The organism is Streptomyces sp. NPDC054047 (assembly GCF_055585065.1).
On sequence record NZ_JBVJKV010000021.1, the window covers coordinates 1 to 54,272 of the forward strand.

At 70.1% G+C, this 54,272-nt stretch carries 56 protein-coding genes and 2 pseudogenes (1 of these 58 running past the window's edge); 23 read left to right on the forward strand and 35 right to left on the reverse strand.

What is annotated here, in order from left to right:
• Together ACZ6ZP_RS42505 and ACZ6ZP_RS42510 are read left to right on the forward strand one after the other, a co-directional pair.
• Positions 1–414, forward strand: a pseudogene (locus ACZ6ZP_RS42505) (ABC transporter); the annotation flags it as partial.
• Positions 411–1,202 carry an ABC transporter permease gene (locus ACZ6ZP_RS42510; RefSeq protein ID WP_361470927.1) on the forward strand — a complete coding sequence of 264 codons (792 nt, stop codon included), beginning with the start codon at positions 411–413 and terminating at the stop codon, positions 1,200–1,202. The pseudogene ACZ6ZP_RS42505 and the gene ACZ6ZP_RS42510, both read left to right, overlap by 4 nt.
• Positions 1,203–1,435: 233 nt before the next feature.
• On the opposite strand, the gene ACZ6ZP_RS42515 is transcribed toward ACZ6ZP_RS42510, so the two are convergent.
• The 5 genes from ACZ6ZP_RS42515 to ACZ6ZP_RS42535 form a co-directional block, all read right to left on the reverse strand.
• Positions 1,436–2,797 carry a dicarboxylate/amino acid:cation symporter gene (locus tag ACZ6ZP_RS42515; RefSeq protein WP_383820412.1) on the reverse strand — a complete coding sequence of 454 codons (1,362 nt, stop codon included), beginning with the start codon at positions 2,795–2,797 and terminating at the stop codon, positions 1,436–1,438.
• A gap of 381 nt (positions 2,798–3,178) precedes the next feature.
• Positions 3,179–3,469 carry a DUF4229 domain-containing protein gene (locus tag ACZ6ZP_RS42520; protein ID WP_351174130.1) on the reverse strand — a complete coding sequence of 97 codons (291 nt, stop codon included), beginning with the start codon at positions 3,467–3,469 and terminating at the stop codon, positions 3,179–3,181.
• Positions 3,470–3,574: 105 nt separating this feature from the next.
• Entirely contained in the window at positions 3,575–4,099 is a 525-nt protein-coding gene (locus ACZ6ZP_RS42525; protein WP_361470925.1) for a GNAT family N-acetyltransferase, read from the reverse strand.
• Positions 4,100–4,251: 152 nt separating this feature from the next.
• Positions 4,252–5,415 carry an aminofutalosine synthase MqnE gene (gene mqnE / locus ACZ6ZP_RS42530; protein WP_351174124.1) on the reverse strand — a complete coding sequence of 388 codons (1,164 nt, stop codon included), beginning with the start codon at positions 5,413–5,415 and terminating at the stop codon, positions 4,252–4,254.
• A gap of 60 nt (positions 5,416–5,475) precedes the next feature.
• Positions 5,476–5,931, reverse strand: a complete 456-nt coding sequence (locus ACZ6ZP_RS42535) for an Lrp/AsnC family transcriptional regulator (protein ID WP_351174121.1) — start codon at positions 5,929–5,931, stop codon at positions 5,476–5,478.
• Between the two features lie 133 nt (positions 5,932–6,064).
• Here ACZ6ZP_RS42535 and ACZ6ZP_RS42540 point away from each other — a divergent pair, with 133 nt between their 5' ends.
• Positions 6,065–6,193 carry a hypothetical protein gene (locus ACZ6ZP_RS42540; protein ID WP_351174145.1) on the forward strand — a complete coding sequence of 43 codons (129 nt, stop codon included), beginning with the start codon at positions 6,065–6,067 and terminating at the stop codon, positions 6,191–6,193.
• Here the strand turns inward: ACZ6ZP_RS42540 and ACZ6ZP_RS42545 are convergent.
• From ACZ6ZP_RS42545 to ACZ6ZP_RS42555, 3 genes are read right to left on the reverse strand one after another with little or no spacing between them, the layout of a single operon-like run.
• Complete coding sequence (locus tag ACZ6ZP_RS42545) at positions 6,190–6,834, reverse strand: UbiX family flavin prenyltransferase (protein WP_383820419.1); 645 nt, start codon at positions 6,832–6,834, stop codon at positions 6,190–6,192. The genes ACZ6ZP_RS42540 and ACZ6ZP_RS42545 overlap by 4 nt on opposite strands.
• 45 nt (positions 6,835–6,879) lie before the next feature.
• Positions 6,880–7,803: a menaquinone biosynthesis prenyltransferase MqnP gene (gene mqnP, locus ACZ6ZP_RS42550; RefSeq protein ID WP_351174115.1), complete on the reverse strand. Its 924-nt coding sequence runs from the start codon at positions 7,801–7,803 to the stop codon at positions 6,880–6,882.
• A 2-nt stretch (positions 7,804–7,805) separates the two neighbouring features.
• Positions 7,806–9,263: a menaquinone biosynthesis decarboxylase gene (locus tag ACZ6ZP_RS42555; protein WP_361470920.1), complete on the reverse strand. Its 1,458-nt coding sequence runs from the start codon at positions 9,261–9,263 to the stop codon at positions 7,806–7,808.
• Between the two features lie 89 nt (positions 9,264–9,352).
• On the opposite strand from ACZ6ZP_RS42555, the gene ACZ6ZP_RS42560 reads away from it, so the two are divergent.
• On the forward strand, positions 9,353–9,676 hold the full coding sequence (locus tag ACZ6ZP_RS42560; RefSeq protein WP_351174109.1) for a PLD nuclease N-terminal domain-containing protein: 324 nt from the start codon (positions 9,353–9,355) through the stop codon (positions 9,674–9,676).
• A 24-nt stretch (positions 9,677–9,700) separates the two neighbouring features.
• The gene (locus tag ACZ6ZP_RS42565) at positions 9,701–10,612 is read left to right on the forward strand and encodes a LysR family transcriptional regulator (protein ID WP_351174142.1); all 912 of its coding nucleotides are present in this window, start codon (positions 9,701–9,703) and stop codon (positions 10,610–10,612) included.
• Here ACZ6ZP_RS42565 and ACZ6ZP_RS42570 read toward each other — a convergent pair.
• Entirely contained in the window at positions 10,557–11,474 is a 918-nt protein-coding gene (locus tag ACZ6ZP_RS42570; RefSeq protein WP_351174106.1) for a DMT family transporter, read from the reverse strand. The genes ACZ6ZP_RS42565 and ACZ6ZP_RS42570 overlap by 56 nt on opposite strands.
• Positions 11,475–11,593: 119 nt before the next feature.
• Between ACZ6ZP_RS42570 and ACZ6ZP_RS42575 the strand changes: the two genes are divergently transcribed.
• Together ACZ6ZP_RS42575 and ACZ6ZP_RS42580 are read left to right on the forward strand one after the other, a co-directional pair.
• The gene (locus ACZ6ZP_RS42575; protein ID WP_351174103.1) at positions 11,594–12,052 is read left to right on the forward strand and encodes a nucleoside deaminase; all 459 of its coding nucleotides are present in this window, start codon (positions 11,594–11,596) and stop codon (positions 12,050–12,052) included.
• Between the two features lie 293 nt (positions 12,053–12,345).
• Positions 12,346–12,942 (forward strand): phage tail protein, encoded by a 597-nt coding sequence (locus ACZ6ZP_RS42580; RefSeq protein ID WP_469410543.1) that lies wholly within the window; start codon positions 12,346–12,348, stop codon positions 12,940–12,942.
• Positions 12,943–13,011: 69 nt separating this feature from the next.
• Here the strand turns inward: ACZ6ZP_RS42580 and ACZ6ZP_RS42585 are convergent, their stop codons facing one another.
• From ACZ6ZP_RS42585 to ACZ6ZP_RS42595, 3 genes are all read right to left on the reverse strand, one after another.
• Complete coding sequence (locus ACZ6ZP_RS42585) at positions 13,012–13,671, reverse strand: TetR/AcrR family transcriptional regulator (RefSeq protein WP_351174097.1); 660 nt, start codon at positions 13,669–13,671, stop codon at positions 13,012–13,014.
• Positions 13,672–13,794: 123 nt separating this feature from the next.
• Entirely contained in the window at positions 13,795–15,078 is a 1,284-nt protein-coding gene (locus tag ACZ6ZP_RS42590; RefSeq protein WP_469410544.1) for a phthiocerol/phthiodiolone dimycocerosyl transferase family protein, read from the reverse strand.
• Between the two features lie 125 nt (positions 15,079–15,203).
• Positions 15,204–15,923, reverse strand: coding sequence for a DUF3159 domain-containing protein (locus ACZ6ZP_RS42595; RefSeq protein WP_351174091.1), 720 nt, complete (start codon positions 15,921–15,923; stop codon positions 15,204–15,206).
• Between the two features lie 344 nt (positions 15,924–16,267).
• On the opposite strand from ACZ6ZP_RS42595, the gene ACZ6ZP_RS42600 reads away from it, so the two are divergent.
• Positions 16,268–18,166 (forward strand): S9 family peptidase, encoded by a 1,899-nt coding sequence (locus ACZ6ZP_RS42600; RefSeq protein WP_469410545.1) that lies wholly within the window; start codon positions 16,268–16,270, stop codon positions 18,164–18,166.
• A gap of 30 nt (positions 18,167–18,196) precedes the next feature.
• Entirely contained in the window at positions 18,197–18,850 is a 654-nt protein-coding gene (locus tag ACZ6ZP_RS42605; RefSeq protein WP_351174085.1) for a GOLPH3/VPS74 family protein, read from the forward strand.
• A gap of 30 nt (positions 18,851–18,880) precedes the next feature.
• On the opposite strand, the gene ACZ6ZP_RS42610 is transcribed toward ACZ6ZP_RS42605, so the two are convergent.
• A complete protein-coding gene (locus ACZ6ZP_RS42610; protein ID WP_351174082.1) occupies positions 18,881–19,204 on the reverse strand; it encodes an ArsR/SmtB family transcription factor in 324 nt (107 codons plus the stop codon).
• 165 nt (positions 19,205–19,369) lie between these two features.
• Between ACZ6ZP_RS42610 and ACZ6ZP_RS42615 the strand changes: the two genes are divergently transcribed.
• Together ACZ6ZP_RS42615 and ACZ6ZP_RS42620 are read left to right on the forward strand one after the other, a co-directional pair.
• Positions 19,370–20,392, forward strand: a complete 1,023-nt coding sequence (locus ACZ6ZP_RS42615; protein ID WP_469410557.1) for a quinone oxidoreductase family protein — start codon at positions 19,370–19,372, stop codon at positions 20,390–20,392.
• Positions 20,393–20,425: 33 nt separating this feature from the next.
• Positions 20,426–21,418 (forward strand): isopenicillin N synthase family dioxygenase, encoded by a 993-nt coding sequence (locus ACZ6ZP_RS42620; RefSeq protein ID WP_351174079.1) that lies wholly within the window; start codon positions 20,426–20,428, stop codon positions 21,416–21,418.
• On the opposite strand, the gene ACZ6ZP_RS42625 is transcribed toward ACZ6ZP_RS42620, so the two are convergent.
• From ACZ6ZP_RS42625 to hemL, 9 genes and pseudogenes are all read right to left on the reverse strand, one after another.
• Positions 21,419–21,922: an SRPBCC domain-containing protein gene (locus ACZ6ZP_RS42625; protein ID WP_351174076.1), complete on the reverse strand. Its 504-nt coding sequence runs from the start codon at positions 21,920–21,922 to the stop codon at positions 21,419–21,421.
• A gap of 120 nt (positions 21,923–22,042) precedes the next feature.
• A pseudogene (locus ACZ6ZP_RS42630) lies at positions 22,043–22,209 on the reverse strand (RNA polymerase sigma factor); the annotation flags it as partial.
• Between the two features lie 144 nt (positions 22,210–22,353).
• Positions 22,354–23,463 (reverse strand): c-type cytochrome biogenesis protein CcsB, encoded by a 1,110-nt coding sequence (gene ccsB, locus ACZ6ZP_RS42635; RefSeq protein WP_351173455.1) that lies wholly within the window; start codon positions 23,461–23,463, stop codon positions 22,354–22,356.
• A complete protein-coding gene (resB, locus tag ACZ6ZP_RS42640; protein WP_351173452.1) occupies positions 23,460–25,310 on the reverse strand; it encodes a cytochrome c biogenesis protein ResB in 1,851 nt (616 codons plus the stop codon). Before resB ends, ccsB begins: the two co-directional genes overlap by 4 nt.
• A 3-nt stretch (positions 25,311–25,313) precedes the next feature.
• Positions 25,314–26,078 (reverse strand): cytochrome c biogenesis CcdA family protein, encoded by a 765-nt coding sequence (locus tag ACZ6ZP_RS42645; protein WP_351173467.1) that lies wholly within the window; start codon positions 26,076–26,078, stop codon positions 25,314–25,316.
• A gap of 10 nt (positions 26,079–26,088) precedes the next feature.
• Positions 26,089–26,718 carry a TlpA family protein disulfide reductase gene (locus tag ACZ6ZP_RS42650; RefSeq protein ID WP_361470904.1) on the reverse strand — a complete coding sequence of 210 codons (630 nt, stop codon included), beginning with the start codon at positions 26,716–26,718 and terminating at the stop codon, positions 26,089–26,091.
• A 66-nt stretch (positions 26,719–26,784) separates the two neighbouring features.
• A complete protein-coding gene (locus ACZ6ZP_RS42655) occupies positions 26,785–28,008 on the reverse strand; it encodes a polysaccharide deacetylase family protein (RefSeq protein ID WP_351173447.1) in 1,224 nt (407 codons plus the stop codon).
• A 177-nt stretch (positions 28,009–28,185) separates the two neighbouring features.
• Entirely contained in the window at positions 28,186–28,869 is a 684-nt protein-coding gene (locus ACZ6ZP_RS42660; RefSeq protein WP_351173444.1) for a histidine phosphatase family protein, read from the reverse strand.
• Entirely contained in the window at positions 28,866–30,203 is a 1,338-nt protein-coding gene (gene hemL / locus ACZ6ZP_RS42665; RefSeq protein ID WP_361470901.1) for a glutamate-1-semialdehyde 2,1-aminomutase, read from the reverse strand. Before hemL ends, ACZ6ZP_RS42660 begins: the two co-directional genes overlap by 4 nt.
• Before the next feature lie 162 nt (positions 30,204–30,365).
• On the opposite strand from hemL, the gene ACZ6ZP_RS42670 reads away from it, so the two are divergent.
• Positions 30,366–30,965, forward strand: coding sequence for a hypothetical protein (locus ACZ6ZP_RS42670; protein ID WP_351173438.1), 600 nt, complete (start codon positions 30,366–30,368; stop codon positions 30,963–30,965).
• Positions 30,966–30,995: 30 nt separating this feature from the next.
• Here the strand turns inward: ACZ6ZP_RS42670 and ACZ6ZP_RS42675 are convergent, their stop codons facing one another.
• The 3 genes from ACZ6ZP_RS42675 to ACZ6ZP_RS42685 all read right to left on the reverse strand — a co-directional run bounded on the left by ACZ6ZP_RS42675 (position 30,996) and on the right by ACZ6ZP_RS42685 (position 33,565).
• Entirely contained in the window at positions 30,996–31,577 is a 582-nt protein-coding gene (locus ACZ6ZP_RS42675; RefSeq protein ID WP_351173435.1) for an FMN reductase, read from the reverse strand.
• Complete coding sequence (locus tag ACZ6ZP_RS42680; RefSeq protein ID WP_351173464.1) at positions 31,574–32,674, reverse strand: LLM class flavin-dependent oxidoreductase; 1,101 nt, start codon at positions 32,672–32,674, stop codon at positions 31,574–31,576. Before ACZ6ZP_RS42680 ends, ACZ6ZP_RS42675 begins: the two co-directional genes overlap by 4 nt.
• 306 nt (positions 32,675–32,980) lie before the next feature.
• A complete protein-coding gene (locus tag ACZ6ZP_RS42685; protein ID WP_469410546.1) occupies positions 32,981–33,565 on the reverse strand; it encodes a TIGR03086 family metal-binding protein in 585 nt (194 codons plus the stop codon).
• 91 nt (positions 33,566–33,656) lie between these two features.
• On the opposite strand from ACZ6ZP_RS42685, the gene ACZ6ZP_RS42690 reads away from it, so the two are divergent.
• Positions 33,657–34,481: a helix-turn-helix domain-containing protein gene (locus ACZ6ZP_RS42690; RefSeq protein ID WP_351173429.1), complete on the forward strand. Its 825-nt coding sequence runs from the start codon at positions 33,657–33,659 to the stop codon at positions 34,479–34,481.
• A gap of 10 nt (positions 34,482–34,491) precedes the next feature.
• Here the strand turns inward: ACZ6ZP_RS42690 and ACZ6ZP_RS42695 are convergent, their stop codons facing one another.
• The gene (locus ACZ6ZP_RS42695) at positions 34,492–34,998 is read right to left on the reverse strand and encodes a GNAT family N-acetyltransferase (protein WP_469410547.1); all 507 of its coding nucleotides are present in this window, start codon (positions 34,996–34,998) and stop codon (positions 34,492–34,494) included.
• A 586-nt stretch (positions 34,999–35,584) separates the two neighbouring features.
• On the opposite strand from ACZ6ZP_RS42695, the gene ACZ6ZP_RS42700 reads away from it, so the two are divergent.
• Entirely contained in the window at positions 35,585–36,937 is a 1,353-nt protein-coding gene (locus ACZ6ZP_RS42700; RefSeq protein ID WP_469410548.1) for an MFS transporter, read from the forward strand.
• A gap of 15 nt (positions 36,938–36,952) precedes the next feature.
• On the opposite strand, the gene ACZ6ZP_RS42705 is transcribed toward ACZ6ZP_RS42700, so the two are convergent.
• Positions 36,953–37,198, reverse strand: coding sequence for a hypothetical protein (locus tag ACZ6ZP_RS42705; RefSeq protein ID WP_469410549.1), 246 nt, complete (start codon positions 37,196–37,198; stop codon positions 36,953–36,955).
• A gap of 133 nt (positions 37,199–37,331) precedes the next feature.
• Positions 37,332–37,751: a MarR family winged helix-turn-helix transcriptional regulator gene (locus ACZ6ZP_RS42710; RefSeq protein WP_351173461.1), complete on the reverse strand. Its 420-nt coding sequence runs from the start codon at positions 37,749–37,751 to the stop codon at positions 37,332–37,334.
• A 192-nt stretch (positions 37,752–37,943) separates the two neighbouring features.
• Between ACZ6ZP_RS42710 and ACZ6ZP_RS42715 the strand changes: the two genes are divergently transcribed.
• The 3 genes from ACZ6ZP_RS42715 to ACZ6ZP_RS42725 all read left to right on the forward strand — a co-directional run bounded on the left by ACZ6ZP_RS42715 (position 37,944) and on the right by ACZ6ZP_RS42725 (position 39,284).
• Complete coding sequence (locus ACZ6ZP_RS42715; protein WP_135335738.1) at positions 37,944–38,279, forward strand: YnfA family protein; 336 nt, start codon at positions 37,944–37,946, stop codon at positions 38,277–38,279.
• 70 nt (positions 38,280–38,349) lie between these two features.
• Complete coding sequence (locus tag ACZ6ZP_RS42720) at positions 38,350–39,132, forward strand: SDR family NAD(P)-dependent oxidoreductase (protein ID WP_351173417.1); 783 nt, start codon at positions 38,350–38,352, stop codon at positions 39,130–39,132.
• Positions 39,036–39,284, forward strand: a complete 249-nt coding sequence (locus ACZ6ZP_RS42725; protein WP_468618296.1) for a hypothetical protein — start codon at positions 39,036–39,038, stop codon at positions 39,282–39,284. Before ACZ6ZP_RS42720 ends, ACZ6ZP_RS42725 begins: the two co-directional genes overlap by 97 nt.
• A gap of 13 nt (positions 39,285–39,297) precedes the next feature.
• Here ACZ6ZP_RS42725 and ACZ6ZP_RS42730 read toward each other — a convergent pair whose 3' ends face one another.
• Entirely contained in the window at positions 39,298–40,491 is a 1,194-nt protein-coding gene (locus ACZ6ZP_RS42730; RefSeq protein WP_366462537.1) for an RtcB family protein, read from the reverse strand.
• 182 nt (positions 40,492–40,673) lie between these two features.
• Between ACZ6ZP_RS42730 and ACZ6ZP_RS42735 the strand changes: the two genes are divergently transcribed.
• From ACZ6ZP_RS42735 to ACZ6ZP_RS42745, 3 genes are all read left to right on the forward strand, one after another.
• A complete protein-coding gene (locus ACZ6ZP_RS42735; RefSeq protein WP_469410550.1) occupies positions 40,674–41,564 on the forward strand; it encodes a DUF3558 domain-containing protein in 891 nt (296 codons plus the stop codon).
• Between the two features lie 116 nt (positions 41,565–41,680).
• Positions 41,681–42,535, forward strand: coding sequence for a DUF3558 domain-containing protein (locus ACZ6ZP_RS42740; RefSeq protein ID WP_469410551.1), 855 nt, complete (start codon positions 41,681–41,683; stop codon positions 42,533–42,535).
• A gap of 172 nt (positions 42,536–42,707) precedes the next feature.
• A complete protein-coding gene (locus ACZ6ZP_RS42745; RefSeq protein WP_383820468.1) occupies positions 42,708–44,120 on the forward strand; it encodes a DUF2637 domain-containing protein in 1,413 nt (470 codons plus the stop codon).
• Between the two features lie 7 nt (positions 44,121–44,127).
• Here ACZ6ZP_RS42745 and ACZ6ZP_RS42750 read toward each other — a convergent pair whose 3' ends face one another.
• Both ACZ6ZP_RS42750 and lysS read right to left on the reverse strand, forming a co-directional pair.
• Positions 44,128–44,337 (reverse strand): hypothetical protein, encoded by a 210-nt coding sequence (locus ACZ6ZP_RS42750; protein WP_351173400.1) that lies wholly within the window; start codon positions 44,335–44,337, stop codon positions 44,128–44,130.
• Between the two features lie 284 nt (positions 44,338–44,621).
• Entirely contained in the window at positions 44,622–46,367 is a 1,746-nt protein-coding gene (gene lysS / locus ACZ6ZP_RS42755) for a lysine--tRNA ligase (protein ID WP_351173397.1), read from the reverse strand.
• A 146-nt stretch (positions 46,368–46,513) separates the two neighbouring features.
• Between lysS and argS the strand changes: the two genes are divergently transcribed.
• Positions 46,514–48,283, forward strand: a complete 1,770-nt coding sequence (gene argS / locus ACZ6ZP_RS42760; RefSeq protein WP_351173394.1) for an arginine--tRNA ligase — start codon at positions 46,514–46,516, stop codon at positions 48,281–48,283.
• Positions 48,284–48,289: 6 nt separating this feature from the next.
• Here the strand turns inward: argS and ACZ6ZP_RS42765 are convergent, their stop codons facing one another.
• Both ACZ6ZP_RS42765 and ACZ6ZP_RS42770 read right to left on the reverse strand, forming a co-directional pair.
• Positions 48,290–49,498 carry an aminotransferase-like domain-containing protein gene (locus ACZ6ZP_RS42765; protein WP_383820474.1) on the reverse strand — a complete coding sequence of 403 codons (1,209 nt, stop codon included), beginning with the start codon at positions 49,496–49,498 and terminating at the stop codon, positions 48,290–48,292.
• A 131-nt stretch (positions 49,499–49,629) separates the two neighbouring features.
• Entirely contained in the window at positions 49,630–51,051 is a 1,422-nt protein-coding gene (locus ACZ6ZP_RS42770; RefSeq protein ID WP_469410552.1) for a helix-turn-helix domain-containing protein, read from the reverse strand.
• 193 nt (positions 51,052–51,244) lie between these two features.
• Here ACZ6ZP_RS42770 and ACZ6ZP_RS42775 point away from each other — a divergent pair, with 193 nt between their 5' ends.
• Positions 51,245–51,775 carry a DUF4232 domain-containing protein gene (locus ACZ6ZP_RS42775; RefSeq protein ID WP_351173385.1) on the forward strand — a complete coding sequence of 177 codons (531 nt, stop codon included), beginning with the start codon at positions 51,245–51,247 and terminating at the stop codon, positions 51,773–51,775.
• A gap of 207 nt (positions 51,776–51,982) precedes the next feature.
• Positions 51,983–52,885 (forward strand): NAD(P)-dependent oxidoreductase, encoded by a 903-nt coding sequence (locus tag ACZ6ZP_RS42780; RefSeq protein WP_351173382.1) that lies wholly within the window; start codon positions 51,983–51,985, stop codon positions 52,883–52,885.
• On the opposite strand, the gene ACZ6ZP_RS42785 is transcribed toward ACZ6ZP_RS42780, so the two are convergent.
• Positions 52,882–53,859, reverse strand: coding sequence for a zinc-binding dehydrogenase (locus ACZ6ZP_RS42785; protein ID WP_469410553.1), 978 nt, complete (start codon positions 53,857–53,859; stop codon positions 52,882–52,884). The two genes, ACZ6ZP_RS42780 and ACZ6ZP_RS42785, sit on opposite strands and share 4 nt — an antisense overlap.
• A 105-nt stretch (positions 53,860–53,964) precedes the next feature.
• Positions 53,965–54,272, reverse strand: the end of a protein-coding gene (hemB, locus tag ACZ6ZP_RS42790) for a porphobilinogen synthase (protein WP_399979988.1). 682 nt of this gene lie beyond the right edge of the window; the window shows 308 of its 990 coding nt (coding positions 683–990); its start codon lies off the right edge, out of view; it ends in the stop codon at positions 53,965–53,967.

The window sequence follows — 54,272 nt, forward strand, 5'->3', positions numbered from 1 at the left end:
CTCGTCGCCGACGGCGTCACCGTCTTCCTCACCACCCAATACCTCGAAGAAGCCGACGAACTCGCCGACCGCATCGCCGTCCTCAACAACGGCAAGATCGCCGCCGAAGGCACGGCAGAGGAACTGAAGCGCCTGATCCCCGGCGGCCACGTCCGCCTCCGCTTCACCGACCCGACCGCGTACCAAGCCGCCGCATCCGCCCTGCGGGAGGCCACCCGCGACGACGAGTCCCTCTCGCTCCAGATCCCCAGCGACGGCACCCAGCGCGAGCTCCGCTCCATCCTCGACTGGCTCGACTCGGAGGGCATCGAGGCCGACGAGCTGACCGTGCACACCCCCGACCTCGACGACGTCTTCTTCGCCCTCACCGGCCCGGCCAACGTCCCCAACCAGCTCAAGGAGAACCTGCGATGAGCGCCCTCTCCCTCGCCGTACGCGACTCGAACACGATGCTGCGCCGCAACATCCTGCACGCCCGGCGCTACCCGTCCATGACGCTGAACCTGCTGCTCACGCCGATCATGATGCTGCTGCTCTTCGTCTACATCTTCGGCGACGTGATGAGCGCGGGCATCGGCGGCGGCGGGGCCGACCGCTCCGACTACATCGCCTATCTCGTCCCCGGCATCCTGCTGATGACCATCGGCGGCACCACCGTCGGCACCGCCGTCTCCGTCTCCATGGACATGACCGAGGGCATCATCGCCCGCTTCCGCACCATGTCCATCCACCGTGGCTCCGTGCTCATCGGGCACGTCGTCGGCAGCGTGCTGCAGTCGGTCATGAGCGTGATCCTCGTGGGCGCCGTCGGCGCGGCCATCGGCTTCCGGTCCACGGACGCCACCCTCCTGGAGTGGCTGGCGGCCTTCGGACTGCTCGTCCTCTTCGCCACGGCGTTCACCTGGATCGCGGTCGGCATGGGCCTGGTCAGCCCGAACGCCGAGGCCGCCAGCAACAACGCCATGCCGATGATCCTGCTGCCACTCCTGTCCAGCGCGTTCATCCCGGTCGACTCGATGCCGGGCTGGTTCCAGCCGATCGCCGAGTACCAGCCCTTCACCCCTGCCATCGAGACCCTGCGCGGCCTGCTGCTCGGCAGCGAGATCGGCAACAGCGGCTGGCTCACGATCGCCTGGTGCGTGGCGCTCTCCGCACTCGGCTACTTCTGGTCGAAGTCGGTCTTCGACCGCGACCCGAGGTAACCGGCCGGACCCCACGCACACCCGCACCCGCACCCACACCCACACAGCGGTACGTCGATTCGATGAGCGGCCCCGAGCAGACCCGTCCCCGCCGCCGGGCAGCCCAGGCCCCCCCCGGACGGCGATCCCGCCCTCCTGGCCCGCCTCTTCTCCTACGTCACGACGACAAAAAACGTGCCCCGCACCCGGAACGAATCCGGGTGCGGGGCACGCTCGCTACGAGCGGGGGGACGTCAGGCGGTGGCAGGCACCGGCTGCCGCTCGTCGGCGGGCTCGTCGAACGCGTCGAGCGGCGAGGCCGACGCGTTCTCGTAGGCCTCACGGTCGAGGATCTTCTCGCGGGCGGCGACGATCACCGGGATCGCGGCCTGACCGGCCACGTTCGTGGCGGTGCGCATCATGTCCAGGACCGGGTCGATGGCGAGCAGCAGGCCCACGCCCTCCATCGGCAGGCCCAGCGTCGACAGGGTCAGGGTCAGCATGACCGTGGCGCCCGTCAGACCGGCCGTCGCGGCCGAGCCGACCACCGAGACGAAGGCGATGAGCAGGTACTCCTTGATGCCCATCTGCACGTCGAAGATCTGCGCGACGAAGATCGCGGCGATCGCCGGGTAGATCGCGGCGCAGCCGTCCATCTTCGTGGTGGCGCCGAACGGCACCGCGAAGGACGTGTACTCCTTCGGCACACCGAGACGCTCGGTGACCTTCTGGGTGACCGGCATCGTGCCGACCGAGGAGCGCGAGACGAAGGCCAGCTGGATCGCGGGCCAGGCGCCCTTGAAGAACTGGAGCGGGTTGACCTTGGCGACCGTGGAGAGCAGCAGCGGGTAGACGCCGAACATCACCAGGGCGCAACCGACGTAGATGTCGGCGGTGAACGTCGCGTACTTGCTGATCAGGTCCCAGCCGTAGTCGGCGATGGCGAAGCCGATGAGGCCGATGGTGCCGATCGGCGAGAGCTTGATGACCCACCACAGGGCCTTCTGGAGGAGAGCGAGGACGGACTCGCTCAGCTCCAGGATCGGCTGCGCCTTCTCACCGATCTTCAGTACGGCGACACCGGCGACGGCGGCCATGAAGACGATCTGCAGGACGTTGAGCTCGGTGAACGGCGTGATGACGTCCGTCGGGATGATCCCGGTGAGGAAGTCGATCCAGGAGCCCGCGTGGTCCGGCTTGGCGCCGTCCTTCGGGGTGAGGCCGGTGCCGGCGCCCGGGTTGGTGATGAGCCCGATCGCGAGGCCGATGACGACCGCGATCAGCGACGTGATCATGAACCAGACCAGCGTCTGCGTGGCGAGCCGCGCGGCGTTGTTGACCTTACGCAGGTTGGTGATCGACACCAGGATGGCGAAGAAGACGAGCGGGGCGACCGCGAGCTTCAGGAGCCCGATGAAGGTGCTTCCCACCTTGTCCAGGGTGGTGACCAGCCAGGACACGTCCTGGCTGCGGGCCAGCCAGCCGAGCAGGACGCCGAGGACCAGGCCGCCGAGGATCTGCGCCCAGAAGGGCACCTTGAGGAACTTCGGTATCCCGGAGCCGGACTTCGGCTGCTCGGCCGTGGCGACCGGGGATTGGGGGGACTTCGCGGACACGGACACACTCCGGGTAATGGCAAAGGGACGTGAGGGAGCGGCGACCGCGAGAGGTCAGAGGGAACGGCCGTAACGGCGCCGCCGCAGTGCGGATGTCACTTGGTGCTTGTCGCTCGCGTTGTTCAACGACGGCAACGACAGGCCGCGGACATGCAGCGGCAGAGATCGACATGCAGGCGCGCCACGAGCGGAACGCTCATGGCGATGCGGTGCGCGGCTGCTGTCTTCATGTCGAACACGTTAACACTTGAACTTTGAGAACATCAAAGGTCTTGTTTGAGGTAGACGAGGCCGATCGGAGGCGGAAGCCCCCCGGGACGCAAGAAACCCCGGCCCGGAGCGGCTGCTCCAGTACCGGGGTTGAGGCTTCTGTGACGAAGCTTACGACTTCGCGCGGGCCGCCTCGTCGGCGAGGTCCTCCTGGGTGCGGTTCGCCTCCAGGTTGGCCTTGGTCCGCTCGACGCGCTCCACGACCTGGACCGACGCGCGGTCGCGCTCCTTGCGCAGCACCACGAAGCTGATGGGCGCGGAGATGACGAGCGCGAGCAGCAGCACCCAGAGGAGGTTGGAGTCCCCGAGGCCCTTCGGCAGGACTCCGGCGTAGACAAGTCCCCAGACCGCGAAAAAGCAGCCCACGAAGACCCCGAGGCGCATCAGCGTGTAGCGGAGCATGTCAATCCACTCTTCCGTTCCGAAATGGGCCCGAGTAGGACGAGCCCCTCCAGTGAAGCACGGGAGGGGTCGCGTCCGGCAAGGGGGTGAGCCCTGCGGGAACCGTCAGCCGAGCGGCAGCAGCATGGTGATGTCGTCGCGGTCGTCACCGGGGGCGACGCGGATCGCGCCGGGCACCCGCCCGACCTCCTTGTATCCGCAGGACTCGTAGAACCGGTCGACTCCCGTGCCGCCGCGGCAGGTCAGCCGGATCGCCTCGATCCCGTCGAGTCCGCGAGCGGCGTCCGCCGCGGCGGCCATCAGGTCGCGCCCGTATCCCTTGCCCTGGTGCTTGGGGTGCACCATCACCACGTACAGCCAGATCCAGTGCGTCATCAGGCGGTGCGAGTTGTACGCGAGGAAGGCGGTCGCGGCGACGGCGCCGTCCTCGTCGTACCCGACCAGCAGCCGGGTGTGCCCCTCGCTCAGCTGCGCCAGGCGCTTGAGCCACTCGGGACGTATGTCCTCGACCGTCACGGGCGGTACGAAGCCGACGGCCCCGCCGGCGTTGGACACGTCGGCCCAGAGGGCGAGGACGCCGTCGCGGAGGGCGGGATCGATCTCCGGGTCCAGCCGGAAGGTAAGCGTCATAGGGCGAGATTAACCATTACAGACAGCGGAGCTCAACCGTGTTCCGCATGCCGGACAACGTGACGAGCCCCGGCCGAAGAGGCCGGGGCTCGCTCACCACTCGTACGCGACGTGCGTCAGAGCCGTCAGATCTGTCAGATCCGTCAGAGCCGTCAGAGCCGCATCGCCTGCGGCGTCTCCCGGAGCGACAGGTCGGGACCGTCGTACTCACGGATCGACTCGTAGCGCGTGTTCCGCTCGATGGGGCGGAAGCCCGCCTCGCGGATGAGGTCGAGCAGGTCGTCCCGCGTCAGCTTGTTCGGCGTGCCGAAGTCGTCCGCGTCGTGCGTGATCTTGTACTCGACGACCGAGCCGTCCATGTCGTCCGCGCCGTGCTGGAGCGCGAGCTGCGTGGTCTGGAGGCCGTGCATGACCCAGAAGACCTTGACGTGCGGGACGTTGTCGAAGAGGAGCCGCGAGACCGCGAAGGTCTTCAGGGCCTCCGCGCCCGACGCCATGGTGGTCCGCGCCTGGAGGCGGTTGCGGATCTTGCCGTCCTTCATGTCCACGAAGTCGTGCTGGTACCGCAGCGGGATGAAGACCTGGAAACCGCCGGTCTCGTCCTGGAGTTCGCGCAGGCGCAGCACGTGGTCGACCCGGTGACGGGGCTCCTCGATGTGGCCGTACAGCATCGTGCACGGGGTCTTGAGACCCTTCTCGTGCGCGAGCCGGTGGATGCGCGACCAGTCCTCCCAGTGGGTGCGGTGGTCGACGATGTGCTGGCGGACCTCCCAGTCGAAGATCTCCGCGCCGCCTCCGGTCAGCGACTCCAGGCCCGCCTCGATCAGCTCGTCCAGGATGTCGGAGGCCGACATCCCCGAGATCGTCTCGAAGTGGTGGATCTCCGTGGCCGTGAAGGCCTTCAGGGACACGTTCGGGAGCGCCTTCTTGAGCTCGCTCAGCGAACGCGGGTAGTACCGCCACGGCAGGTTCGGGTGCAGGCCGTTGACGATGTGCAGCTCGGTGAGGTTCTCGCCCTCCATCGCCTTGGCGAGGCGGACGGCCTCCTCGATACGCATCGTGTACGCGTCCTTCTCGCCCGGCTTGCGCTGGAAGGAGCAGTAGGCGCACGAGGCGGTGCACACGTTCGTCATGTTGAGGTGACGGTTGACGTTGAAGTGCACGACGTCGCCGTTCTTGCGCGTGCGCACCTCGTGGGCGAGACCGCCGAGCCAGGCGAGATCGTCCGATGCGTAGAGGGCGATCCCGTCCTCGCGGGACAGCCGCTCACCGGCCCGGACCTTCTCCTCGAGCTCGCGCTTGAGCCCAGCGTCCATACCCCGGCCGCCTCTCCGTGTCTACATGTCTGCGTAAATCAGGCCTCGCCCACGGTACGCCTACGCTTCTTCCGGCAGCTCCCCGACCCGGTTCTCCCACTTCGTGGAGAGCACGATCGTCGTACGCGTCCTGGAGACGCCCTTCGTGCCGCTCAGCCTGCGGATCGTCTTCTCCAGGCCGTCCACGTCACTGGCCCGGACCTTGAGCATGTACGAGTCGTCGCCCGCGATGAACCAGCAGTCCTCGATCTCGTGCAGGTCCTTCAGTCGCCGTGCCACGTCCTCGTGGTCGGCGGCGTCCGAGAGGGAGATGCCGATGAGGGCGATGACGCCGAGACCGAGCGACGCGGAGTCGACGGTCGCGCGGTAGCCGGTGATGACGCCCGCCGCTTCGAGGCGGTTGATCCGGTCCGTGACGCTCGGTCCCGAGAGGCCGACGAGACGGCCAAGTTCGGCGTACGAGGCCCTGCCGTTCTCGCGAAGAGCCTGGATGAGCTGCCTGTCCACGGCGTCCATAGGTGCGATGCCTTTCATTATTCAGCGATACCGCGAGTCTATGTGTAGAATCTAAGGCGCAACAGGGTCTAGCCCCTGTGAATCTTTCTCAATCTCAGCAATTCAATGACGAATCTTCAGGAGTGAGTCACCCGTGTACTCGATCGAGATGGCCTACGCCCGGATGCGCGAGCTGCAGGACCTGGCCAACCGCTCGCGTGCCCACCAGACCGCCGCGCCCAAGGCCGAGCGCCCCACGAAGCGCGCCGCCAAGAAGCGCTAGCCCCCCGAAGGGGCAGAGCCTCCACCGAGCTCTCCCTTCCAACGGCGGTACAGCTGATGCGGCACCCCTGCCGCGTCGAGCGTCCGCCCGGCGACGAAGTCCACCAGATCCTGGATGTGCGTCGCCCCCGCGTAGAACGCCGGAGAGGCGGGCAGCACGACTGCGCCCGCCTCGTCCAGCGTCACCAAGTGCTTCAGCGTCTGTCCGTTCAGCGGTGTCTCGCGTACGCAGACGATCAGCCGGCGGCCTTCCTTGAGCGTCACGCTCGCCGACCGCTGCAACAGGTCCTTCGAGAGCCCCAGCGCCACCCCGGCCACGCACGCCGTGGACGCGGGCACGATCAGCATCCCCTTGGTCGCGTACGACCCCGACGAGGGCCCGGCCGCCAGATCCCCGGCCGCCCAGTAGCGCACGCCGTCGACCGGCACCTCGAAGGTGTCCGGCTTCCCGTCGGCACCGCGCCCGAGCCACTCCCGCAGGTCCTCCTGCCAGTGCGCGTCCCGGAAGGCGATGCCCGTCTCGTCGAGGATCGTCAGCCGCGAGGCCCGCGAGACCACCAGGTCCACGCTCTCCCCCGCCGCGAGCAGCGCCCGCAGCACGGCGGCGGCGTACGGGGTCCCCGAGGCCCCCGACACCCCCACGATCCAAGGCTTACGCTGCGTATCTCCTGGCTTCACGCTGTGAGCCTAGACGGTCAGGCCGCGCACCAGCAGATCGAGCAGCGCGCAGACGAAGAGCGCGATGCCGATGAAGCCGTTGACCTGGAAGAAGGCGCGGTTGAGGCGCGAGAGGTCATGGGGCTTGACGATGGAGTGCTCGTAGACGAACGCGCCGGCGACGACCGCGAGGCCGAGCCAGAGGAACACGCCCGCGCCGGTGTCGGCGGCGTACCAGACGAACAGCGCGGTGGTCACCAGGTGACAGCCGCGCGCGCCCCAGATGGCGTTGGAGATGCCGAACCGCGCGGGCACCGACATCACGCCGACCTCGCGGTCCGTCTCCACGTCCTGGCAGGCGTAGATCAGGTCGAAGCCGCCGATCCAGACGCCGACCGCGAGCCCGAGGATGACGGCCTGCCAGGACCACTCGCCGGTGATCGCGATCCAGGCGCCGACCGGACCCATGGCCTGGGCCAGGCCCAGGATCGCCTGCGGGAAGTTCGTGAACCGCTTGCCGTAGGGATAGACCACCATCGGGATCACCGCGATGGGCGCGAGGGCGAGGCAGAGCGGGTTGAGCAGGGCCGCGGCCCCCAGGAACACGACGAGCGCGATCAGCGCGCCGGTCCAGGCGGACTTCACCGAGACCGCGCCCGTGACGAGCTCGCGGTGGGCGGTCCTCGGGTTACGGGCGTCGATCTCCCGGTCGATGATGCGGTTGGCGGCCATGGCGAACGTGCGCAGGCCGACCATGCAGATGGTGACCAGGAGCAGCCGGCCCCAGTGGATGTTCCCGTCCAGCTGGAACATCGCGGTCAGCGCGGCGATGTACGCGAAGGGCAGCGCGAACACCGAGTGCTCGATCATGACCAGACGCAGGAACGCCTTGACCTTGCCCGGCGGCGCGGGCTCGGGCCCGAAGAGTTCCGGAGTCGCTGAATCAGCACTCATCTTTAGAGCCCGTACTCCTTCCAGCGGCGGTCGACCTTCGACGCCGTCTCCGGGTCGGACTCGACCATGTTCGGCCAGCCCCCGTCCCGGGTGTATCCCTCTTCGGGCAGCTTCTTCGTCGCGTCGATGCCCGCCTTGCCGCCCCAGAACTGCTGGTAGGAGGCGTGGTCGAGGTGGTCGACGGGACCTTCGGCCACCGTCAGGTCGCGCGCGTAGTCGGTGTTGCCGAGCGCGCGCCAGGACACTTCGTGCAGATCGTGGACGTCGCAATCCTTGTCCACGACCACGATCAGTTTGGTCAGCGACATCATGTGCGCGCCCCAGATGGCGTGCATGACCTTCTGCGCGTGCTTCGGGTACTTCTTGTCGATCGAGACGATCGCGCAGTTGTGGAAGCCGCCGGACTCCGGCAGGTGGTAGTCCACGATGTCCGGGACGATCACCTTGAGGAGGGGCAGGAAGAAGCGTTCGGTGGCGCGGCCGAGCGGCCCGTCCTCCGTCGGCGGCCTGCCCACCACGATCGACTGGAGCAGCGGACGCCTCCGCATCGTCACGCAGTCGATCTTCAGGGCGGGGAAGTCCTCCTGCGGCGTGTAGAAGCCGGTGTGGTCGCCGAAGGGGCCCTCCGGCAGCATCTCGCCCGGCTCCAGCCAGCCCTCGATGACGACCTCGGCGTGCGCGGGCACCTGGAGCGGGACCGTCTTGCAGTCGACCATCTCCACGCGCTTGCCCTGCACGAACCCGGCCAGCATGTACTCGTCCATGTCGCCGGGCAGCGGCGCGGTCGCGGCGTACGTCACGGCGGGCGGACAGCCGAAGGCGATCGCCACGGGGAGCTTCTCGCCCCTGCGGGCGGCCACCTGGTAGTGGTTGCGGCTGTCCTTGTGGATCTGCCAGTGCATGCCGATGGTGCGCTTGTCGTGGCGCTGGAGGCGGTACAGGCCGAGGTTGCGCACCCCGGTGTCCGGGTCCTTGGTGTGGGTCAGCCCCAGGTTGAAGAAGGAGCCGCCGTCCTCGGGCCAGGTGAAGAGCGCGGGCAGCTGCTCCAGGTCGACGTCGTCGCCGGTGAGCACGACCTCCTGCACGGGCGCGTTGTCGGACTTCACCTTCTTCGGCGGCACGTGCGTCATCGCGCCGAGCTTCCCGAAGGCCTCGCGCACGCCGACGAAGCCGTGCGGCAGCTCCGGCTTGAGGAGGCCGCCGATCTTCTCGCTGATCTCGCCGTACGACTTCAGGCCGAGCGCCTTCAGGAGGCGGCGGTCCGTGCCGTACACGTTCATCGCGAGGGGCATCGCCGAGCCCTTGACGTTCTCGAAGAGGAGCGCGGGGCCGCCGGACTTCTGCACCCGGTCGGTGATCTCGCCGACCTCCAGATACGGATCGACCTCGGCCTTGATGCGCTTGAGATCGCCCTCGCGCTCCAGTGCACGGAGCAGGGAGCGAAGATCGTCATAAGCCATGCGTTCCAGTATCGGGCACCGGCTACCCTGGCCCCGACAGCGGGGCCCGCACGCCGCCCCTCCTTCGTCGCTTGGGGAATCGCGCAAACATGCTCAGGTATCTGCCGTTCCTGCTGGTCCTGGCCGTGTGGATCTATGCCTTCATCGATGTCCTGAACACTCCGGAGAAGGAGATCAGGCATCTGCCGAAGGTGGTCTGGGTCATCATCGTGCTGCTCTTCGGCGAGGTTCTGCTCGGCCCGATCGCCTGGTTCGTCACGGGCAAGGTCCGCAAGACGCCCGCCACCGGGACCGGTCCGCGCGCCGGGCGCGGCGGACAGTGGGTGGCGCCGGACGACAACCCCGAGTTCCTGAAGTCCCTCAGGGACGAGGACCCGGACGACAAGAAGCGGGACCGGGGCACGGAGAGCTAGGTCCTGGCGAACGGGAGTCCGATGATGGAACTGCGGCTGCTCGTCACCTTCGAAAAGGTCGCGTCCGTACTCAGCTTCACGCAGGCCGCGGCCGAGCTGAAGTACGCCCAGTCCAGCGTCACCAGCCAGATCCGCTCCCTGGAGTCCTCGCTCGGCACGGAACTCTTCGACCGGCTCGGCAGCCGCATCCGGCTCACGGAGGCGGGCGAGCGCCTGCTCCCCTACGCCCGGCAGATCATCGAGCTGACGGACGAGGCGCGGGCCGCGGTCGTCGACGCCGGGGAGCCTGCCGGGGCGATCGCGGTCGGCACGATGGAGTCGCTGACCTCCTACCGCCTGCCCCCGCTGCTGGAGCTCTTCCACCACCGCTACCCGAAGGTGCAGCTCTCCCTGCGCCCCACGCTGGGCGACGAGACCCGCCACGCGCTGCGGCAGGGGACGTACGACGTGGGATTCCTGATGGAGCGCGAGACCGAGCACGCGGGCCTGGAGTGCGAGGTACTCGCCGAGGAGCCGCTGGTCCTGGTCTGCGCGCCGACGCATCCGCTGGCCGGGCACGGGGGCGACTCGCTCGCCACGGGTGATCTGGCGGCGGTGCAGCTGGTCGGCACGGAGCCGGGCTGCCCCTACCGCGACCTCTTCGAGGAGGAGCTGCGGGTGCGCAACGGCGCTCCGCCGCCCTTCATGGAGTTCGGCACCATCGAGGCCACCAAGCGGGGAGTCGCCGGTGGCCTCGGTGTGGCGCTGCTGCCGCGGATGGCGGTGCGCGAGGAGTTGGCCTCGGGGGTGCTCGTCGCGCTGCCGTGGGAGCCGCCGTTCGTGCTGCACACGCAGCTGGCGTGGCGGTCGGGGAAGCGGCTGCCCGCGCATGTGCGGCTCTTCATCGAGCAGTCGGTACGGCTGGTGCGGGAGCAGGCAGCGGAGCCGGTGAACTAGCCACCGTACTGGGTGACTTGGCGCGGTTGACCTTCAGGCTGGCGAGGACGATGAGCGGTACGCCGAGCGCCTGGACCAGGCCGATGTGGTGCCCGTAGACGGCCCAGTCGGCGACCATCGCGACCGCCGGGTAGGTGAAGGCGAGTACGGCGATCTTGGCGGTGGGCAGCTTCGCGTACGCCGCGTACATCAGGACGTACATCAGACCGGTGTGGATGACGCCGAGTCCGACCAGCCAGGCCCAGCCCGCGCCCGTGCCGCTCATCGCGCCGAAGTCGGCGAAGGGCAGCAACAGCGGGATGCCCACGAGGACTTGGACCAGGGCGATGAGGTGCGGGCGTACGCCGGTGATGCGCTTGGTGACCAGCGTGGAGAGGCCGTAGAGCAGCGCGGCCAGGAGCGCGAGGCCGATGCCGGTGAGCGAGCCGAGGTCGCCGGGGCGCACTCCGGAGACCAGGACGAGTCCGGCGAACGCGATGCCCAGCCACATGAGTTGATGCTTCGTCAGCCGCTCGCGGAAGATGACCGCGCTGAGCAGCACGAGCAGGAACGGCTGGGTGTGGTAGACGACGGTGGCCAGGGAGATCGAGGTCGCCTCGTACGCCTTGAAGAGGAACACCCAGTTGAAGACGATGAACGCGCCGCCGAGCGCCGCGAGTCCGAGCTTCCTCGGGGTGAGGCCGTGGTCGCGGAAGTAGCCTCGGGCGAAGGCGTAGCCCCCGAGGGCGACGGCGCCGAAGAGCACCCGGAAGAACACGACGTTGAACGCCGACGCACCGGACTCGACGACGAAGATTCCGAGGGTGCCGGAGAGCACCATCGCGGCGGTCAGCTGGGCCGTGCCCTTGTTCTCTGAGGTCATGCCCATGAAGCTACGAGCGGACGTATGCGCTGGTCCACGAGCCAGTGGGGCGTCCTGCCGATGGGGTCATCGGCAGGGACGATGAGGCGTGACAGAGAGCGTGAAAGAGGGGTGTGCACATGGACCAGGCGCAGGCCCGCGCGTGGCTCGCGACCGCCGTCGACGAGGCCCGGCAGGGGCTCGCGGAGGGCGGCATCCCGATCGGCGCCGCGCTCTACGGCGCGGACGGGGCCCTGCTGGGGCGCGGGCGCAACCGCCGCGTCCAGGACGGCGATCCGTCGCTGCACGCGGAGACGTCGGCGTTTCGGGACGCGGGACGGCAGCGCACCTATCGCGGGACGACGATGGTCACGACCCTCGCGCCGTGCTGGTACTGCAGCGGTTTGGTGCGGCAGTTCGGGATCTCGCGGGTGGTCGTGGGCGAGGCGCGGACGTTCCTCGGCGGGCACGACTGGCTGGCGGAGCACGGCGTGGAGATCGTGATCCTCGACGATCCCGCGTGCGTGGCGATGATGGAGGACTTCATCGGGGCGCGGCCGGAGCTGTGGCACGAGGACATCGGGCTCGGCGACGGCTAGGGACAGGACGGCAGCCGCCCGACTCGACCGGGTGCGCTCCCGCAAGACGGGGCGCGCCGCGCGCCCGCCGTGGGCGTCCCGTTCCAGCGTTCCATCCGTGCTTCGTTTTACCTGGTCAGCGGAGGAAAGTGCGTCCCGGCTTCCCGTTCTGCCCGCTTTCCGTGGTGGCCGGGGCTGTCCGGCTCGCAGACTCAAGCCGTCCACCACACGCAGCCGTTGACCGGTGAGCGCCAGGGAGATGAGCCCGGCCCGCCGTCGACGGCTCGAGCGCCGACAGCTCAGGGAGTCTGCCCATGACCCGTTCCACCATCAGCTCGCGCCGCCGCCTGGCCGGGGCGGCCACCGCCGCCCTGCTCTCCCTGGGGCTGCTGACCGCGTGCGGCTCCGAGTCCTCGGACACCGGCGCGTCGAGCGCCAGCCCGTCCCAGAAGGCCGAGTCGCGTGCCGACTCGTCCGACAACCGCGCGAAGGGCCACACGAACCTGTCCTCCCCGGCCGAAGGCGGGGAGTCGAACTTCCAGCAGGGCGCCCCCCTCGCCAGCCGCACGTTCCAGTTGAACGTCGACGGCGGCACCGAGGCCCTCAGCAACGTCTCCGGACTGGAGATGGACCAGAAGACGGAGCAGACCCCCTCCAACACGCTCATCCCCGGCGAGCAGAAGACGGGCACGATGACCGTGGTCCGCGGCGCCGAACAGTCCCAGCAGTTCACCGACCTGGTCAACGGCAACACCCGGCCCGAGACGGCGTCCGTCGACGTGCTGGACCACGCGGGCAACCCGATCAAGCAGTACACCATGCAAAAGCCCACGGTCATCAAGGTCGACAACCCCCCGACCGGCAACGCCCAGAGCGTCACGATCCAGTTCACGAGCCTGACGATCAGCTAGGGCCTCTCCCCCGGGACCACCCTGCCGACCCGCGGGGCCGAGCGATCACCGCGCGAACCCGCCGCCGGGTCATTGCGTGTCGGCCACCGGGTCCCCCACGGCTCCTCCCGTGGCCCTGCGGACGGCGCCTGCGATGCGTTCCGAGGCGTCGGCGAACTGCGCGGGGTCGGCGCCCTCCAGGAGAGCCGCGCCGATGTCCTCGTTGAGGACGCGGATGGCGGCGGAGGCCGCCGCGGCGTGCAGGCGCACCTCCAGGTCGTCGGCCGTGCGCCCGAGACGCTTAGCGACGATCCCGGCCATCTCGCGCTCCACCTGGTCACAGGCCATCAACCAGGCGGTGCGCAGGGCCGGTTCCGTGTCGGCGAGGCGGATCATGCGCATCGCGAGCCCGGTGTCGGCCAGCTCGACGGCGCTCGCCTCACGGCGGAACCGGCTCGCCTCCGCGCTGAAGCGCTCTTCGAGCGACTGGTGCGCGGGCCAGTCGCGCAGCGTGCGCATCTCCCATTCCACGCCCTGCGACACGATGGGTTCCGCGCAGCTCTCCTTGCTGCGGAAGTGGCGCCAGATGGTACGGGTCGACAGGCCCACCGCCTCGGCGATCTGATCCCCGCTGGTGGCGTCCACGCCCTGCTCCCAGAACAGGCGGGACGCCTCCCGGGAGATCTCCAGACGCAGTCGGTGGCGCCGCTGCTCGCTCATGCCGTTCCCGCCACGCTTGGCCGTCGCCATGCCGGCCACCTCCGCTCGTTCCCTACCAGCACGTCAGTGTCGTAATGACATTAAGTGACGCGCGCCGTGCCCGGTGCCTGCACGGCGGGGCCGACGGCCCTGGGAGCGATGCCACCCGTGCGCTCAGGCCCGGTCCGCGTCGTGCCGCGCGCTCGGGCCGTCCGCGTCGTCTCCGGGCCCGGCGCAGGCTTCGGCCAGCACGGCGGCGATGTCCCCGACGAGACCGGCGACGGGGTCGTGCGTGAGCTCGGTCATCCGCAGCCGCCCGCCGACGGTGACGACGCCGAGCACGTGCTCCCCCCGCAGCTGGGTGATCTGCGCCGGGCCCCACAGGGCGGCGAGCGTGCCCGCGCCCCGCCTCCGGGGCTGCGCCACCCCGAGGTTGGTGATCTGGATGTCGGCCGCGGTGGCGGCGGCCATCATCGCTTCGGCCTGCTCCCCGTTCTCGGGGGCGTACTGCGTGAGCTGCGCACCGGCGGCCTTCAGTGCCTGCCGGGCGCGCTGGCGGGTGAGCGAATCGCGGGTGCCTCGGGCGAGCTTCCAGAAGTCGTCGGCCTCGTGCGCCTCGCTCGAAGTCCGGGCCCCGGCAAAGCGGTTCACCACCTCGTCGGGCAGTCCGCAGGCCCGGCGCAGGTCGACGGGGGTCAGCACCCGTACGAACTCCCGCCCACGCCGGTGGAACACCACCGCGGCGGCGGCGCAGAGCGCGGCATGCACCGACGTGCCCTCCAGACGGCAGCGGCCGACGAGCCGGGCGGTCAGCTCCTGGTCCAGCGCCAGGGACTGGAGGTGCGGCAAGGCCCCCGAGAACGGGGCGAGTTCACCGGCGGCGCTCATGCGCGGATCGTCCGGCGGGGCGGTGGCGGCCGTGGTCGCGGCCGTGGTGTCCGGCGGCGTGACGACGCGGGCGAGGAGGTCCTCCTGCGCCTCGGGGACAGGGCCGGGCACCTGCTCCTCACCGTCCAGGGCGGCCACCAGGTCCAGCAGTGCGCGCAGCCCGCCCACCCCGTCGGCGATCTGGTGGGCGAACGTGAGCACGATGCCGCTCCGCCCGCCCCACCTCAGCAGGGCGGCGCGGGCCGGCGGGCCCGGGGCCACGGGGATCGGCCGGGTCTGCTCGGCGGCCACGACCGCCTGCCAGGGCGTGCCGTCGGGCAGCGTCGTCACCGGGATCGGGCGGTCGGCCTGCCGGTAGACGGCCTCGGGCGCGGTGCGGTCCACCGTCACCGCGAGCAGCGGGTGGAGACGGCAGAGCTCGGCCAGCGCCGTGGCCAGCTCGGCCTCCGATATCGGCCGCTCGATCTCGGCGACCAGGGAGAACTGGATGGGGTTTCGGCGCATGTAGAAGTCGATGGTCCGCTCGAACGCGCCCAGCGGTCGTACGACGTCTCCTCGGCTCGCGGTCACTACGGCTTCCTCTCTCTACGGGGTGGCGGGGCGACCCGTGCGTCCGTGCGTCCGTGCGTACCGGGGCAGCCCGTGTGTGCGGGGAAAGCCGTACGTACGGGGAAAGGCCCGTGCGTACCGGGAAGTCAGACGCGCTTGGCGGGCAGCAGGCCGAGGGCCGCGAGCCGCTTGTTCGAGCGCCGGGCGGCCCAGGCGACCACCAGGAGGGCCAGGGCGAGCAGCGGGAAGCCCATGGCGATCTTGGCGAAGCCCAGCGAACCGACCTGGTCGGTCGCGTAGAAGTACTGCTGGACGGCGAACCGGGCGCCGAAGACGGCGGCAAGGACCAGGGTGGCGATGTCGTAGTAGAGCCGCGAGCGCTTGTCCGCGCGCCAGACGTTGCCCTTGCCGGTGGCCGCGTTCCAGATCACGCCCGCCAGCGGCCACCGCACCAGGACGGAGAGGACGAAGAGGACGGCGCCTGCCAGGCTCGCCCAGATGCCGATGAGGAAGTAGTCCTTGGCGGAGCCGGTGAACCAGACGAGGCCCGCGGCGACCGCGACGCCGAACACACCGCCGATCGCGGGCTGCACCGACTCCTTGCGCATCAGCCGTTCCACGCCGATGCCGACCGCGACGGCCAGGGCGGCGATGACCGCCACCCGCAGTCCGCCCGCGCTGTTGGCGACGACGAACGCCACCACGGGCAGCGCCGAGTAGACGATCCCCTTGGTGCCTCCGGCCTGGTCGAGGGCCGAAGGGCGCTGCCGGGGCGCTGTCTGTGCCGTCCGCTCTGCCTGCTCCGTCTGCTCCGTCCGCTCCGCCTGCGTGTCGGACTCTGTCTCCAGGAAGCTCTTGGCCTTCATGGTGGTCAGTTCTCCCGAGTTCGTCTGGGGGCGAGATGCGATGTCACTGTGTCACTAAGCGCTACTGTGTCATTAAGTGACACACTTGGCCACCCCTCCCGCACTGTGACGTGGGTCACATGGCGGCGAATCCTCGGACACCCACCCTCCGGGCGGCGCCTCGCACCCCTTCTGCTCCGGGCCATGGATCCCAATCACCGCAAGGGTCCGACGGTGGGCGGTGATCGAAAGTTCACGAGCCACTTGCCGTGAGTGTCATTAAGTGACACTGTCACTAAGTGACAGATAGCCGATTGCCGTCGCCTTCTCACGGCACCGGACGCTGACCCCAGGAAGGGATCGACATGGCACAGCGGGAGACCATCTCCGTCGAGGAGTTCTTCGGGCCGCCGACTCGCGCGAAGGCGACCCTCTCGCCGGACGGCAGGGAAATGGCGTACCTGGCGCTGTGGAAGAACCGCATGAACGTCTGGATCGAGAGCGTCGACGCACCGGGGGACGCGCGGTGCGTGACCACCGAGGACCGCGGAGTGGTGAGCTACCACTGGACCCGTGACCCCCGATGGCTGCTCTACACCCGGGACCAGGGCGGCGACGAGAACCTGCACCTCTACCGCGTCGACCTGGAGACCCCGGACGCCCCCGCGGTCGACCTCACGCCCTACCCCGGGGTGCGGACCGTGGGCCTGGACCTGCCCGCCGGGCGGCCCGGCAAGGTGGTCACCCAGCTGAACCTGCGTGACCGGGCCGAGTTCGACCTCGTCGAACTGGACATCGCCACCGGCGACCTCACGACCCTCGCCCAGAGCCCCGGAAGCAATGTCGAGGGGTGGCTGTACAGCGAGCACGAGCTGTTCGCGGTGGCGACGACGGCCGAGGGCGACGTCGAGCTGTCCCGGTGGGACGGGGTGACGGGCGCGGCGACCCCCGTGGCGCGGTTCGAGGGCGGTGACGCCCCGTTGGGGATCTACCCCATGGAGGTCACACCGGACGGCGCCGGAGTGTGGCTGGGCTCCCACCGTGGGAGCGACCGCCTGCGCCTGGCCCGCCTCGACCTGGCCACCGGCAAGGAGGAAGAGGTCGACTCCCACCCGCAGTTCGACCTGGACACCCGCGCCCGGGTCTTTCCCGCCCTGCCCTCCCCCCTGATCCGCAGCCGGCGCACGGGCGAGCTGCTCGGGGTCCGGTACCTCGGGGAGCGGCAGGTGATCCACGCACTGGACCCGCACTTCGCCGCCGTACTGGAGAACCTGGAGAAGCTGTCCGACGGCGACCTCGCCGGGCTGTCATCCGACGAGAGCGGACAGCGGTGGGTGGCCGGCTTCACCCACGACCGCGACCCCGGTGCCACCTTCCTCTACGACCACACGACGGGCGAGAGCCGCCTGCTCCACCGGGCGAAGCCGCACCTCGACCCCGAGTCGCTCGCCCCGATGCGACCGGTGTCGATCACCTCCCGCGACGGTCTGACGCTGCCGTCGTACCTGACGCTGCCGGTCGGCATCGAGCCCTCCCGGCTGCCGCTGGTGCTGTTCGTCCACGGCGGCCCCTGGAGCCGGGACAGCTGGGGCCACCACCCCGCCGCGCAGCTCTTCGCCAACCGCGGCTGCGCGGTCCTTCAGATCAACTTCCGGGGCTCCACCGGCTACGGCAAGGCCTTCACCCGGGCCGGCATCGGGGAGTTCGCGGGCAAGATGCACGACGACCTCATCGACGGCGTGCGGTGGGCGGTCGAGCAGGGGTACGCCGACCCGGAGCTCGTGGCCATCATGGGCGGCTCGTACGGCGGTTACGCGTCACTGGTGGGTGTCACCTTCACCCCGGACGTCTTCGCCGCCGCCGTCGACGTCGTCGGTATCTCGGACCTGGCCAACTTCATGCGCAGCCAGCCCGACTTCGTCAAACCGATGCTCGCCTACAACTGGTTCACGTACGTCGGCGACCCGGCCGACCCGGAGCAGGAGGCCGACATGCTGGCCCGCTCCCCGATCAGCCGCGTCGACCAGATCCGCACACCGCTGATGGTGGTGCACGGCGCCAACGACGCCCGCGTCGTCCTCGCCGAGTCCGACCAGCTCGTCGAAGCCCTCCGCGCACGAGGCGTGCCCGTCCAGTACACGGTCATGAAGGACGAGGGCCACGCCATCGAGAACCCGGAGAACGTGATCGCCCTCTACACGGCGGCGGAACGCTTCCTGGCCGAACACCTCGGGTTCGAGGCCCACTTCGAGACCCGCATCTAGGCATCCAGACATCTCGACACGGGAGACGACATGACCCTGACGCTGCCGCAACGCCTCTACCTGCTCTGCTACACCGTGGACCAGGGCAAGTTCCAGCTCGACAACCTCCAGGGCCGCGGCCAGTTGCTGCGTGCCGGTGCCCTGACCGAGCTGGCGCGCGACGGGCTGCTCGACGCCACGGGAGGGAAGGTGGTCCGCGAGGCCGGCAAGGCGCCGGACGACACCTTCGTCGCCACGGTGTGGGCCGACCTGCCGGACAACAAGCCAAAGGGCTGGCTCCAGTTCGTGCACAACAAGGCGCACACCGCGGAGACGCCCGTCCGCGACCAGCTCGCCGCGCTGGGCGAGGTCACCGTCTCGCGCGGCAAGGTGCTGGGGCTCATCCCGGCCGACAAGGTCACCGTCGCCCGCCCGGAGGAGGTGCGCGCCCTCCAGAAGCGGGTGCGCGACACCGTGCTCGGCGGCGCCGACCCGGCGTCGATCCCGCTGGAGGAGCTGACCATGGCCGTGTTCGCGGCCGAGCTCGAGGTGACCTGCGTATGGAGCCGCGGAGACCGCCGCACCCACAAGCAGGCGCTCAAGGCGCTCGCCGCGCGCTTCGACGAGATCGTCCCCGGCCTGCGCAAGGCACTGCGCGACTCGTACCTGTCGAGCCGGGCGGTCGGTGGCGGCTGGAGCGCCTGAGCGCACGGCCGCCGACCGGCCCGACCGGCCCTATCCGGGCCGCAGGACCAGCGCGAGCAGCCCCGGGAAGCGCGCGTCGAACTCCTCGCGGCGGAGGCGGTTGACCCGCCGCGGCCCCTCGTCACGCTGCTCGACGAGTCCCGCTCCCCGCAGCACCCCGAAGTGATGGCTCAGCGCCGCCTTGCCGACGGGGACGTCGAAGCTGCCGCAGGCGCGGGTCCAGTCCGGGGACGACGCCAACTCCCTTACCAGTTCCAGGCGTACGGGGTCCGCCAGCGCGGTGAGTGCGGTCAGCACGGGCACCTCGTCCGGATGGGCGTGCACCGGCGCCGCGCGGTGGTGATGGTTCGCCACAGGGTCACCCCTTCCCGTATGCCTCTTGCCGAGTGTTCGACGAAAACCATACACTCCCGAGTGTTCGCTTCCCATTGAACACTCGTCGAACGCTCGAAGGAGTGCCCAGCCATGTCCACCGAGTCCACCGAGTCCACCGCGTCCACGGTGTCTTCCCCGTCCACCATGCGCGCGATCCAGCTCCAGGAGTACGGCGGCCCCGAGGTCCTCAGGGTGGTCGACACGGGCATCCCCGAGCCGGGTCCCGGCCAGATCACCGTCGACGTCGCCTACACCGGCGTGAACTTCGCCGACCTGAAGGCCCGGGCCGAGGGCTACCGCGTGCCCGCGCTCCCCTACGTTCCGGGGCTCGAAGTCTCCGGGCACGTCCGGGCGCTGGGCGCGGGCGTGGAGGGGTTCGAGGTCGGCCAGGAGGTCGCCGCGCTCACCGCGGGCGGCGCGTACGCGGAGGTGGCGCTCGCCGACGCGACGACGGTGTTCGCCCTGCCGAGCGGCGTGGACCTGCGCACCGCCGCCACCCTGCCCACGGTCCTGCCCACCGCGCACGCGCTGCTCCACGAAGTGGGCCGGCTGAGCGCGGGCGAGACGGTCCTCGTGCAGGGCGCGGCGGGCGGAATCGGCACGGTGGTCGGCCAGTTGGCGAAGGCGGGCGGCGCGGGCGCGGTGTACGGCGTCGTGTCGAGCGAGGCCAAGGCGAAGTACGCGCTGGAGCACGGGTACGACGAGGTGTTCGTCGGGGGCTTCGGAGATCTCGGGGGCTCCGGGGAGTCCGGGGAGTCCAGGCAGGGCTTCGTCGCGCAGGTCCGCGCCGCCACCGGCGGACGCGGGGTGGACCTCGCCCTCGACCCGGTCGGCGGCGACACCTTCCGCGGCGGGCTCGCCGCCCTCGCCGTCTTCGGGCGGCTCGTCTCCTTCGGCAACGCGAGCTCGGCGGAGCCGTGGCGGGTGGGCCAGCCGGAGCTGTACGGAACGGCGCTCGGCGTCTCCGGCTTCTCGATCCTCTCCCTCGCCAAGTCGGCGCCGCAGGCCCTGCGCGAGGTCGCCGCACGGGCCTTCGCGAAGGTGGCCGACGGGACGGTGGAGCTGCCGGTGACGGCGGAGTTCCCGCTGGCGGACGCGGCCGGGGCGCACCGCCTGATGGGGGCGCGCACGAGCACGGGGAAGCTGCTGCTGCGGGTGGCGGGCTGACTCCGCGCCTCGTCCGGGAGGACAGTGGAGACCATGACGACCTCCACCGGAGAACCCGCCGGGGGCGAGCCCCGCATCCCCACCATCGACCTGCAGCCGTGGCTCACGGGAGACCCGGCCGCCCGTGCCGCCGTCGCGCGGACCGTCGACCGCGCGCTCCGGACGGCCGGGTTCCTGCTGGTGACCGGCCACGGCGTGGACCCGTCGCTGCGCACGCGCATCCGGGCCGCCGCCCGCGAGTTCTTCGTACTCCCTACGTCGGTCAAGGAGAGGTACGCGGCGAGGGTGGGTGGCCGCGGCTGGCTCGGCCCGGGGGCCGAGGCCAACGGCTACGCGGAGGGGACCGAGACCCCGCCCGACCTGAAGGAGTCCCTGACCTTCGCGACCGAGCGCCCCTTCGACGACCCGGCCGTCAACGCCGAGTGGTACGAACCGAACGTGTGGCCCGCGGAGGCGGCCGGGCTGCGGGCTCTGTGCACGGCGTACCTCGCGCGGATGGAGGAGCTCACCAACCGGCTCCTGTCCCTGCTCGGCGACGCGCTCGGCGAGCGGCCCGACTTCTTCACGCGGCACATGAGCCACCCGACGTACGGCTTCAACATCAACTGGTATCCGGGCACGGAGGTCGTCGGGGAGCCGCGGCCCGGCCAGTTCCGCATCGGCCCGCACACCGACTTCGGCACGGTCACCGTGCTCGACCGGCAGGCGGGCAGGGGCGGGCTCCAGGTCTTCACCGACGAGGGCGGCTGGCAGGACGCGCCGTACGACCCGGACGCCTTCACCATCAACATCGGGGACCTGATGGCCCGTTGGACGGGCGACCGATGGCGCTCGGGCCGCCACCGCGTCCTGCCGCCCCCGCCCGACGCACCGGCCGAGGAGCTGATGTCCCTGGTCTACTTCGGCGAGTGCACGCCCGGCACGCTCGTGGAGTCGGTGCCCGCGCCGGTGGGGCGGGTGGCGTACGAGCCGGTGGACTCGCACACGTATCTGCGGGCGAAGCTGGACTCGATCACGGTGAACTGATCAGGACTTCTCGTACGACTCGCGCAGCTTGCGCCACGGCTCCAGGCTCCACGTCGACCAGTCCTTCGGCCGCCCGTCGAGCGCGTCGACGAGGAACTCGAAGTGGTTGTGCCAGCCGGCGAGGCAGTCCAGGCGCAGCTCGTCGTCGCCGTCGAACTCGTTGGTGAAGCGCAGGGTCGTACCGGCCTTCCCGTCGGCCGCCTCCAGATGGAAGCGGCACCGCCCGTGCAGGTCGATCGTGTACTCGGCGACCCGCTCCGGGTCCCACGCGGTGACGCGCCCGGAGTGGGTGGCCGACTCGCCCCCGTTGAGCCAGCGCAGCACGACCGCGCCGCCGAGCCGCGGCTCCAACACGTCGGCGGCGGCCAGCCACCCCGGAAGCCCCTCCGGGGTGGCCACCGCGGCCCAGACCTCTTCCACAGGGTGGGGAAGGCGGAGCTCGTAATGGAGGTGCTGGGTGGAGCCTTCAGTCCTGCTCGTGCCCTGCCCGATCATCGCCGTCATGGCCCAAGCCTCGCCCGGCACGCCCCGTTCCGCACTCCCGGCGACTGCTTACGGGCGCTGGCCGGCCCCGTCGAAGATCAGCTCCTGGCGCCGTCCGTCGTTCTCACGGGCGATCGCGACCCCCCGAAGCCGCCAGGCCTCCAGAAAGGTGAGCGACACCATGTCCTCCGCCGCCGACCAGTCCCCCGTCAGCCGGTAGGCGTGGTCGTGGTTGTAGACGGAGCGCGCGACGCGTCGAAGAGCTCACCGAAGGTGTCGTCGTCACCGTCCCTGATGCGGACGCGCAAGGCCCTCTGGTGCGCCTGAAGTTCCCCCTGATTCGTCTCCACGCCCTCTTACCTGTCCGCACGGCAAAGGCCGGTTCCCGTGACGTGGGTCACGGGAACCGGCCTTCAAGTGGAGCCTTCGGGAGGCAGTGGCGGTACGGGGGGTCAGACCCCGGCGTACGAGTGCTTGCCGGTGACGAAGATGTTCACGCCGTAGTAGTTGAACAGCCAGCAGCCGAAGGCGATCAGGGCCAGGTAGGCGGCCTTGCGGCCCTTCCAGCCCGCGGTCGCGCGTGCGTGCAGGTAGCAGGCGTAGGCGACCCAGGTGATGAAGGACCAGACCTCCTTGGGGTCCCAGCCCCAGTAGCGGCCCCACGCGTCGCCCGCCCAGATCGCGCCCGCGATGATCGTGAACGTCCACAGCGGGAAGACCGCGGCGTTCACGCGGTACGAGAACTTGTCGAGCGTGGCCGCGGCCGGGAGGCGCTCCAGGACGGAGGTCGCGAAGCGGCCGGGCTGCCCGCCGGAGGCCAGCTTGCTCTCGTAGGAGTCGCGGAAGAGATACAGGATCGTCGAGACCGCGCCCACGTAGAAGACGGCACCGCAGAAGATCGCGGTGGAGACGTGGATCCACAACCAGTACGAGTGAAGGGCGGGAACCAACTGGTCGCTGGCGGTGTACAAGACAGTGACGGCGAGACCGAGATCGAGGAGGACCGTGGTGATCAGCGGAAGCCCGAGCCAGCCGACGTTCTTCTTCAGCGCCAGGAGCACGAGGTACACACCGACGGCCATCGTGGAGAACGTCAGGTTGAACTCGTACATGTTGCCCCACGGCGCCCGCTGCACGGACAGCGCGCGGGTGAGCACGCCACCGAACTCCACGAGGAACGCGAGCACGGTGAGGGACACGGCGATACGGCCGTAGAGGTCCCCCTTCTCGTCACCGGCCGACGCACCGGGACCGTCCGGCACGTCGCGCGTGCCGGTGACGGAGCGGGTGACGACCTTGGGCGCCGTCTTCGGCCGGTCGAGGACGGCGGTGCCGCCCTCGGCCTTGACGGTGACGGCGGGTGCCTTGGCGGTGACGGCCGCGCTCTGCGCGGTCAGCGCGGCGGCCGTGCGGCCCACCTTGCTGCGGCTGCCGAAGATCCACTCTGCCATGTGCGCGAAGAAGGCAAGGAGATAGACGGCCATCGCGGAGTAGACCAGCACATTGCTGATGCTCGCGAGGTTCTCGTTCGGTTCGGCGGCGAGGGTGGTGGCGAGATTCACTTCTCAGCCCCTTCGGCAGGAACAACTTGGGGGGTGGAGTCGGCATGCGCGGCATCGACGTGATCGGCATGGTCGGCATGGTCTGGATCGGGCGCGCTCGGCGCCTTCTCATGGAGGTGCGCCGCGAGGTCGCCCAGCTCCTCGGGCAGCTTGGCGGACTCGCTGCGGCCGAGCCCGGCCATCTCGACGACGGTGACGCCGTCGGCGCCCCGGACGGCCCGCACCCACACGCGGCGGCGCTGGATGAACAGCGATCCGGCGAGGCCGACGATCGCGGAGATCGCCCCGACGAGCGCCCACATGCTGCCGGGCTGCTGGGAGATCTGGAAGGTCGCCCAGCGCTTGATGTCCTTCTCGAAGGTGATCGAGCCGGCACCGCCCGGCAGCTTCATCGTCTCGCCGGGCACCATCCGCTTCTTCAGGAGCTCGCCCTTGGCGTCCTTGAACTTGGTCATCTTGCTGGTGTCCAGCTGGTACACGTTCTGCGGCAGACCGGAGTCCACGCCGAGGCTTCCGTGGTACGCGGAGAGCGCGAGGACGGGATAGTCGAGCGCGGGGAACTGGGAGAACATGTTGCCCTGGCCCGAGCCGGCGAACGTCGGCACGAAGAAGGCGTTGAAGCCGAGCTGTTCCTTCTTGCCGTTCTTGTCGCGGTAGCCGTCCAGGACCTTGATGGCTCCGGTGGCCGTGCCGTTGGAGTCGATCGGCAGCAGCGGGACGGACTGGGTGCTGACGACCTTGCCCTTTCCGTCGCGCACGGTGACGGTCGGCGCGTAGCCCTGGCCGATGAGGTAGACCTTCGAGCCGTCGACCTCGAGCGGCTTGTTGACCTCGATGGCCTTCTTCTTCTCGGGGCCGTCGACGCCCTCGCTGTAGGTGACGTTCGCCCGGTAGGTGCGGGCGGTGCCCTTCTCGGGGCCCTTCCTCTCGAACGACGACTCGAAGCTGTCCAGCTTGAAGCTGAACGGCGCCAGGTCGTCGGTGTTGAAGAGGTTGCCGGACTTGAAGTTGTCGTACTGGGTGAGAGTGTTGGAGAAGCCGTCCCCCTGGACGACGAGCTTGCCGCCCTCGGACTTGAACAGGGCCCCGACGGCGAAGGCCACCAGGAGCACGATCAGCGAGATGTGGAAGAAGAGGTTGCCCGCCTCACGCAGGTAGCCCTTCTCCGCGGCGACGGACGCCCCCGCGCCGCCCTTGCCGGCCGTGAGGTCCGCGCGGAAGCGGCGTTCCTTGAGCAGGCCGAGCGCGGCGTCGTGGACCTGCTCGGGCTCGGCCTCGGTGCGCCAGGTGGTGTACGCGGGCAGCCGGTCGAACCGCTTGGGCGCGCCCGGCGGGCGGCCGCGCAGCTGGCCGACGAACTGCCAGGTGCGGGGCACGATGCAGCCGATGAGGGAGACGAAGAGCAGGATGTAGATCGCCGAGAACCACACGGAGCTGTAGACGTCGAACAGCTGGAACTTCTCGTAGATCGGCGCGAGCGTGGTGTGCGCGGCCTTGAAGTCCTGGACCTTCAGCTCGTCGATGCTGGTCTGCGGGATCAGCGAGCCCGGGATCGCGCCGAGCGAGAGCAGGAGCAGCAGGAGCAGCGCGACCCGCATCGAGGTCAGCTGCCGCCACATCCACCGCGTCCAGCCGACGGCTTCGCGGCTGGTCCAGGTGAGCCATCCGGCGACCCCGGGGGCGCGCTTGCCGCCGAAGGACCCGGGCATCGCCCGGTCCAGGGGGGCGGTGGACAGCTGGGCACCCGCGGCGCCCAGATCCTGCTCGCCCTGGCCCGCACCGCCCTGGCCGGCACTGCTCCGGCCCGGGTCGTTGCTCTGCTCTTCAGGGGCTTGGGTCTTGCTCATGGATCAGATCCCCACCGTGTAGCCATTGGACCAGACCTGCATCTCCTGCACGATGCTGTCCCAGACGCCGGTGACGAGGAGCAGTCCGGTCGCGATCATCATGATGCCGCCGATGCGCATCACCCAGACGTAATGCTTCTTGACCCAGCCGAACGCGCCGAGCGCCTTGCGGAAGGCGATGGCCGCGAGGATGAACGGCAGCCCGAGTCCCACGCAGTACGCGACGCTCAGTATGGCCCCACGCCCCGCGCTCCCCTGGTCGAGGGCCAGGGAGTTGACGGACGTGAGCGTGGGCCCCACGCAGGGCGCCCAGCCGACGGCGAACAGCGCGCCGAGCACGGGTGCCCCCGCGAGCCCGGCGGCGGGCTTCTTGTGGAAGCGGAACTCCCGCTGGGACAGCCAGGGCATGAGCCCCATGAAGAAGATGCCGAGGGCGATCATCAGCACGCCGAGCACCTTGGTGATGACGTCCTGGTATTCCTGCAGGTTCTGCCCGACATACCCGAACAGGGCGCCGGTGGAGACGAAGACCGCGGTGAAGCCGAGCACGAAGAGCCCGGCCCCCGCGGCCATCCGCCCCCGCTTGGCCTCCGCCAGATCGGTGCCGCCGACCCCGGTGACGTACGACAGGTATCCCGGCACGAGCGGCAGGACGCACGGGGAGAAGAAGGAGACGAGACCGCCCAGGACCGCTACGGGCAGCGCCAGGAGGAGCGCCCCGTTCATGACGGTCTGGTTCGCTTCGCCGACGGCGGCGAGGGTGGACATCACGGGGAGATCACTTCTCCGCGATCAGCGGGTCGATCATCTTGCGCAGCTTCTCTTCGTTGAGCGCCTGCTGCGAGCGGGCCGCGATCTTTCCCTGCCGGTCGAGGATGATCGTGGAGGGGATGAACTTGGGGTTCATCGTGCCCTTGGGGAAGCGCAGCATCAGCTTGCCCATCGGATCGTGCAGGCTCGGGTAGGAGATCTTCCACTCCTTCTCGAACGCGAGCGCCGGGTCCTTCTGCGGGTCGCGGGTGTTGATCCCGATGAACTGCACGCCCTTGTCCGCGGTGTCCTTCGAGACCTTCGCGAAGTTCGGCGCCTCGGCCCGGCAGGGCGAACACCAGGAGCCCCAGACGTTCAGGACGACGACCTTGCCCTTGTAGTCGTCCACGTCGAGGTGCTTGCCGGTGAGGGTCTCCCCCTCCAGCTTCGGCCCGTCCTGCCGCTCGCCCTTGTCGGCGGTGGCGATGCCGTCGGAGCCGGTGACGAAGTTGGTGTTCCCGGAGCCTCCGGACGTGCCACCGGAGCTGCACGCCGACAGGGTCAGCGCGGCGACCGCGGCCCCAGCGCCCAGAAGGACGGCGCGGCTGCGGCTACGGCTGCGGTTCGTGCGGTGGGGGGCGCGGCAGGCGGCACTCATGTGAAAAGTTTCGCATGTCTGTTTCGGGGATCTTCCGCACCCCCCGGGGTTGCGGAAAGTCCCATTTCAGACGGCCTTCCCGAGTGCCTTCCAGCCGCCGGTGGGCTCCGTGCCGACCTCAAGGCCCTGCAGGTCGGCGAGGACCTTGGGGTCCTGGACGTCGAGCCAGTCGACGAACTGCCGGAAGGAGACGAGACGTACGTCCTTTTTGCCCGCGATGTGCTTCAGGGCTTCCTCGACGGCGTCCATGTAGATGCCGCCGTTCCACTCCTCGAAGTGGTTGCCGATGAAGAACGGCGCGCGGTTGGTCTCGTAGGCCCGCTTGAATCCGGCGATGTAGGACTCGGTGGCCTGCTTGCGCCAGCCCGGATAGTTGGCCGGCGGGGCCTTCGTGGAGTTCTGCGACTGGTTCGCCAGGATGTTGTAGTCCATGGACAGGACCTCGAAGGAGTGCCCGGGGAACGGCATCGCCTGGAGCGGCAGGTCCCAGACGCCCATCTTCTTCTGGGGCCAGCGCTGACGGCCGCCGGGCGACGAGGCGTCGTAGCGCCAGCCGAGCTTCTTCGCCGTCGGCAGCAGATTCTCCTGGCCCAGGAGACAGGGCGTACGGCCGCCGACGAGCTCCTTGTCGTAGTCGAAGGGCAGCGACGGCAGATCGGTCCAGCCGGTATTCGTGCGCCATTCCTTGACGAACGACATGGCCTGGTCGATTTCGCTCTGCCATTGCGCCGGCGTCCAGTTGGCGACCGTGCCGCTGCCCGCGCAGAAGTGCCCGTTGAAGTGCGTGCCGATCTCATGGCCTTCGAGCCAGGCCTGGCGGACGTACTTCAGCGTCTCCTTGATGTGACCGTCGGTGAGATAACCGATGTCGGACGCGCCGACCCCGTTGTTCGGCGGCTTGTAGAGCCGCTTCTTGGATTCGGGAAGGAGATAGAGCCCGGAGAGGAAGAACGTCATCTTCGCGTCGTGGTCCTCGGCCAGCTTCAGGAAACGCGGGAAGAGGCCGTTGCCGACCTCGCCCGCACCGTCCCAGGAGAAGATCACGAACTGCGGGGGCGTCTCACCCGGCTCCAGGGGCACGGGCTTGCCCGGCTGATGCGGCTGCTTTCCCGTGTACGAGGTCGAACCGTCGCCGATCGGCTTCGCCGGGTGCTTCTCGCCGCCCTTGCCGCCGTTGGCGGCGGGACCGGCCGAATGACTGCCGCCGCCCGTGCCGCAGCCCGCGAGTCCCAAAGCGGCCGCGGTCCCGACGCCGAGGCCGAGCATTCCCCTGCGACTGATGTCGCGCATTCCATCCCCATTCGTCGCGCCCTGCGTCCATGCACGATGGACGCCCCGTTAGAGGGCGCGACGAACTATGGGGTTCCGGCAACAAGCACATATTTAGTGCCTTTTACCAAGAACGGACATACAGTTGCCGGTCAATTACCCGCCGTCGACATCGAATCGAAGGCGAGCGGCCATTGGCTAAGCGCCGAACGCCTTCGCCTTCCCCTTCACCGGCTTGGCGCCCGCGAGGAGATGCGCGGGAACGAGATCCCGCGCCGGCTCGGTGTATCCCACCGACACGATCTTGTCGCCGCGGTACGTGAACGTCGTCAGCGAGGCGAGCGTGCACTGCCGCTTGCGCGGGTCGTGCCACAGCCGCCGCTTCTCCACGAAGCTGCGCACGATCCAGATCGGCAGCTGGTGACTGACACAGACCGCTTCATGGCCGCGGGCCGCGTCCTTCGCCGCGTCCAGGGCGCCCATCATCCGCACGACCTGCTCGACGTACGGCTCGCCCCAGGACGGCTTGAAGGGGTTGACCAGGTGCTTCCAGTTCTCCGGGTTCTTCAGCGCGCCGTCGCCGACGCCGAAGGTCTTGCCCTCGAAGACGTTGCCCGCCTCGATGAGCCGCCCGTCCGTCGCCAGATCCAGGCCCTGCGCCTTGGCGATCGGCGTCGCCGTCTCCTGCGCACGGTCGAGCGGCGATGCCACCACGTGTGTGATGTCGCGCGGGGCGAGATGCTCGGCGACCCGGTCGGCCATCTGCCGCCCCAGCTCGGAGAGGTGGTAGTCGGGAAGGCGCCCGTAAAGGATGCCCTCCGGGTTCTCCACCTCCCCGTGGCGCATCACGTGGACGACAGTGATCTCGCTGCCCGCGCTCATGCGGTGGCCTCCGTGGTGGGTTCAGTGGCTTCGGCGGCAGCGCGCGCCGCGCCCGGAAGGGCCGCCGCGATCCGCTCGATCGCCCGCTCGTCATGGGCGGTGGAAACGAACCAGGACTCGAAGGCCGACGGCGGCAGATACACGCCCTGCGACAGCATCGAGTGGAAGAACGCGGTGAAGCGGAACGACTCCTGCGTCTTCGCGTCGTCGTAGTCGCGCACCTCACGCTCGGTGAAGAAGACGGAGAACATGTTCGACGCGTTCTGCAGCCGGTGCGCGACGCCCTCCTTGGAGAGCGCCTCGGTGACAAGCCCGCGCAGCTGCTCGGAGACGGCGTCGACCTTCTCGTACGCCGCGTCGTCCAGGAGCCGCAGCTGCGCGAGGCCCGCGGCCGTCGCGATCGGGTTCCCCGACAGGGTGCCCGCCTGGTAGACGGGACCGACCGGGGCGAGGTGCTCCATGACGTCGGCCCGGCCACCGAAAGCGGCGGCCGGGAAGCCGCCGCCCATGACCTTGCCGAAGGTCATCAGATCCGGCCGCACGCCGTCGACGCCGAACCAGCCCGCCTTCGACGTACGGAAGCCGGTCATCACCTCGTCCGAGATGTACAGCGCGCCGTTCTCCCGGCACAGGTCGGCCAGGCCCTGGTTGAAGCCCTCGCGCGGCGGCACGACGCCCATGTTGCCCGGCGAGGCCTCGGTGATGACGCAGGCGATCTCTCCGGCATTCGCGGCGAACGCGGCACGCACGGAATCGAGGTCGTTGTACGGAACGACGATCGTGTCGCCCGCCTGGGCGCCGGTGACGCCCGGGGTGTCCGGCAGGCCGAAGGTGGCGAGGCCGGAGCCGGCCGCGGCGAGCAGCGCGTCCACGTGACCGTGGTAGCACCCGGCGAACTTGATGATCTTGGCGCGCCCGGTGAAGCCGCGGGCGAGGCGGATCGCGGACATCGTCGCCTCGGTGCCGCTGGAGACCAGGCGCACCTGCTCGACGGGGGCGATGCGCGCGACGATCTCCTCGGCGAGCGCGACCTCGCCCTCGCCGGGCGTGCCGAAGGACGTGCCGCGCGCGACGGCCTCCTGGACGGCGGCGATCACATCGGGGTGGGAGTGGCCGAGGATCATCGGCCCCCACGAGCAGACAAGGTCTACGTACTCACGGCCGTCGGCGTCCGTGAGGTACGGACCGGTACCGGACACCATGAAGCGGGGCGTACCGCCCACAGCGCGGAAAGCGCGCACGGGAGAGTTCACACCGCCGGGCGTCACGGCCGCCGCACGGTCGAAGAGAGTCTGCGAAACTGGGGCGCTATACGGGAAGCTCACATGAACCATGGTGTCAGAGGCTTCGGACATCCTGCGGACAGGTGTTTCACTCGACGTTTTAGCCGGTGACCGTGGGGGAGGTCACTGACACGATGATCGGGTTGCGCGGCGGGGGCCTCGCGGCCTAGAAAAGCAGGGGCGGGCGCCCTGGAAAAGCAGTCGGGTGGAGATATGCATCGCGGTGGCGGACTGGGCGAGGGGACCGACGACCTGGGTCCGCGGCGTGCCCGGCGGATCGGCAAGCACCGGCGCGAGGCGGAAGCGGCCGAGGCAGAAGCCTTGGCACGGGGCGAGACGGAGCGGGACCGGGCGGAGACCAGGAGTGGCCGGGTGGGCGGGGTGACCTACAAGTACTTCGGAGCCCCGGACGGCGCGACCGCCGCCCGCGTGCCCATCTCGATGCGCCCCGAAGAGCTCGGCGGCGACGAGCTCGGCATGGGCGGCATGTTCACGAAGATCAAGCCGGAGACGGTGGCCGCGATGGTCCTGACCGGCATCGAGGGCATACCCCTGAACAAGGTCCCCCCACTCGAACTGGTCGTCCTGCACCCCGACTACGCCGTGGTGAAGCTCCCCATGACGGTCGTCGACCCGCTGCGCGGCGTCGGCGAGGAGTCGGTGGGCGCCGCCGCGTTCATCTGGTCCACGGTCCCCGACCGCGGCGGCCCGCGCGACGCGTTCAACGTCTACCAACTGCTGCACGAATGGCAGGATTTCAGCCACCGGCTGCATGACGCGGGGCATCAGGCGTACTGCCTGGTGTGGCCCTGACGCCCCCGCGCCGTCGCGCGTAGGCCGCGTCTACTCCGGCCGCAGCGCGGCGAGTTGCCGCTCGAAGGGGATCAGCTCCTCCTCCTGAACCGCCGCGGGCCGCATGATGTCGGCCAGTTCGGCCGCGGCCCTCTCGATGCGCTCCTCCAGGCCGTCCGCACCCCAGTCCTCGGACGCCGCGTACACGGCGGTCGGCACGACCACCGCCCGCAGGTAGGCGAACAGCGGGCGCAGCGCGTGCTCCAGGACCAGCGAATGGCGCGGGGTGCCGCCGGTCGCCGCGATCAGGACCGGCGTACCGGCGATCGCGTCCTTGTCCAGAACCGTGAGCACGTCGAAGAACGACTTGAACAGGCCGCTGTACGAGGCCGAGAAGACCGGCGTGACGACGATCAGGCCGTCGGCGGCCTTCACCGCGTCCGCCGCCGCGCTCAGCTCCGGCCCCGGGAACCCGGTGACGAAGTTGTGCGCGATCTCCACGGCCAGGTCGCGGAGTTCGACGACCTCGGTCTCCACGTCGGCGCGGCGTCCGGTGGCCGCCGCCAGGCGGTCGGCGAGCAGCCGGGTGGAGGAGGGGACGCTGAGCCCCGCGGAGACGACGACGAGCTTCATGCGGTGACCTCGCTTTCGATGCCGCTCTGGGTGGCCGCCACGCGGGCGGCGTGGGTCGGGGCGTCCGGGACGGTCGCTGGGCGGTTCTTGGCGAACTCCTCCCGCAGGACCGGAACGACCTCCTCGCCGAGGATGTCCAGCTGCTCGAGGACGGTCTTCAGAGGAAGGCCCGCGTGGTCCATCAGGAACAGCTGGCGCTGATAGTCGCCGACGGCGTCCCGGAAGGACAGCGTCCGGTCGATCACCTGCTGCGGAGAACCGACGGTCAGCGGCGTCTGGGACGTGAACTCCTCAAGAGAGGGTCCGTGTCCGTAGACGGGCGCGTTGTCGAAGTACGGCCTGAACTCCTTCACCGCATCCTGCGAGTTCTTCCGCATGAACACCTGACCGCCGAGCCCGACGATCGCCTGCTCCTCGGTGCCGTGCCCGTAGTGCGCGAACCGGCGGCGGTAGAGGTCGACCATCTTCTTGGTGTGCTCCTGCGGCCAGAAGATGTTGTTGTGGAAGAACCCGTCTCCGTAGTACGCGGCCTGCTCGGCGATCTCCGGGGAGCGGATGGAGCCGTGCCAGACGAAGGGCGCGGTGCCGTCCAGCGGGCGGGGCGTCGAGGTGAAGGACTGAAGGGGCGTACGGAACTTGCCCTCCCACGTCACGACGTCCTCGCGCCACAGGCGGTGCAGGAGCGCGTAGTTCTCGACGGCGAGGTTGATGCCCTGGCGGATGTCCTTGCCGAACCACGGGTAGACCGGGCCGGTGTTGCCGCGGCCCATCATCACGTCGACCCGGCCCTCGGCGAGGTGCTGGAGCATCGCGAAGTCCTCGGCGATCTTCACCGGGTCGTTCGTGGTGATCAGGGTGGTGGAGGTGGAGAGGATCAGGTGCTCGGTGCGGGCGGCGATGTAGCCGAGCATCGTGGTGGGCGAGGAGGGGACGAACGGCGGGTTGTGGTGCTCGCCGGTCGCGAAGACGTCGAGCCCGACCTCCTCGGCCTTCAGCGCGATGGCCACCATGGCCTTGATGCGCTCGTGCTCGGTGGGGGTGCGGCCCGTGGTGGGGTCCGGCGTCACGTCGCCGACGCTGAAGATCCCGAACTGCATACCGGATCCGGACTGCATGGCTGACTCACTCTCCGCAGGTTGTTGATGCTTCAACTATACCTACGGAACGGTGGCGGGCCAGGGGGTATTCCCCCGGGGGCGCCCAGCGGCCCCCGCGGGGGGGGGTGGTCGGGCTGGCGGGATCTGGGCAGGCCGACGGGGGTCCGGCGGGGCTGGCGGGATCTGGGCAGGCCGACGGAGGTCCGGCCGGGCTGGCGGGATCTGAACAGGCCAAAGGGGTCCGGGCAGGCCGACGGCTCCGGTCGGGTCGGCGGGGCCAGGAGGGGGCACGGCGTCCAGGAGGGGTTACGGCGTCCAGGAGGGGGCACGGCCCGTCTCGGCCAGGAGCCGCTCCAGCTCGGAGGCCCCCTCCCCCACCGCGACCGGCTCCCCGAAGACGCCCATCTTCCGGGCCGTCGGACCAAGCCCCGCTACCGCTTCCCGCAGCGCGGTGACCACACCGCTGCTCTCGGGGGCGGCCTCGAAGTCCTGCCCCGTGGCACGGGCCAGGTCCCAGGCGTGCACCGTCAGGTCGAGCAGGGCCATGCAGCCGACGGTCCTCGCGGGCATGTCCATCGCACCCGTGGTGCCCTCGTCCGCGCCGGGCGCGGCCCAGGCCGCGACCAGCTTCCCCGCTTCGTCCGCGAACCGGTCGCGCCAGTCGGGACCCTCGGCGACGAGATCGGGCGTCTCACCGAACTCGGCGTCCTTCTTGGCGGCCAGCGCCTGGAACTGGACGATCACCTGGAAGAGGTGATTGACCAGGGCCTTCACGTCGTACTCGGCGCAGGGAGTAGCAGCGGCAAGGCGGTCGTCCGGGACGGCGCGGACCACGGGGACGGCGTGGGCGGTGGCCGCCTTCAACAGGTCGGCGATGCTGTTCTCGGTCATGCCGTGACGGTAGGGCGACGAGGGCTCCGGCGGCTTGAAGAAACACGACACGGCGGCAGACCGCGGCAGACCTCCGGCATACGATCCAGCCATGGCCGACGCCTCCGAGACCGCCCCGCGCAGCGACACCAAGGGCATCGTCGACGCTGCCGGACTCTTCACCCACGCACGGTTCCGCCGGCACCTCCCGGCGCCCGCGCTGCGCCCCTACGTGGAGCAGTACTGGCTGATCGACTGGGACCTGACCCAGCCGTACGCCTCGCACGTCGTCCCGCACCCGTCCGTGAATGTCGTCTTCCAGACCCTCCCGGGCCAGGAGCCGTTCGCCGAGGTGGCGGGGATCGGTCTCGACCTCTTCACGCAGAAGCTGGAGGGGCGTGGCCGGGTGTGCGGGGCGAAGTTCCGCCCGGGCGGCTTCCGCCCGTTCGCCCCTTCGGCGCCGGTGTCCAGATGGACGGGGCGGCGGCTCCTCCCCCTGGAGGAGGTCTTCGGGGCGGTCCCCGAGGGCGCACTGGAGGCGGTGCTCTCCCCTCCCGAGGAGCAGGCCCGCGTGGCAGCACTGGACACGTTCCTCCTGGCCATCGGCCCCACCCCCGACCCCCAGGCGGACCTGGCCATGGACCTGGCCGAACGCATCCGCACGGACCGCGGGGTCCGCCGCGTCAGCGAGTTCGCCCGGGCCCAGGACATGTCCGTACGGACGCTGCAACGACTGTTCAACGCGTACGTGGGGGTCGGCCCGAAGTGGCTGATCCTGCGCCACCGGATCCACGAGGCGCTGGAGCGCGCGGAGACGGAACGAAACCTGGACTGGGCGGAGCTGGCGGCCACGCTGGGCTACGCGGACCAGGCCCACCTGATCAGAGACTTCACAACAACGGTGGGCGTACCCCCCACGGCCTACTCACCCCACTGACGCCAGTCGTTCAGACACTCAGGTCGACGCTCCAGTCGTTGCACCGCATCCAGTGCCCCTTCGGGTACTCGAAGTCGTGCTCACCCCCCAGGGTGAACCCGGCCTTCCTGCACACCCCGTTGGAAGCCGCGTGGTCCGCCGAGGGGAAGGCGTGCAGCTGCCGGTGCCGCCCGGCGGCCCGTGCCTCCTCGACGACCAGCCGCGCGGCCGCCGCCGCGACGCCCCGCCCCTGGAACCCGGGCAGCACGCCCCACCCCGTCTCCCAGGCGGGCTCCCCCTGCCAGTTCGTCTCCCAGTACCCGATGACCCCGACGGCAGCACCGTCGAGCACTATCCGGAACATCTGCCCCCGCTCCTCCAGCGCCAGATAGCGGCGATGCCGGGACACCAACTGCTCATCCGTCTCGGGCCCACCCAAGTGCGCGGTCATCTCCGCGGAGTTGCAGGCGACCAGCAACTCGAAGTCGCCCTCCGCCCAACGAACCAGATCCGGCCCCGCCAGCGTCGATCTCTCCATGCCGACCACCGTACGACGAGGGTCTGACAACGCCCGGAGACAAGACGCCCCACGCCCCGCAGCCGGCAACGAGACGCAAGGTGACGTGCCGGTATGTCCGCCCGGAGCACGGCTCCCATCGCTCCGGTGCCGAAGCACCCTCGCGGCCACCGGACGATAGCGAGGACGGACATACCGGCGCGGCACCGTCCCCACCACCGAACGGGCCCCGCACCGACGGCCGGACGCACCACCGGCCGGTCGCCCCACCGACCAAACGCCCCGCCGATCGACCGCACGCACCGCTGACCAGCGACGAAGCGCCGCCCCCACAAACCGCCTTGACAGCACAGACCCCCCTCCCGCACATTTACCTGCGTGACGCAGATTCTGCACAGCGCCGCACATTCTCCGCTGTGACTGCGCGACCCCTCTGACCGCGTGACCTCGACACCACACCTCGCACCCGACCTCCCACCCGAAGGAACTCCCCGTGCCCACGGAATCCCCCACCCCCACCCCCACCCCCACGAAAGACAGCGCCCCACTCCCGCCCCCACCCCCACCCGCACCCCTCCCCCCACGAAAACGCTGGGCCGTCCTAGGCGTGATCCTCGCCGCCGACGTGCTCGACCTCGTCGACGCCACCATCACCAACATCGCCGCCCCCACCATCACCAAGGACCTCGGCGGCGGCCCCGGACTCATCCAGTGGCTCGGCGCCTCCTACGCGCTCGCCCTCGGTGTACTCCTCGTCATCGGCGGCCGGCTCGGCGACAAGTACGGCAGGCGGCGCCTCTTCCTGCTCGGTCTCGGCGGCTTCACGCTCGCCTCGGTCGCCTGCGGGCTCGCCTTCAGCCCCGAGTCGATCACCATCGCCCGCCTCGCCCAGGGCGCCTTCGGCGCGCTCGTCATCCCGCAGGGCTTCGGCATCCTCGCCGCGGTCTGGCCCCGCGAGGAGATCGGCAAGGCGTTCAGCCTCTTCGCGCCCGCCATGGGGCTCTCCGCCGTCGGCGGCCCCATCCTCGCCGGGTTCCTGATCGACGCCGACCTCGGCGGCCTCGGCTGGCGGTCCATGTTCCTGATCAACCTCGTGCTCGGCGGCGCGGCCCTCGCCGCCGCCGCCCGCCTCCTGCCCAAGGACTCCGGCGACAGCACCACCTCGATCGACGGCACCGGCTCCGCCTTCCTCGGCGCCACCATGCTCGGGCTGCTCTCCGGCCTCATCGACGGCTCCACGAACGGCTGGACCGCCACGCCCCTCCTGCTGATCGCCGCGGGCCTGGCCTTCTTCGCGCTCTTCTGCCACCGCCAACGCACCGCGCGCAACCCGCTGATCCAGCCCTCGCTGCTGCACAACCGCGGCTTCACATCGGGGCTCGTCCTCTGCGTCGGCTTCTCCGCCGCCGTGTCCGGACTGCTCTACGTCATCTCGCTCTACCTGCAAGAAGGGCTCGGCCGCTCACCGTCCGGTACCGCGCTCGGCCTCGTCCCGCTCTCCGTGGGCATCGTCGTCGCGTCCATCGCCTGCCACGGCCTCATCGGCAGGCTCGGCCGCACGCTCGTCCTCATCGGCCTGCTGATCATCCTGACCGGCACCGGATACCTGCTCGCCCTCGTAGCGAACTCCGGTACGGAACTGAGCAGTTGGCTCCTCGCCTCGCCCCTGCTCGTCATCGGCCTCGGCATGGGCACCTGCTTCGGCACCGTCTACGACATCACCATCGGCGACATCGCGCCCCAGGAGGCGGGCAGCGCGAGCGGCTCGCTCAGCGCGGTGCAGCAGTTGGCCAACGCGATCGGCGCGGCCACCGTCGTCACCGTCTTCTTCAAGAACGCCGACGGCGGCCCCGACCACGCCATGACGGTCACCCTCGCGGTCGTCGCGGGCGTCACACTGCTCTGCTGCGGCCTCGTACGACTCCTCCCGCGCAAGCCGCAGGAGGAGCAGCACCACTAGATCGGTCCTTATGAATCAGCCGGAACGACGGCTGCGGAAGCGCTCCAGGACGAAAGCGCCGAGGAGCACGAGACCGATGGCGACGACCTTGCTCCCCTGATATCCGGTCACCACGCCACCCGGGGCGCCGGAGACCGGAATCCCCCACAGCGCCCAAGCGATCCCGGCGACGACGAGGAGGGCGGCCCCGATGGGGCCGATGCCCCACCACCACGGCGCCTGGGGATGCTCGTCGGACCGGTCGCGTTCATCGTGCGCCAAGGCTCTTCTCCAGGTCATGGGTGCGGGGACGGGGCGGGACCTGAGAGACGCGTGGTGCACCCCACCCGGTTGCCTACGCCACGCCCGCACCACGCCCGCACCACGCCCGCACCACGGCTCCGCCCCAGCGGGGTCAGCCGTCCAGCTCCCCGCCCCGCAACCGCGCCACCTGCGCCGCACTGAACTCCACGGTGCGGCGCATGTGGCCGATGAGCAGGTCCAGTTCGTCGTCGTCGTACCGCTCGAAGAGCGCGAACCAGCCGCCCCCGAGCTTGTCCCACATCCGCCCGAACTCCGCCACCGCGTCCGGCACCGTCGAGACCAGGACCCGCCGCCGGTCGGCCGCGTCCCGTTCCCGTACGACGTAACCCGCCTTCTCCAGGCGGTCCACGAGCCGCGTCGCCGAGCCCGTCGTCAGACCGGTCAGCTCGGCGATGCGGCCGGTCGTGACGGGCCCTTCCTCCAGGCTGAGCAGGTTCAGGCACTGAAGGTCGGTGGGGTGCAGCTTCAGGTGGTCGGCGACGGCCTGATTGAAGAGGGCGTACGAGGCCATGTAGCGCCGCGACTCGACGGACAGCTCGTCCACCAGAGCAGCACGCCGCGCACCGGCACCGGTCGTCTTCGTGGCCACGCGGGACCCCCTCCTCCAGCTCCGAACAACATCTGCGTCAGACAGAAAGCGTACGGCGCAGATACCCGACGCCACAGGGGACCGGGACGAACTGCCTCATGCCACGATCTCCCCATGCTCATCGCCCGCTCCGCCGCCCTCTTCGTCCTCGCCGCGCTCTTCGAGATCGGCGGCGCCTGGCTCGTCTGGCAGGGCGTACGCGAGCACAAGGGCTGGGCATGGATCGGCGCGGGCGTCATCGCCCTCGGCGTCTACGGCTTCGTGGCCACGCTCCAGCCCGACGCCGAGTTCGGCCGCATCCTCGCCGCGTACGGCGGGGTCTTCGTCGCGGGCTCGATCGCCTGGGGCATGGTCGCCGACGGCTACCGGCCCGACCGCTGGGACGTGACCGGCGCGCTGATCTGCCTGGCAGGCATGGCGGTGATCATGTACGCGCCACGGGGCCGCTGAGAGCCACCGGCGGCCCGCCTATCCTTGGCCGAGGAACAGGACAGAACGTACGTACGCCCAAGGAGCAGCCATGACCGCCGCCGCGAACGCCGCGCCCGCCGCCACCCGCATCGCGATCGTCACCGGCGCGAGCAGCGGCATCGGCGCCGCCACCGCGCGCGGCCTGGCGGCAGCCGGCTACCGCGTCGTCCTCACCGCCCGCCGCAAGGACCGCATCGAGGCCCTCGCCGCCGAGCTCACGGCCGCGGGCCACGACGCGCTGGCGTACGCCCTCGACATCACCGACCGCACGGCCGTGGACGAGTTCGCCACCGCCTTCCGCAAGGTCGCGGTCCTGGTCAACAACGCGGGCGGCGCGCTCGGCGCCGACACCATCGCCACCGGCGACCCGGCCGACTGGCGCCAGATGTACGAGACGAACGTCATCGGCACCCTGAACGTCACCCAGGCCCTGCTCCCCGCACTCACCGCGAGCGGCGACGGCACGGTCGTGGTCCTCTCCTCCACGGCCGGGCACGGCACGTACGAGGGCGGCGGCGGCTACGTGGCCGCGAAGCACGCCGAGCACGTCCTGGCCGAGACCCTGCGCCTGGAGATCGTCGGCACCCCGGTCCGCGTGATCGAGGTCGCCCCCGGCATGGTCAAGACGGAGGAGTTCGCCACGACCCGCTTCGGCGGCGACGAGGAGAAGGCGGCGAAGGTCTACGCGGGCGTATCGGCCCCCCTCACGGCGGCCGACGTGGCGGACACGATCACCTGGGCGGTCACGCGCCCGCCCCACGTCAACATCGACCTCCTGGTGGTCCGCCCCCGCGCCCAGGCCTCCAACACGAAGATCCACCGCGAACTGTGACGCCCCCCTCCGAGGACAAGAGCGCCGAGCGGCGACACCTCGCCCAGGAGACCAAGAACGAACGCCTGGTGTGGTGGTACCTGGCGTACTTCCTCTTCGGCATCCACATCATCGCGTTCGTCATGATCTTCGCCATCAAGAACGCGAAGTAGGGAGGAGCAGGGATCAGCCCTTCACGCAGATGACCTGCTTGAGCTTGGCCACGACCTCGACGAGGTCGCGCTGCTGGTCGATGACCTGCTCGATCGGCTTGTACGCGCCCGGGATCTCGTCCACGACACCCGAGTCCTTGCGGCACTCGACGCCCCGCGTCTGCTCTTCCAGGTCCTGCGTCGAGAAGCGCTTCTTCGCGGCGTTGCGGCTCATCCTGCGGCCCGCGCCGTGCGAGGCCGAGTTGAAGGACGCCTCGTTCCCGAGACCCTTCACGATGTACGAACCGGTGCCCATCGAGCCGGGGATGATCCCGAAATCGCCGCTTCCGGCACGGATGGCGCCCTTCCGCGTGACCAGCAGGTCCATCCCGTCGTACCGCTCTTCGCTGACGTAGTTGTGGTGACAGGAGATCACCGGCTCGAAGGTCACCTTCGCCTTCTTGAACTCCTTGCGGACCACGTCCTGGAAGAGCCCCATCATGATCGAGCGGTTGTACTTCGCGTACTCCTGCGCCCAGAAGAGGTCGTTCCGGTACGCCGCCATCTGCGGGGTCTCCGCGATGAATACCGCCAGGTCACGGTCGACCAGACCCTGGTTGTGCGGCAACTTCTGGGCCACACCTATGTGGTGGTCGGCGAGCTCCTTGCCGATGTTCCGGGAGCCGGAGTGCAGCATCAGCCAGACCGAACCTGCCTCGTCGAGACAGAATTCAATGAAGTGGTTGCCGCTCCCGAGCGTTCCCATCTGCTTCGTGGCCCTCTCCTGGCGGAATTTGACCGCATCGGCGATCCCGTCGAAGCGCGACCAGAAGTCGTCCCACGCGGACGTGCCAAACCCATGCAGCCGCCCCGGATCCACGGCATCGTCATGCATGCCCCGCCCCACCGGAATCGCCTGCTCGATCTTCGACCGCAGCCGCGACAGATCCCCCGGCAGATCGTTCGCCGTCAGCGACGTCTTCACCGCCGACATGCCGCAGCCGATGTCCACCCCCACCGCCGCCGGGCACACCGCGCCCTGCATGGCGATCACCGAGCCGACCGTCGCGCCCTTGCCGTAATGGACGTCCGGCATGACGGCCAGGCCCTTGATCCAGGGCAGCGTCGCCACGTTCTGGAGCTGCTGGAGTGCGACGTCCTCGACCGAGGCCGGGTCCGTCCACATCCGGATCGGTACCTTTGCCCCGGGAACCTCCACGTACGACATAACGTCCTCATTCCCCCGTAGTTGAACACACGTGTTGAAAGTCTCGTAGCGCAAATACCGGAGCCAAGGTCAACGAAAGGGATGACGGACCGGCGTCCACGGCATTGCGTGCGATACACATTGTGTCCACCGGTCGCCCATCAGCGGCAACCCAATATCCCTGGCGAGAAGGAGCCCACACGGTGCAGCGGAAGGCCTACGTACCAGGCGTCGCAGCTCTCATCGCGGCGCTGCTCGCCGGCTGCACGGGCGGGGGCGCGCTCGGCGGCGAACCGGACGACTCGAAGCCCGGCGACACCGGCGGCACCACCGCGGCCGCCGAGCCCGGCAAGTACCGCACGCTCCCCGAGCCCTGCGGCCAGGTCGACCGCAGCACGCTCGACTCGATGCTGCCCGGCATCAAGGAGATGCCGGACGAGGAGCAGCAGGAGAGGGCGTACGAGGGTGCGCCCACCGTCACGTACGACACCGATCGGCGTGTGGGCTGCCGCTGGAAGGTGGAGTCGTCGGACGCCACCCACCATCTGCTCGTCGACTTCGAGCGCGTCGTGTCGTACGACGCGGAGGTCAGCGACGACACCCGCGCCACGGAGGTCTACTCGTCGAAGGCGCAGAAGGCCGATCTGCCCGAGCCCTCCGGCACCCCGACCACCGACGAGGAATCGGATGACGCGGGGGCGGATCCCGAGCCGTCCACCGGTGCGGGGACAGCCAAGACGGACAAGACGGGCAAGGCGGACAAGGGCGAGTCCGGCAAGGGGGGTGACGGCAAGGGTGACGCGGACGGCAGCGCCTCCAGCGGAGCCCCGGAAGACGCCGTCACACCCCTCGGACTCGAGCCCCGCATCCTGGACGATCTGGGCGACGAGGCCTTCATCGACGACGCGCTCACGACGTCCGCGTCCGCGACCCGGCACCGCACGGTGACTGTGGTGTTCCGCACGTCGAACGTCGTCGTGACCGTCGAGTACGACGAGCAGCCGGGGCGTCGCACCGACATCCCCGACAGCAAGGAAATGCAGGACAAGGCGCAGGAACTGGCCGGGAGCCTGGCCGACAGGTTCTCCGATTAGGGACGGTTCGGACGGGGCACCGGCTCCCCGGAAGCGGAGTCGTCCGCGTCGGGCACGGCGTACCGTGGCCCATCGAACCGACGACAGCCGTCTTGAGTGACTTGAGTGAAGGAACCATGCACCGACCAGCACAGCGACTCACCCGCATACTCACCTGCGCAGCCGCCGTACCGGTGATCTTCATTGCCTCCGGCTGCTCCTCCGACTCCGGATCGGGTTCGGACGGGGCCAAGAAGGACTCGGGCTCGAAGGCGTCCGCCTCGGCCCCGGGCAAGGACAAGGCCGCGACCGTGGAGAAGGCGGCGTTCGGCAAGCTGCCCGAGCCCTGCGACGTCCTGTCGAAGAAGACGCTCGACGACCTCGTCCCGGAGGCGAAGGACAAGTCGGGCAAGGCGGGCACGTCCGACGACACGTCGGCGCGCGGCACCTGCTCCTGGGACAGCCTGGACAACAACGGCGTCGACGGCTCGCAGTTCCGCTGGCTCCGCGTCTCGCTGATGCGCTTCGACTCGGACGCGTCGCTCGGCAGTGGCGCCAAGCGCGCGCAGAACAACTTCGCCAAGCAGGTCGCGGACGCGCAGGCGACGGACGGCGCGAAGAGCGTCAAGACGGAGCCGGTGCCGGGCATGGGCGACCAGACGACGGTCGTGGCGTACGACCTGAAGAAGGACAAGGAAAACTTCAAGCAGCAGACGGTCGTGACGCGCGTGGAGAACGCCGTCGTCACGATCGACTACAACGGCGCGGGCCTGGCGGGCGACAAGGCGCCGAGCGCGAAGGACCTGTCCAAGGCCGCCGAGAAGGCCGCGAAGGAAGCCTCCGCGGCGGTCGTCTCCGCGAACAAGGCCGACGGCGGCAGCACCGGCGGCAGCGGCTCGAAGGAGTCGGACAGCCCCAAGCCCGACTCCAAGTCCAGCAGCAAGTCGGACCCGAAGTCGGACTCCAAGTCCAGCGGCAAGCCCAAGAACTGACGCCGGACGCGGAATCCGCGGCACGCGCCACGCGGGCAACTCGTGGCGCGGTCAAGGCAGTTGTGGAGCCCGGCCCCTCGGTGGCCGGGCTCCTGCCGTACCGGCACGCGGTCTTCCGCATGCGTGTGCCAGGCTGTCGCTCGCAACAAACCGAACAGGGAGGGGTTCGCGGGTGGCCGCGATGCAGCTGACACGCACGCACCGAATACTCATCGGCGTGGTCGTCGCCGGTGCGGTCGTCATCGCCGGCATCGGTTTCGCGGGGTCGTACGCGGCCGTGCGCGAACTCGCCGAGCAGAAGGGCTTCGGCAGCTTCTCGGTGGTCTTCCCGATCGGCATCGACGCGGGCATCTGCGTCCTGCTGGCGCTCGACCTGCTCCTGACGTGGATCCGCATTCCCTTCCCGCTGCTGCGCCAGACCGCGTGGCTCCTGACGGCGGCGACGATCGCCTTCAACGGCGCGGCGGCCTGGCCCGACCCGCTGGGCGTGGGCATGCACGCCGTCATCCCGATCCTGTTCGTCGTCTCCGTCGAGGCGGCGCGGCACGCGGTGGGCCGGATCGCGGACATCACGGCCGACAAGCACATGGAAGGCGTACGCCTCACGCGCTGGCTCCTGTCGCCCGTGCCCACGTTCAAGCTGTGGCGCCGGATGAAGCTGTGGGAGCTGCGCTCCTACGAGCAGGTCATCAAGCTGGAGCAGGACCGCCTCATCTACCAGGCCCGCCTCCAGGCCCGCTTCGGCCGCTCCTGGCGCCGCAAGGCCCCCGTGGAGTCCCTGATGCCGCTGCGCCTGGCGCGCTTCGGCGTCCCGCTCGCGGAGACGGCCCCCGCGGGTCTCGCGGCGGCGGGCATCGAGCCCGCGCTGCTTCCGCCTGCGCCGGTTCCTGCGGAGCCGCAGCAGCCGGAGCTGGTGGCGCCGACGGCGCCGCAGCTGGAGGCGGAGCCGGTGCAGCAGGGGCATCTGGGGCAGGAAGTCCAGCCCCAGCAGCAACAGCAGCCGCCGGAGCCCGAGCCCGAGGTGGCGCAGGTGAGCCCGTGGTTCGCGGCTCAGCAGCCTTCGTACGTCCCTGAAGAGCCGCACGACCAGTGGTACGCCGACCAGCAGGCGTACGCGGAACAGCAGGCCTACGTCGAGCAGCAGCAGTACCTGGAGCAGCAGCAGGCGTACTTCGACGAGCAGGACCGTGCCGGTCAGGCGGAGGTCGACCCGGCGTTCCAGGTCCCCTCGGGCGCACCCGGCCGCACCCGCCCGCTCAGCGGCCAGCGTCTGATCCCGGGGCCGCGCGAGGAGGCGGGAGAGGCTGCTGAGCAGGAGGCGGCCGAGGAGCTGCCGGTTCCGGATGACGTTCCCGGGCTGCCGGACGACGTCTCGCGCGACGAGGCGTACTTCGTGGCGTTCCGGAAGTACGTGAGCGAGCGCGGGGACTACCCCAACGCCCGCCAGTTCGGCCTGTACCTGATGGACCTGTACGGCGTGACCGGCCAGGCGGGCGGCCCTCCGGCGGAGAGCACGCTGCGCCCGTACCTGCGGGACTTCCGGAGCCGCTACCAGGAGGAGCTGGACTCCGAGTACAGCACGTAGCCGAGGTTCAACCCACGCTGCGGGCACGCTTCTTGCCGGTCTCGCCCCAGACGGCGAGGGCGGCGCCGACGACGGCCAGGGCGAGGTATCCGGGGGTGGGGATGTCCCACCACTTGTGGAGGAGGCCCCACGGGTTGTCCCCGAAGATCCGCCCGGCGGCGCCGAGGGCGCCCTGAATACCGACGACCCACCCGACGATGGCGATGATTTCCTTCATACGTCCACGATCGCTCGCCCCGGGGCGTTGTTCGTCCTGCCCCGGAGTGATCTCCCGGTAGTCCCAAAGATGCAAGCCGGCTACCGCTTCCCCTCCACACCCCCTACCGGCTCCCCCGCAGCCTCGCCTGCCCCCGAACAGGCAACCGAGCGGCCGTTCAAGCGGTGGGGCACGAAGCGGGGACCCATCCGAAGGCGCCCCGGCGGCTCACGGCAGGTCCGTGGGATGCGGAGGGGCGCCGGCCAGAAACTGGACGGCGCCCCCGATCACGTACAAGCCAAGCGCTAAGCGCCCAGCAGCTTGCGGACCCGCTCCGCGCCCACGGCGAGCAACAGCGTGGGCAGCCGCGGACCCGTCTCCCGGGTCACCAGGAGGCGGTACAGGAGGGCGAAGAACGAACGCTGCGCGACCTTGATCTCCGGGGGGAGCTCCTTGGCCGTGGCGTCCGCCGAGAAGCCCGCCTGCACCTTCGGCACGCCGTACACGAGGTGCGTGAGCCCGTCGAGGGACCAGTGCGAGTCGAGGCCCTCCAGGAGCAGCCGCAGCGACTCGCGGCCCTCGTCGTCCAGGGAGGAGAGGAGCTCCGCGTCCGGCTCGGCCCGCACGATCGTGCGCGCGTCGGCCGGGACCTGGGTGGTGATCCAGTTCACGGCCCGGTCGAGGCGCGGCCGCGCCTCGTCGAGGGACGAGATCGGGTCCGAGGGGTCCAGGTCCCGCAGGATGCGCAGCGTCTGGTCCTCCGCCCCCGCCGTCACGTCCGCCACGGACGCCAGCGTCCGGTACGGCAGCGGACGCGGCGTCTTGGGCAGCTCACCGGCGGCCGTACGCACCGCACGCGAGTGCGCGGCGGCGTCGGCGGGCAGCACGGAGCCGTCCGCGACCTTCGCGTCCAGCTTGTCCCACTCGTCGTAGAGCCGCTGGATCTCCTGGTCGAAGGCGATCTTGAAGGACTGGTTGGGCTTGCGGCGGGCGTAGAGCCAGCGCAGCAGCGGCGCCTCCATGATCTTCAGGGCGTCCGCCGGGGTCGGCACACCCCCCTTGGAGGAGGACATCTTCGCCATGCCGGAGATGCCCACGAACGCGTACATCGGACCGATCGGCTGCACGCCGTCGAAGATCTCGCGCACGATCTGCCCGCCGACCACGAACGACGACCCGGGAGAGGAGTGGTCCACGCCGCTCGGCTCGAAGATGACGCCCTCGTACGCCCAGCGCATGGGCCAGTCGACCTTCCAGACCAGCTTGCCGCGGTTGAACTCGTTCAGGTGGACGGTCTCGGTGTGCCCGCAGTCCGCGCACACGTACGACAGCTCGGTGCTCGCGTCGTCGTACGACGTGACCGTGGTCAGGTCCTTCTCGCACGCGCCGCAGTACGGCTTGTACGGGAAGTACCCGCTGCCGCCGCCGCTGCCGTCGTCCTCGCTCGCGGCGCCGGACCCCTCCGCGGCCTCCAGCTCGGCCTCGTCGACCGGCTTCTGCGACTGCTTCTTGCCCGGGGCCTTCTTGGTGCGGTACTGGTCCAGGATCGCGTCGATGTCACCTCGGTGCCTCATCGCGTGCAGGACCTGCTCGCGGTAGACACCCGAGGTGTACTGCTCGGTCTGGCTGATCCCGTCGTACTCCACGCCCAGCTCGTCGAGCGCCTCGGTCATGGCCGCCTTGAAGTGCTCGGCCCAGTTCGCGTACGCGGAACCGGCCGGGGCGGGCACGGAGGTGAGGGGCTTGCCGATGTGCTGGGCCCAGGTCTCGTCGACGCCGGGGACGCCGGCCGGGACCTTGCGGTACCGGTCGTAGTCGTCCCAGGAGATGAGGTGCCTGACCTGGTGCCCGCGCCGCCGGATCTCGTCCGCGACCAGGTGTGGGGTCATGACCTCGCGGAGGTTGCCCAGGTGGATCGGGCCCGAGGGGGAGAGCCCGGAGGCGACGACGACCGGTTTGCCCGGGGCACGACGCTCCGACTCGGCGATGACCTCGTCCGCATAGCGGGAGACCCAGTCGGTGGTATCGGTGCTCTGAGCCACGATCGGCACGCCTTTCTTCTTCTGATCTTCTTCTACGTGGGTACCGCTTGTCGCGGCCATTCTCCCAGCTCCACCCGCAACCGCGAAAACCGCTTTTCTCTGCATGGGATACTTGCCGGGTCTATCTGCACCTCGAGGAGAACGGCATCCACTCCATGGCCTCGGTCACGTCCCTCACCGCCTCCGTCCACCAGCGCCTCGCGGACGCCCTCTCGGCTGCCCTGCCGGAGGCCGGCTCCGCCGACCCGCTGCTGCGACGAAGCGACCGGGCCGACTACCAGGCCAACGGCATCCTGGCCCTCGCCAAGAAGGCGAAGGCGAACCCGCGCGAGCTCGCGACGAAGGTCGTCTCGGAGATCACCGCCCCGGACCTGATCAGCGAGGTCGAGGTCTCCGGGCCCGGCTTCCTGAACATCACGGTCACCGACAGGGCGATCACCGAGAACCTCGCCGCGCGCGCCGCCGACGGCGACCGCCTCGGCGTGCCGCTCGCGGAGCACCCGGGCACGACGGTCATCGACTACGCCCAGCCGAACGTGGCCAAGGAGATGCACGTCGGCCACCTGCGGAACTCGGTCATCGGCGACTCGGTGGTCCAGATCCTGGAGTTCACCGGCGAGAAGGTCGTCCGGCGCCACCACATCGGCGACTGGGGCACGCAGTTCGGCATGCTCGTGCAGTACCTCATCGAGCACCCGGACGAGTTGGGCCACAAGGCCGCCGAGGGTGACGAGGCGGGCGAAGAGGCGATGTCCAGCCTCAACCGCGTCTACAAGGCCTCGCGCACGCTCTTCGACTCCGACGAGGAGTTCAAGACGCGGGCCCGGCGCCGGGTGGTGGACCTCCAGGCGGGCGACCCCGAGACCCTCGCGATCTGGCAGCGGTTCGTGGACGAGTCGAAGGTCTACTTCTACTCGGTCTTCAACAAGCTGGACGTGGAGATCCACGACGAGGACATCGTCGGCGAGTCCGGCTACAACGACATGCTGGCGGAGACCTGCAGCATGCTGGAGGAGTCCGGCGTGGCGGTCCGGTCGAACGGCGCGCTGTGCGTGTTCTTCGACGACGTGAAGGGCCCGGACGGCAACCCGTCCCCGCTGATCGTCCAGAAGTCCGACGGCGGCTTCGGGTACGCGGCCACCGACCTCTCCGCGATCCGCGACCGCGTCTTCAACCTCAAGGCCGACACCCTGCTGTACGTCGTGGACGCGCGGCAGTCGCTGCACTTCAAGATGGTCTTCGAGACGGCCCGCAGGGCGGGCTGGCTGACCGAGGACGTCAAGGCGGTGCAGCTCGGCTTCGGCACCGTCCTCGGCAAGGACGGCAAGCCGTTCAAGACGCGTGAGGGCGAGACCGTACGCCTCATCGACCTGCTCGACGAGGCGATCGACCGGGCGTCGGCCATCGTCCGCGAGAAGGCCCAGGACCTCTCCGAGGAGGAGATCGCCGAGCGCGGTGCCCAGGTGGGCATCGGCGCGGTGAAGTACGCGGACCTGTCGACGTCGGCGGTGCGCGACTACAAGTTCGACCTGGACCAGATGGTGTCGCTGAACGGCGACACGAGCGTGTACCTCCAGTACGCGTACGCCCGTATCCAGTCGATCCTGCGCAAGGCCGACGACGTGTCCCCCAAGGCGCACCCCGAGCTCGAACTGGCCGAGGCGGAGCGGGCGTTGGGCCTGCACCTCGACCAGTTCGCGGAGACGGTCGCGGAGGTCGCCGAGGAGTACGCGCCGCACAAGCTGGCGGCGTACCTCTACCAACTGGCCTCGCTGTACACGACGTTCTACGACAAGTGCCCGGTCATCAAGCCGAAGCCGCCGCAGGACATCGCGGAGAACCGCCTGTTCCTCTGCGACATCACGGCCCGCACCCTGCACCAGGGAATGGCCCTGCTCGGCATCAGGACGCCCGAGCGCCTCTGATCCCCGTCAGGGGCGCAGCGCGCCCCCGAGCCTCCGCAGTCCCTCGGCGATCTCGTCGGGGGACTGCGTCACGAAGCACATCCGCAGGGTGGCGACGTCGGGCTCACCGGCGTAGAACGGCGCCCCCGGCACGTACGCCACGTCGTGCTTGACGACCTCCGGCAGCAGCGCGGCGGTGTCGTACCCGTCGGGCAGCTTCGCCCAGACGAACATGCCCCCTTCAGGACGGCCCCAGGAAGAGCCCTGCGGCAGCGCGTCGGCGAGGCCCGACAGCATGGCGTCGCGCCGCTCCCCGTACGCCGCCGCGACCCGCGCCACATGCGCGTCCAGGTCGTTGTCCGCCAAGTACCGTGCCGCAGCGAGCTGGTTGACGGTCGGCGTGTGCAGGTCCGCGGCCTGCTTGGCGATGGCGCAGGCCCGCAGCAGCGCCGCGGGCGCACGCAGCCAGCCCAGGCGCAGGCCCGGCGCCATGACCTTGGAGAAGCTGCCGAGCAGGACGGTGCGGTCCTCGGCGCCGGGGTACGAGGCGATCCACGGCACGCGCTCGCCCTCGAACCGCAGCTCCCCGTACGGGTCGTCCTCGACGATCCACAGACCGCGCCGCGCGGCGATGCCCGCGATCGCGGCGCGCCGCTCGGCCGGCAGGGTGCGGCCGGTGGGGTTCTGGAAGGTGGGCACGGTGTAGAGCAGCTTGGGCCGGTGGAGGGCGACGAGTTCGTCGAGGGCGTCGGGGTCGATCCCGGCCTCGTCGCACGGCACGGCGACCACCCGCGCGCCCGCGAAGGCGAAGGCCTGGAGCGCCGCGAGGTAGCAGGGGTTCTCGACGAGGATGGTCTCGCCGGGCTCGATGAGCGCGGTGGCGAGCAGCGAGAGCGCCTGCTGCGAACCGGTGGTGACCATCAGGTCGTCGGCGCCGGTGGCGAGCCCGCGCGCGGAGAACCGCCCGGCGACGGCGGTCCGCAGGGCGGGTTCGCCCTCGGTGGTGGAGTACTGGAGCGCGCGCTCGGGCTGCTCGGCGAGCACGGCCCGGAACGCGGCGGCGATGCCTTCCTTGTCGAAGAGGCCGGGCGCGGGCAGCCCGCCCGCGAAGTTGATGACCTCGGGCCGCGCGGTGACGGCCAGGATGTCCCGTACCGGCGAGCCACCGACCGAGGCGGCGCGGGCGGCGAGCGGCGGGGTGGGGGCGGCGATCGCTTGGTCGGCTGTGGCGGTCATCTACGGCTCCTTCGGCACGGGCGGATGGCTCGAATCGCACCCTAGGCACGTAAGTGCCGCCTACACGCGCCATTCCGGGATACGGACTGGGCCTGCCCCCGGCGGACGCCCCGCCGGACGGGCCCCGGCCGCTACGCCGGCGGGTCCGGCACGTCGTCGTTGTCGCGGTTCGTCTTCGTCCACTTCTTGCTGTTGAGCGAGAACCCGTAGACGGGACGGCCCTTGTCGCCGCTCGTGGCGAACGGCTTGCCCGTGTCGTCGATGCGCACCGTGCCGCGCCGGCCGCCGCTCGACCACTCCAGCTCCAAGTACCACTTCACATAGCGCGTGTTGGCGGTCGCGTTGACGAAGAACGCCTCCGGGTCGCTCGCGCTCACCGTGTAGGGGAAGCCGCTCTCGCCCTCCTGCGGGGTCGGGCGGGGCACCGACGCGTCGAGGTTGACGTCGAAGGAGTGCCGGGGAACGTTGCCGCCGCAGCCGACGCCGAGGTACCCCATCTTGTAGTTGTTCCACACGAGGGGCGCGCTGGTCGAGGCGACGCGCACGTTCAGCGACTCCAGGACGACGGTGTCCTTGCCGGTGCCCTGGACGGTCAGCTTCACGGTCTGGTCGCGGGCGTTGACCGCGCCGTTCGCGGCCACCCACCCGGGGGCGTCCTGCTCGTTGGGGGGCGTGGAGAGTTTGTCCGGGGCCTTGTCGACGAGATACGGGGTGCCGCAGGGGTCGTACCAGAACTGGGGCTGGGTGGTGACGGTCACCGGGACACCGCCCCGGCCCGCCTCGCCCTTGCCGCCGTCCCCGGGGGCGGGCGCCTGCGTCCCGCCGCCGGAGCCCTTGCCCTTGCCCTTGTCCTCGCCTCCCGGCTTGTCGGAGTCCGTCGCCTCCTTGCCCGGCTTGCCCTTGCCGGACTCCTTCCCGGAGGGCGAGGCGGACTTGGCGCCGTCCGGGCCCCGCTCCCGCTTCCCGTCGTCGGAGATCGCGGAGTCGCCGGCCACCTTGTCGGATTCACCGCCTCCGGACGCGGCCTGCACGGCGACGGCGGTGGCGCCGAGCGCGAGGACGACACCGGCGGCGACGAGTGCCCGCGCCCGGGGCACACGTCTCCCCTCGCGCCGCGCCGCCGCCGTGGGGGTCGGGCCGATCAGGAAGCCGGGCGCTCCGTCGTCGGAGTCGCGGTGGCCGTTGCCCTCACCGTCACCCGCGTCATGGGCGGCCGGAGCAGCCGCGGCATCGGCAGCCGGAGCAGCCGCCGCGTCGGAGGCCGCCACGGACGCGGGCGACTGCTCCGCCTCCTTGCGGTCGCCCCTCGACGCGTCGGCCAGGATCCACCGCCGGTGGACCTCGACCATTTCCTCCCGCGATGCCCCGCACATCCGGGCGAGCCGCTCCAGCGGAGCGAACTCCGTCGGTACGGCCGAACCGCTCACATAGCGGTGCAGCGTCGACGTCGACACATGCAACCGCTTGGCCAGCGCCCCGTAACTGAGCCCCGACCTCTCCTTCAACTCCCGCAGCAACTCCGCGAGATCGCCCGCCCCCACGCTCTCTCCCATTCCATCCAGCCGTTCCAAGGAACGGCGTCTTCGCAGATCAGCGCCGCAGGAATGTCCCGGCGTCCCCAACTGCCGTGCCGCGCTGGCCGCCGGGACAGAAACCCGCGCAACCTGTGGGCCATACAAGCACGCCGCGTCCGGAAGCCTCCGGGCGCGCCGCACGTCACCCCCGTCACACCGAAAGAGACCAGCCATGCGACTCACCACCAAGGCCACCGCCGCTGCCGCGGCCCTCACCGCCGCTCTCTCGCTCACCGCGCTCGGCAGCGCCGCGTCGGCCGCCACCCCCGCCGCCAAGGCGGCGCCGGTCACCTGCACCGCCGCCACCACCAAGGTCACCGTCCAGGAGGTCGACCGCCCCATCAACCACCTGCTCCTGAAGGCCAAGAACACGGGCACCAAGACGTGTTACGCGTACAGCGCGCCGTTCCTCCGCTTCGACGAGGCGCAGGCCCCCACGCCGTGGCTGGAGGACAGCACTCCGCAGGCGGTGGTCACGCTGAAGCCCGGCCAGAGCGCGTACGCGGGCATCGGCACGTCGTCACCGGAGGGCACGGACGGCTACCAGGCCCACAGCCTGGACGTCCTGTTCTCCAACCGCGGGGCGAACGGCAGCGTGGGCGCCCCCGCGGCCGCGAAGCTTCCGTCGGGCGGCGTGTACGTGGACAGCTCGGCGTTCGTCACCTACTGGCAGACATCGGCGGCCGACGCGCTGGTGTGGTGACCGGCGGGACCCGCGCGCCCGCCTTGCCGGGCGCGCGGGTCCCCGTGACGCGCGGGTCCCCGTGACGCGCGGGTCCCCGTGACCGGCGCTCCCTCACCAACCTCCCGGTAAGTACGCACAAAAAAGTCGGTACTTGTCCGCTCCTCCGTACGCGGGAAGGATCGAAGGCGTTCCCACCCCACACCCTCCGATCGGAGTCCCCCAGCCATGCCCGCACAGCCCACTCAGCCCGCTGACCCCTCCCAGTCCCCCGTGACCGTCCTCGGCCTCGGCCTCATGGGCACCGCGCTCGCCTCCGCGCTCCTCAAGGCGGGCCATCCCACCACCGTGTGGAACCGCACCGCCGCCAAGACGGGCCCCCTGGCCGCCCAGGGCGCGACGCCGGCGGCCACCGCCAGGGACGCCGTCACCGCGAGCCCGCTCACCATCGTCTGCCTCACCACCAACGAGAACGTCCGCGCCCTGCTCGCCCCGGAGGCGGAGTCCCTCGCGGGACGCACGCTCGTCAACCTCACGAACGGATCGCCTTCCCAGGCAAGGGAGTTGAGTGACTGGGCGGCGGCTCACGGCATCACGTACATCGACGGCGGCATCATGGCCGTACCCCAGATGATCGCGACGCCCGGCGCGTACATCCTCTACAGCGGCACGGACGAGGCCGCCTTCGAGGCGCACCGCGCGACCCTGTCCGCGCTCGCCGACACCAAGTGGGTCGGCAAGGACCCCGGCCTGGCCGCCCTCTACGACCTCTCCCTGCTCACCGGGATGTACGGGATGGTGATGGGCGTGGCGCAGGCGTACGCGCTGATCGGCAGCGAGGGCATCGCGGCCCGCGAGTTCGCGCCGCTGCTCAAGGACTTCGTCGCCGCGATGACGGACGGGATCGTGCCAGGCACGGCCGAGGCCGTCGACACCGATCAGCACCTCACCGATGTGTCCAACCTCGCCATGAACCGCGAGGCGTTCCCCAACTTCCTCCAGGCGTACGCCGAGCAGGGTCTGCGGTCCGAGATGTTCGAGCCATTCCAGGCCCTCCTCGACCGTGCGGTCGAGGAGGGGCACGGCGCCGACGGCCTCTCCCGCCTGGTGACCCTGCTCAAGCAGGGCTAGGGCACGAGCACGACCTTGCCCGTGGTCCCGCGCCGCTCCATGGCAGCGTGGGCCCTCCCCGCCTGAGCCAGCGGGAACGTCTGCACCGCCGGCACCAACTCCCCCTTGGCGGCGGCCTCCAGGGCCCGCCGCTCGTGCTCGGGGCCGTCCTCGGGCCGCTCGATCAGCCGCAGCAGCGCGTTGACGACGGAGATCCCCCGCTCCTCCACGACCTCGGCGTCCGGCTCGAACCCTTCCTGCGAGGACCAGCCGATGACCACGTAGCGCCCGCCCGCACCGATGAGGCCGAACGCGGCGGCGGACTTCTCGCCGCCCACCCCGTCGAGCACGACACTCACCCGGCGCCCGTCCAGGCGCTCACGCACGCGGTCCGCCCAGCCGGGCTCGTCGTAGTCGACGGCGAGATCGGCGCCGAGCTCCCACACGGCCTCGACCTTGTCGGGCCCGCCGGCGGCGCCGATCACGACCGCGCCGAGTCCAACGGCGTACTGCACCACGAGCCGCCCGACGCCACCGGCGGCGGACGTCACCAACACCACGTCGTCGGCGGTCAGTCGGGCGGTGTCGAGGAGGCCCATGGCCGTCGCCCCGGTCATCACCATGGTCACGGCGGCCTCGAACCCGAGCCCGTCCGGCACCTCGTGCAGCTGCGCGAGCTCGGCCACCGTCAGCTCGGCGTACCCGCCGGGCTCGCTGCGCGGGGTCACCACGGGCCGTCCCAGCCAGGAGGGGGCCACATCGGGCCCCACCGCGTCGACGATCCCGGCGACCTCCCCGCCGAAGACGGCGGGCAGTTCGGGCAGCGGCGGCGCCATGTCGCTCGCGTCGCCCCGCCGCATGACGGTCTCGACGTGGTGGACTCCCGCCGCCCGCACGGCGATCCGCACCTGGCCCGGCCCCGCGACGGGGTCGGGCACGGTCTCGTACGTCAGGTTCTCGGCGGGCCCGAACTCGTGCAGAACAACGGCGTGCATAACGTCCTCCTCAGAACGTCGACGGTCCGTCGTCCGGACGTCGATGCACACCACTCTGCGACCTCAACCAAACTTGAGGTCAAGCGGTCGACCGCTGGCGCTCCCTCAGAGCTGCCGCGCCACCTCGGTGGCCCAGTACGTGAGGATCATGTTGGCGCCCGCGCGCTTGATGCCGGTGAGCGACTCCATGATCGCCTTGTCCCGGTCGATCCAGCCGCGCTCGGCGGCGGCCTCGATCATCGAGTACTCACCGGAGATCTGGTAGGCGGCGACCGGCACGTCGACGGCGTCGGCGACCTTCGCCAGGATGTCCAGGTAGGGGCCCGCGGGCTTGACCATCACCATGTCGGCGCCCTCTTCGAGGTCGAGCGCCAGCTCGCGCAGGGACTCACGGGCGTTGGCCGGGTCCTGCT

Coding starts and splice junctions, on each gene's coding strand:
- ACZ6ZP_RS42645 (WP_351173467.1), bottom strand. CDS start 26,078: ATGTCCACCCTCGCCGCCGTCGGCGAAGCGAACCAGACCGTCATGAAC.
- ACZ6ZP_RS42525 (WP_361470925.1), bottom strand. CDS start 4,099: ATGACGCTTACCTTCCGGCTGGACCCGGAGATCGATCCCGCCCTCCGC.
- ACZ6ZP_RS42620 (WP_351174079.1), top strand. CDS start 20,426: ATGACGACCTCCACCGGAGAACCCGCCGGGGGCGAGCCCCGCATCCCC.
- ACZ6ZP_RS42560 (WP_351174109.1), top strand. CDS start 9,353: ATGCTCAGGTATCTGCCGTTCCTGCTGGTCCTGGCCGTGTGGATCTAT.
- ACZ6ZP_RS42660 (WP_351173444.1), bottom strand. CDS start 28,869: ATGAGCGCGGGCAGCGAGATCACTGTCGTCCACGTGATGCGCCACGGG.
- ACZ6ZP_RS42625 (WP_351174076.1), bottom strand. CDS start 21,922: ATGACGGCGATGATCGGGCAGGGCACGAGCAGGACTGAAGGCTCCACC.
- ACZ6ZP_RS42580 (WP_469410543.1), top strand. CDS start 12,346: ATGACCCGTTCCACCATCAGCTCGCGCCGCCGCCTGGCCGGGGCGGCC.
- ACZ6ZP_RS42675 (WP_351173435.1), bottom strand. CDS start 31,577: ATGAAGCTCGTCGTCGTCTCCGCGGGGCTCAGCGTCCCCTCCTCCACC.
- ACZ6ZP_RS42685 (WP_469410546.1), bottom strand. CDS start 33,565: ATGACCGAGAACAGCATCGCCGACCTGTTGAAGGCGGCCACCGCCCAC.
- ACZ6ZP_RS42595 (WP_351174091.1), bottom strand. CDS start 15,923: ATGAAGGCCAAGAGCTTCCTGGAGACAGAGTCCGACACGCAGGCGGAG.
- ACZ6ZP_RS42710 (WP_351173461.1), bottom strand. CDS start 37,751: ATGGCCTCGTACGCCCTCTTCAATCAGGCCGTCGCCGACCACCTGAAG.
- ACZ6ZP_RS42570 (WP_351174106.1), bottom strand. CDS start 11,474: ATGACCTCAGAGAACAAGGGCACGGCCCAGCTGACCGCCGCGATGGTG.
- ACZ6ZP_RS42585 (WP_351174097.1), bottom strand. CDS start 13,671: ATGGCGACGGCCAAGCGTGGCGGGAACGGCATGAGCGAGCAGCGGCGC.
- ACZ6ZP_RS42730 (WP_366462537.1), bottom strand. CDS start 40,491: ATGTCGTACGTGGAGGTTCCCGGGGCAAAGGTACCGATCCGGATGTGG.
- ACZ6ZP_RS42715 (WP_135335738.1), top strand. CDS start 37,944: ATGCTCATCGCCCGCTCCGCCGCCCTCTTCGTCCTCGCCGCGCTCTTC.
- ACZ6ZP_RS42740 (WP_469410551.1), top strand. CDS start 41,681: ATGCACCGACCAGCACAGCGACTCACCCGCATACTCACCTGCGCAGCC.
- ACZ6ZP_RS42565 (WP_351174142.1), top strand. CDS start 9,701: ATGGAACTGCGGCTGCTCGTCACCTTCGAAAAGGTCGCGTCCGTACTC.
- ACZ6ZP_RS42555 (WP_361470920.1), bottom strand. CDS start 9,263: ATGGCTTATGACGATCTTCGCTCCCTGCTCCGTGCACTGGAGCGCGAG.
- argS (WP_351173394.1), top strand. CDS start 46,514: ATGGCCTCGGTCACGTCCCTCACCGCCTCCGTCCACCAGCGCCTCGCG.
- ACZ6ZP_RS42655 (WP_351173447.1), bottom strand. CDS start 28,008: ATGCGCGACATCAGTCGCAGGGGAATGCTCGGCCTCGGCGTCGGGACC.
- ACZ6ZP_RS42780 (WP_351173382.1), top strand. CDS start 51,983: ATGCCCGCACAGCCCACTCAGCCCGCTGACCCCTCCCAGTCCCCCGTG.
- ACZ6ZP_RS42770 (WP_469410552.1), bottom strand. CDS start 51,051: ATGGGAGAGAGCGTGGGGGCGGGCGATCTCGCGGAGTTGCTGCGGGAG.
- ACZ6ZP_RS42615 (WP_469410557.1), top strand. CDS start 19,370: ATGCGCGCGATCCAGCTCCAGGAGTACGGCGGCCCCGAGGTCCTCAGG.
- ACZ6ZP_RS42775 (WP_351173385.1), top strand. CDS start 51,245: ATGCGACTCACCACCAAGGCCACCGCCGCTGCCGCGGCCCTCACCGCC.
- hemL (WP_361470901.1), bottom strand. CDS start 30,203: ATGGTTCATGTGAGCTTCCCGTATAGCGCCCCAGTTTCGCAGACTCTC.
- ACZ6ZP_RS42785 (WP_469410553.1), bottom strand. CDS start 53,859: ATGCACGCCGTTGTTCTGCACGAGTTCGGGCCCGCCGAGAACCTGACG.
- ACZ6ZP_RS42535 (WP_351174121.1), bottom strand. CDS start 5,931: ATGGACGCCGTGGACAGGCAGCTCATCCAGGCTCTTCGCGAGAACGGC.
- ACZ6ZP_RS42750 (WP_351173400.1), bottom strand. CDS start 44,337: ATGAAGGAAATCATCGCCATCGTCGGGTGGGTCGTCGGTATTCAGGGC.
- ACZ6ZP_RS42680 (WP_351173464.1), bottom strand. CDS start 32,674: ATGCAGTTCGGGATCTTCAGCGTCGGCGACGTGACGCCGGACCCCACC.
- ACZ6ZP_RS42695 (WP_469410547.1), bottom strand. CDS start 34,998: ATGGAGAGATCGACGCTGGCGGGGCCGGATCTGGTTCGTTGGGCGGAG.
- ACZ6ZP_RS42510 (WP_361470927.1), top strand. CDS start 411: ATGAGCGCCCTCTCCCTCGCCGTACGCGACTCGAACACGATGCTGCGC.
- mqnE (WP_351174124.1), bottom strand. CDS start 5,415: ATGGACGCTGGGCTCAAGCGCGAGCTCGAGGAGAAGGTCCGGGCCGGT.
- ACZ6ZP_RS42650 (WP_361470904.1), bottom strand. CDS start 26,718: ATGAGTGCCGCCTGCCGCGCCCCCCACCGCACGAACCGCAGCCGTAGC.
- ACZ6ZP_RS42690 (WP_351173429.1), top strand. CDS start 33,657: ATGGCCGACGCCTCCGAGACCGCCCCGCGCAGCGACACCAAGGGCATC.
- ACZ6ZP_RS42575 (WP_351174103.1), top strand. CDS start 11,594: ATGGACCAGGCGCAGGCCCGCGCGTGGCTCGCGACCGCCGTCGACGAG.
- ACZ6ZP_RS42670 (WP_351173438.1), top strand. CDS start 30,366: ATGCATCGCGGTGGCGGACTGGGCGAGGGGACCGACGACCTGGGTCCG.
- ACZ6ZP_RS42765 (WP_383820474.1), bottom strand. CDS start 49,498: ATGACCGCCACAGCCGACCAAGCGATCGCCGCCCCCACCCCGCCGCTC.
- ACZ6ZP_RS42520 (WP_351174130.1), bottom strand. CDS start 3,469: ATGCTCCGCTACACGCTGATGCGCCTCGGGGTCTTCGTGGGCTGCTTT.
- ACZ6ZP_RS42720 (WP_351173417.1), top strand. CDS start 38,350: ATGACCGCCGCCGCGAACGCCGCGCCCGCCGCCACCCGCATCGCGATC.
- resB (WP_351173452.1), bottom strand. CDS start 25,310: ATGAGCAAGACCCAAGCCCCTGAAGAGCAGAGCAACGACCCGGGCCGG.
- mqnP (WP_351174115.1), bottom strand. CDS start 7,803: ATGAGTGCTGATTCAGCGACTCCGGAACTCTTCGGGCCCGAGCCCGCG.
- ACZ6ZP_RS42605 (WP_351174085.1), top strand. CDS start 18,197: ATGACCCTGACGCTGCCGCAACGCCTCTACCTGCTCTGCTACACCGTG.
- ACZ6ZP_RS42600 (WP_469410545.1), top strand. CDS start 16,268: ATGGCACAGCGGGAGACCATCTCCGTCGAGGAGTTCTTCGGGCCGCCG.